Genomic DNA, 57253 nt, shown 5'->3' on the forward strand with positions numbered 1-57253 from the left:
GCTCGACCAGCCGCAGGTGATGGGCATCCTCAACGTCACGCCCGACAGCTTTAGCGATGGAGGCGAGTTCCTCGACAATGTCGATGCGGGCCGCGCGCATGCCTCGGCCATGCTCGAAGCGGGCGCGAGCATCATCGACATTGGTGGTGAAAGCACGAAGCCCGGCGCGCAGGCGACGTGGGAGGGCGATGAGAAGGAGCGCGTGCTCCCAGCGGTCGAGTACTGCGCGAGCATGGGCGCAGCGATCAGCGTCGATACGCGCCGCGCGGGCGTGCTGGAGGCGGCTTTGCATGCGGGCGCGCACATCGCCAATGACGTGTCGGCGATGCGCTATGACCCGCGCACTGCCGAGCTCGTGGCGAGCTCTGCCTGTCCGGTGATTCTGATGCATGCGCCGGGTAGCGGCGATGATCTGCACGAAGGCGGACAGTACGGCGACGTGGTGAGTGAAGTGTTCGATTTCCTTAAGACCGCACGCTCCAATGCGATTGCAGCGGGGATCGCGGAGGATCGCATCATCCTCGATCCGGGCATTGGGTTTGGCAAAGGCCTGACCGAGAACCTTGCTTTGCTCAATGCGCTACCACTGTTCCATGCTTTGGGATCGCCGCTGCTGCTCGGCGTGAGCCGCAAGCGCATGATCGGTGCGCTTTCGAACGAGGCGGAGGCGCATGAGCGTCTGGGGGGATCACTGGCATTGGCAACTGCGGGCATGAATGCAGGTGTCCACATCCTGCGCGTGCATGATGTCGCCGAGACGGTTCAGGCGCGCAATGTCTGGCGCGGGATGCGTGATGCGGCGCTTACCGACTTCGCGCAATTGGAGCCGATGTAACCAAATAGCGAAGCCGCGCGAAATGCAGGGTACCCCTCAGCAATCTAGGTACCCCCATACAATGACGTTATCCATTTCTCCGCGCGCCCTTACCATCGCTCTCGTCGTTCCGGCATTCGCCATTTCAGCTCCTGCCGCAGCACAATCCGATGAATTTGAGCCGGAAGGCGGCGTCTATGTTTCGCTTCAAGCGGGCGTTACCTCGCCGAGCGATGAAACCTTTACCGGCATTCAGGACCCTGAGGCAGGCGTTCCGGGAATGGCAGGCGCGCCCGCCAATGCGCAGGTCCAATATGATGAGGGCTTCACCGGGACCGTCGCGGTCGGATACCGCATTCCAAAGCGCATCTTTGGCTTGTTCCAGCCAAGCGTGGAAGTTGAATATGCCTATGCCGAAGCTGATGTAAGCGGCGGCAGCTTCAACGGCGGCAACCAGACCTTCGGCGGTGACATCAACGTCGACACGTTTTCGATCAATTACCAATCCGATGTGCGCTGGTCCGAGAACCAGCGTGTGATCCCGTTCTGGGGCGGCGGTATCGGAATTGCCGACGTCGACTCCAATGCGACCTATTTTCCGAATAACGGCGTCGCAACCGCGCCGACTTTCGCAGTGACGGACGGCGACACCGGTCTATCGCTGCAAAGCAATGTCGGCCTGCAATTCGTGCTGACCGACAATATCGAGCTGCAAGGCCGTGTGCGCTACCAACGGGTAACCGGCCTTGATTTCGAGCGGACATTCGTAGGCGGCGGCGCAGACGGCTTTAGCGCCAATCTTGATGGCCGATATGAGACGGTCAGCTTTCTCGCCGGCGTGCGGTATCGCTTCTAAGAAATAGGGAAGCGTTGGCTGCACCGCGCGAACCCTTTGCTAGGCATACTGGCGCGAAAAGCCTCCTTCGATATCAATCGGAGGGGGTTTTTTATTTGCGTGTCGCGGAACGGTCATGGCAAGCGATCAAGCACACAGAGAATCGAGAATTTCGATTTGTTTGGACACGATGATCAGGAGCCTTGCGCATGCGCCGCCTTGCCACTTCATTCACAGCTTTATCTCTTGCCGCCTTGGCTGCACCAGCGCTGGCTGATGGGCATGGCCACAAAGAGGTGGAGCTGAGCGCCTCTGACCTACTCGCACCTTATTATGCAAAGCTTCGCAGCGAAATTGAACTTCCGGTTGCGCCAGCCAACGTGTCGCTCGCGCCCAGCACCACGCTGACGCGCATTGCCTTTGGCAGCTGCAACCACCAGCTGCGACCGCAGGATATTTGGGCGCAAATCTCGTCCACTGAACCCGATGTTTTTCTTTTCATCGGCGACAACAATTACGGCGATCAGGGGTGGGACGGCGACGCCGCGCTCACGACCTTGCGCGAGGCCTATGGTGTGCAGGCCGAAACGCCCGAACTGACGGCGTTTCGCAGCAAGGTTCCGATGATGATCACCTGGGACGATCATGATTTCGGTTTCAATGATGGCGGGGCCAGCTTTGCCTATCGCGAATGGGCCGAGACGATCTTCGAGACCTTCTGGGGTTCGTCGGACGAAGTGAAATCCCGGCCTGGCATCTATGAAAGCCGGATGTTTGGTGAAGACGGCCAGCGCACCCAGATCATCATGCTGGATACGCGCTTCTTCCGCTCGGACCTCGAGACCGGCCCTTACACCATGCAGCGTCCGCCGCTTGGCCCGTACGTGCCGAGCGAAGATGCGTCCAAGACCATGCTGGGCGAGGCGCAGTGGCAATGGCTCCAGCAGGAGCTTGCAAAGCCTGCCGACCTGCGCGTGATCGTGTCCTCGATCCAGGTCATCACTGATGCGCACAATTACGAGAGCTGGGAAGCGCTGCCGCTCGAACGCGCCAAGCTATACGAGTTGCTCGCTAATCGCGAAGACAGTGGCATGGTAATCCTATCCGGCGATCGCCATGCGGGCGGCATTTATTCCGACACGCCCGAAGCCGCAGGCGGCGAGCAAATCTGGGAGCTCACCAGCTCCTCGATGAACTATTCCTTCAGCTCAACCGAGCGCAACACCGCGCGCGAACCCGATCCCAAACGACTGACCGACTTCATCTCGGAAGAGAATTTCGGTCTGGTCGAAATCGATTGGAATGCGCGCACCTTCACGACTAGCCTACGCGGCAATCAAGGCGAAACGCGAGTGACGCGCACGGTGAGCTGGTAAAGATCCTAGCCGGGGGAGGCAGCTGATCCGGCCAGCAAGCCCCCGTCGAGCGTAAGCTCAGTGCCCGTCATATAGGCGCTCTCATCGCTTGCTAGGAAGACGCAAATAGCCGCGACTTCCTCGACCGTGCCAAAGCGCTTCAGTGGCGTATCGGCAACCAAGGCGGCCATGCGCTCTTCGCGATCTGGCCCATCGCCCAGCATCGGTTCCCAGATCGGGGTCAGGATAGCGGTACGGGTGGACCGAATTGCAGCGGATTTTCCAGCCTTGCTGCGCGGCGTACAGCGCAACGGATTTGCTGTGATTGCGGATCGCGGCTTTCGACGCGGCATAGGCCGCTGCTCCGGGAATGCCGACCAGTCCTGAGCGGGATGACATATTGATGATCGAACCGGTGCCTTTGGCCTTCATCGCGCGAAGGGCATAGCGGCAACCGAGAAATGTCCCGTCGCTGTTAACTGCATTCACCGCGCGCCAGTCTTCAAGCGAAGCGTTTTCCGGATCGTGCGGCCCGGCGCTGTCTTCAAAGCCGGTGATGCCAGCATTGTTGACCATCACGTCGATTTGAGGGTGGGCGGCTGCAAGAGCCTCCCAGTCCGCTTCGGATCGCACGTCGAGCTTGAGAAATTCACAGCCGATCTCAGCCGCGGCTTTTTCGCCCGCATCTTCATCAATATCGGTCAGGACGACATCGGCGCCTTCAGAGTGGAAAGCTTTGCAGATCGCGCGGCCAATACCGCTTGCAGCGCCGGTAACAACGCAGCGCTTGGTGTTCAACTTTTGCATAAATTACCTCGAGGGTCAGAAGGAGATATGGCCCGGACGCTTGCGCTCCAGACTACAATTGCGATTGTCTCGCTTACAGCGTTAACGCTGGTCCAACTGCCTCACTCCCCGATTGCTGAGGCTCTGCTAACGGCGAATTTGCCCGAATGCAAACGCGCGCGGCTCAAGCCGCGTTGTCGATGCCGAGGTCTGAGAGTTTCCGGTAGAGGGTTGAGCGACCAATGCCCAAGCGGCGGGCTACCTCGGTCATCCGTCCGCGATAATGACCGATAGCCAAACGGATCACGTCGGCTTCGATTTCTTCAAGCGGACGCAGATTGCCATCCTCGGTATAGAGCATGATGCCCACACCATCATGGTTCGACGAGGTCAGCTCTTCCAGCTCACCCAGCATTTCGGAAAGCTGCGGGAAGCTATCAGCGGTCAGCGTTTGCCCTTCGCAATAAACAGCCGCGCGGAACAGCACCGACTGAAGCTGACGGACATTGCCTGGCCAATCGAACGCTGCGAGCAGGGTGAGCGCGCTGTCGCTCACTGACAAATGGTTGAGACCCGGTTGTTCGCCAATTCGCCCCAAGAAATGGCGGGTGAGGGCGGGAATATCCCCGGTGCGCTCGCGTAGGGGCGGCAATTCGATCTTTGTCGCGCCTAGCTGGCTCGCCAGCTTTTCATCGAAATGCTTGGTCTTGATCAGACGGTCGAGCGCATAATTGCTACCCGAAAGCAGGCGCACATCGACACGGAATCCATGTGATGCGCCCACAGGGCGGACGATGCCGGTTTCGATCGCTTCAGACAGGCTCGCTTGAGCCTGAGGCGGAAGCCGGTCAACCTCATCGAGCAGCAGAGTGCCACCGTCGCAATGTTGCATCGCGCCGATCTGGCGGTCGAATGCGCCGGGAAAGGCGTCTGGCTCATGCCCGAACAGAACCGATTCAACCGAATTCGCCGGAATGCTGCCGATATTGATCACGCGTAGCGGAGCTTTAGCACGCGGCGAGGCTGCATGCATGGCGCGCATCAGCATCTCTTTGCCCGTTCCGCTTTCGCCCTCGATAAGGACATTGCCATGCCCACGAGCAGTCTTCGCCGCCTTGGCTAGAGCAGTGCGAAATCTTGGCGCTGTGCCGATCATCGCATCAAAATCGAGACTGGCTGACATCTTCTCGGTCAGCGGTGCAAGCTCGTCTCGCGGAGTTTCGCGGGTCGTAACCGCGCGAAGGGCTTCCATCAGGCGGTCGGGAGAGACAGGCTTCACGAGGTAGTCGCTCGCACCTGCGCGCATCGCCTCGACGGCGAGCAGTGGCGAGGCGCTGGTGGTGAGCATCAAGATGGGAAGGGCAGGGCGGCGCGACTTCAGCTCTTCGATCAAAGCGCAAGCATCATCGCCTGGCACCCATTGATCGAGCAGGATCGCAGAGAGCTGCATACCTTCGCGCGTGCCGAGAATCGCGATCGCGCTTTCCGCATCGCTCGCAACAATCGTCCGCCAGCCTTCACGCGCAGCAATAGCCGAGATGAGGCGGCTTTGGGCCGGTTCATCATCGATCAGCATCACCAAACGCGTTTCGGTTTCGGACATGCGTTTTCCATCCCATCACGCCGCAAGGCCCATCGCCTCGGGGAACTCCATCGGGCGGGAATAGTGGGAATGTGTAAAGACGGTGTTAAGGCTAATCGCTTGGCCTACGGATCAATACGCAGGTTAGTGCGTTATCCCATCCAATGTCGCCTTGGTCTTGAGGTTGATTGCCGCCTTCGATAGGGGGTGCACAAACGGTGTGTGAGCACTCATCGGCTCGCACATCTGGACAAATTGTTTGAAGGAAATGTGCGCAATGGCAACCAACGACATGGATCACGCGGAAAAGACCTACGGGGGCTTCATCTCATCATTGAAATGGGCTGTTCCCCTGATTGCTATCATCACCTTGTTCGTCGTCATGCTGATCGCAGAATAGAAGCTTTGCGCCTATGAAAATTGCCGTTCTTAAAGAGCAGGCCGGTGGGGAAACGCGCGTCGCGGCGACCCCTGAAACGGTCAAGAAATTCATCGCTTTGGGCGGGGAAAGCCCCATCGAAGTGGCTCTAGAGAGCGGTGCGGGGGCAAACGCATCGATTACCGACGCGGCTTACGCAGAGGCAGGCGCGAGTGTTGGCAGTGCTGCTGACACGGTCAAGGGCGCCGATATAGTCCTCGGCGTGCAAGCGCCCGATGTCAGCGCTTTGTCTGGCGCAAAGCCGGGCGCGTGGATCGCGGCTCTGTTCGACCCGTTTCAGAAGAGCGATTTGGTCGAAGCCTATGCGAAAGCGGGCTTTGAAGCGTTGAGCATGGAATTCATGCCGCGCATCACGCGCGCACAAAGCATGGACGTGCTCTCCAGCCAGTCGAACCTTGCCGGATATAAAGCGGTGTTGGCTGCAGCGGATACATATGGTCGCGCTTTCCCAATGATGATGACAGCGGTCGGCACGGTTCAGGCGGCTAAAGCGTTTATCATGGGGGTCGGCGTTGCGGGTCTTCAGGCGATTGCAACTGCGCGGCGCCTGGGCGCGCAGGTCTCTGCGACCGATGTGAGATCGGCTACCAAAGAACAGATCGAAAGCCTTGGCGCAAAAGCAATTTTCGTAGAGGATGTCGAGGGCATCAAAGGCGAAGGCTCAGGCGGGTATGCGACCGAGATGAGCGACGAGTACAAGGCTGCACAGGCCAAGCTCGTCAGCGAGCATATCGCCAAGCAGGACATTGTGATCACCACCGCGTTAATCCCGGGACGCGCTGCTCCGGTGCTGATCACCGATGCGCAGATCGCGACGATGAAGCCGGGCAGCGTGATTTTCGACCTTGCGGTCGCGCAGGGAGGTAATGTCGAAGGCTCCAAGCCGGACGAGACAGTCGAAAAGCACGGCGTGAAGATCATCGGCTATGCAAATACGCCCGCGCACCTCGCAGCCGACGCCTCGGCGCTTTTTGCGCGCAACCACTTCAACTTTCTCTCCGCCTTCTGGGACAAGGAGACGGGCAAGCCGGAACTCGATGAGGAAATCGGCGATGCAATCCGCCTCACCAAAGGCGGCGACATTGTGAACGAGAGGCTTAAGGGGTGAGGGCGCCTCAACCCTGGACAGGGTCTTTGCGGCACGTTGCACTCTTGATTGCTTCAGCGCCACTTGCGCTTTCAGCGTGCAATCATTCAGTCGACACGAATGGCAAACAACCTGTTCAACTGACAGCGCAGGCTTTTCTGTCTGAAAGGGGAAATGAACGCACCGCGTTTCGAGCGAGTATTCGCAATTATGCTTTGCTTTTCGGTGGGTGTCCACGGGTGGAAATTCCGGAAGACAAATCAAGCTTCGATGAGCTCAGTGATCGGTTCGCTGAAGTGCAGCGTCAATACTCAGCCACTCCGCTTTCGTTTGACTTTGAAGCTGCATTAATGGACGCGAATTACATAAATGCTCAACGTATGGCGACGATCAGGTGTGGGCTGGGAACGCGCGAACCGACAGACCGCGATCGAATGGCATCCAAAGAGCTTATTCGACGTGCCGAAGCGGCTATCGAAGCAGTTGAGCAAGCCGGCGAAACAGCTCTTGCAGGGAAAAGCTGATGGACTTTATTTCAATCCTCTCGATCTTCGTGCTGGCGTGTTTCGTCGGCTATTACGTCGTCTGGTCGGTCACGCCCGCGCTGCACACGCCTTTGATGGCGGTTACCAACGCGATCTCCTCGGTGATTATTGTCGGTGCGCTGATCGCAAGCGCTGAGGCGGGTAGCGCGCTCGCGAAATATCTCGGCCTGTTCGGGGTCGTGTTAGCGAGTGTGAACATCTTTGGCGGCTTTGCCGTGACGGAGCGGATGCTCGCGATGTACAAGAAGAAGGAGAAGTAAGAGATGAGCTTCTCCCTCTTAGCGAGCGCCGCGGACGGTGCAGGAACGCCGGCTTGGGCAATGCTTGCCTACCTTGCGGCGGGTGTCTTCTTCATCCTCGCGCTGCGCGGACTGTCCTCGCCAGCAACAAGCCGTGCGGGCAATCGCTACGGCATGTTGGGCATGCTGATCGCGGTCGCGACGACGCTTGTCACCCACGACATCGCCAACATCATCGAGATCGGGATCGCCATATTTATTGGCGGTTCGATTGGTTTCTTCATCGCTCGCCGCATAGCGATGACCGCCATGCCGGAACTGGTCGCTGGCTTCCACTCGCTGGTGGGCCTCGCTGCGGTGCTCGTCGGATGGGCGGCCTATCTCAATCCGGGCGCGTTTGGCTTGCTGGTCGATGGCGCGATATCGCCGGTCAGCAAGATCGAGATGGGCCTCGGCATTGGCATCGGCGCAATCACATTTTCCGGGTCGGTGATCGCCTTCCTCAAGCTCTCCGGACGGATGAGCGGATCTCCGATCCTGCTCCCGCTACGTCACGTGATCAATTTGGGCACTTTGGCTGCCATCATCGTGCTCACTGGATTGTTTGCGATGGCGACCGGACCGGCAGAGACACTGCCGTTCATAATCGCGATCACGGTCCTCGCTTTTGCCATCGGATTCCTGCTGATCATCCCAATCGGCGGCGCGGATATGCCGGTCGTCGTCTCTATGCTGAACAGCTATTCCGGCTGGGCGGCAGCGGCGATGGGCTTCACGCTCGGCAATTCGGCGATGATCATCACTGGCGCCCTGGTTGGCTCTTCGGGCGCGATCCTGAGTTATATCATGTGCAAAGCGATGAACCGCAGCTTCATTTCGGTGATCGCTGGCGGTTTTGGCGCGGATGATAGCGGCGGCGCCGGCGGCGAACCGCGCGAACAGCGCCCATACAAGCAGGGTAGCGCGGACGATGCGGCGTTCATGCTCGAACAGGCAGAGAAGGTCATTATCATCCCCGGTTACGGCATGGCGGTGGCGCAGGCGCAGCACGTTCTGCGCGAAATGTCCGACCTGCTGAAAGAAAAGGGCGTGGACGTGAAATACGCGATCCATCCCGTCGCGGGCCGGATGCCGGGCCACATGAACGTGCTGCTGGCCGAGGCCAACGTGCCCTACGACGAAGTGTTTGAGCTCGAAGACATCAACTCTGAATTCGCGCAGGCAGACGTTGCCTTCATCATCGGCGCGAACGACGTGGTGAACCCGGCGGCGAAGACCGACAAGAGCTCACCGATCTATGGCATGCCCGTGTTCGATGTCGACAAGGCCAAGCAGGTCTTCTTCATCAAGCGCTCGATGGGCGGCGTTGGCTATGCCGGGGTCGACAATGATGTGTTCTACATGGACCAAACCATGATGCTGCTGTCGGACGCGAAGAAGATGGTCGAAGAGATCAACAAGGCGCTGGACTAGGGCGCGTCGATGAAGCGCTTGGTGATCCTGCTTTTGTTCGTGGCCGTCATCGCAGGCGGCGCATGGTTCGTCCTTCGCGAAGGCGGATTCCTCGAGCAAGTGACCGAAGACCGAGTGCGCACCGCGCTGCTCGATTCCGGCGCGCCCGCACCGCTCGCTGACTGCATGGCTCCGCGACTGGTTGATCGCCTCTCGCTGCCGCAGCTCAAAAAACTCGAACGGCTTGGCCCGGCTGAAGGCGAGACCCGCGTACCGCTGTCGCCCGGTGAAGCGCTTGCCCGTTTGCGCCGGGTTGAGGACAATCAGGCTGTTGAGACTCTAGCGACCGCTGGCGCGGCCTGCGCGATCGAGATCGGTTTCGGGTCACTGTTCTAGCGACACGCTTGCATTCTCCCATCCGCGCGGCACAATGGCCGCCTGTTCTGGGAGGGACACCGATGATTAGACTGACCGCCGCAGCCATGCTGCTCGCGACCGCATCGCCGCTATTTGCTGAGATACACACGATTGCGCCCGGAGACGGCGCGCAGGAGCGCTTGCAAGAAGCGCTGATCCTGGCCGAGCCGGGCGATGAAATCGTGCTTGAAGCGGGGCGTTTCGCGATCACAGATGGCCTCAGCCTTGATGTGGATGGTGTGACCGTGCGCGGAGCAGGGATGAATGCCTCGGTGCTCGACTTCACCGATCAACGGGGCGCGGGCGAAGGTCTGCTGGTAACCTCGGACAATGTAACCCTGCGCGATTTCGCGGTCGAGAATGCGAAGGGTGACGGGATCAAATCCAAGGGCGCGGACCAGATCATCTATCACGCGATCCGCGTGGAATGGACCAATGGCCCGGATGCCAACAATGGCGCTTACGGCATCTATCCGGTCGAGGCCTCGAATGTGCTCGTCCAGGACAGCTATGTCCGCGGTGCGTCGGATGCGGGGATCTATGTCGGCCAGTCGGAAAACATAATCGTGCGGCGCAACCGCGTGGTCGAAAACGTCGCCGGGATCGAGATCGAGAATTCCAATCGCGCCGAAGTGACGGCGAATTATGCGACCAAGAACACCGGCGGTATCCTCGTGTTTGACCTGCCGGGCCTACCCAAAGTCGGCGGCGGTGAAGTGCTTGTCGCCCGCAACGTCTTGATTGAAAACAACACCGATAATTTCGCGCCAGAGGGCAACATCGTAGCCAGCGTGCCAGCAGGAACAGGCGTGATGATAATGGCAAACAAGCGCGTGCAGGTGCAAGGCAACGCTTTGATCAGCAACAACACCAGTCACGTCATGCTCATCGCCTACACGCAGCCCTACGATGATGAGCGCTATCAGCCTCGACCGGTTGAGGTGGGTATTCAAGGCAATGTCTTTTTTGGTGGTGGCGGTGCTCCCGACTTTCCTGGTGGTGAAGCCCTCGCGAGCGCGTTTGGTGGTGCGCTTCCTCCCATCTTGACCGATGGTTTGCATGAGGAATTGGCCCAGTTCGACGATGTGCCGGTTGCGACATTAGGCCTGACCGAGGTTGGTCAATCAATTGCGATGGCATCGCCAGGTTTGTGGACGCGGCCTGACGAATATGCCTTTGATCACCTCCCACCTGTCACATTGCCCGAAAGCATGGAGGCGCGGATCAAGTGATACGCGGAGGTGCCTTGCTGATCGCGGCATCGATCGCTTTTGCTGGCGCAATGTCGCAGTCCGATGCGCGCACGCCGGTCAGCACCAATCCGCTCGCTATTCTCGAAGGTTATCCCAAGCAGCTTTCCGAGTTTAGATTCTTCTACAGCCCCCGACAGCAGAAATCGGTTGATCTGATCCCTTACGAGATCAACACGCCGCTCTATTCGGACGGCGCGGAGAAGCTGCGTTTCATTTATCTCCCGAGTGGCGAGAAAATGAGCGCAGATGGCGAGGGGCTGCTGCAATTTCCGGTCGGAAGCGCGCTTATCAAAACCTTCGCATTCGGTGAGGGGGCCAAGCGCCGCTTGATCGAAACGCGTGTGCTGTTGCACCGCGAAGAGGGGTGGGTGGCGCTTCCTTACGTGTGGAATGAGGAACAGACCGATGCGCGGCTTGCAGTGGCTGGAGCGAGGCTTCCACTCACCGCGCCCGACGGTGAAGAGATCAGCTACCGAGTTCCGAACAAGAACCAGTGCAAGCAATGCCATGTGAAAGATGGGGCCGTTACGCTGATTGGGCCGAAGGCGCGCAATCTGTCGCCGCAATGGATGCAGGACGCCGCGATCAGCGGCCAGCTAAAGGCGATGCCAAAAGTCACGAATTTCATGCCAGTCTGGAACGAGAGCGCAAATGCCAGCGGCAAAGAGGCGTTCGCTCGCGCATATCTCGATGTGAACTGCGCGCACTGCCACCAGCCTGGCGGCATGGCGTCAAACTCAGGTCTCGATTTGCGCTGGGAGCAGGATGATCCGCACGCCATCGGTGTACGCAAGCCACCTGTAGCCGCTGGTCGCGGAGCGGGCGGTCATGCAGTGAGCATCGCGCCGGGCAATCCCGATGCCTCGATCATGGTACACCGAATGGCTTCGACAGAGCCGGGCGTTGCCATGCCGGAGCTTGGCAAGGCCACCATCGACAAGGAAGGTCTGGCTGTCATCCGTGACTGGATTGCACAGATGGAAACCAAATGAAGCGACTTTTGAAGATCCTCGCCGTGCTGCTGGGCCTATTGGCGATCGCCTTTGTATTGCTGCGCACACCAGACACCGATGCCGAGGCGATGCGAGCCAAATATGGCAGCGAGCCCTCGCAATTTGTCACGCTCGAAAACGGACAGACCGTCCACTTGCGCGACGAAGGTCCGAAAGATGCGCCTGCGCTTGTCCTGCTGCACGGATCAAACGCCGATCTGCATACGTGGCAGCCGTGGGTGGATGCACTTAAGGACGAATATCGGGTGATCCGGTTCGACCAGATTGGCCACGGCCTGACCGGCCCTTCGGTCACTGGCACGTATGAGCGCGAAGACTTTGTTGCCGGAGTGGAAGCCGTCACCGATCACCTCGGGCTTGATCGCTTCGTTCTCGCCGGCAGCAGCATGGGTGGCGGTATCACCGTCGGCTACGCGCTGGAGCATCCGGAACGGCTCAACGGCATCGTCCTCGTCGGCTCGGCCGGCGCCCCTGTCAGGCGCGAAGGTGATGGACGCAGCCTGCCAATGAAGCTCGCCGCAACGCCAGTAATCAACCAGGTGATGGCGCATGTGACGCCGCGATCGATGGTCGAAAGCTCGTTTAAGAAGATGGTCACAAACCAAGCGATCATGACGCCTGAGGTTGTGGACCGGTATTGGGAATTGCTGCGCTACCCGGGGAACCGGCAGGCCACGATCACCCGCTTCGGCATGGCGCGCTCTGCCTTCAACGAGGATCAGATGGCGGGTCTCGAAGTCCCGGCTTTGCTCATTTGGGGTGCGCAAGATCCCCTGATTCCGCTCAGTTCGGGAGAGTGGTACGACAAGCATTTGCCCAATTCGACGCTGATCGCATATCCGGAAATTGGCCATCTTCCGCACGAGGAAGAGCCGGGCACGATTGCAGATTTGAGCAAATGGCTGCTCAACCTGACGCCTCAAACCGATACCGCCGAAGACGAATAGCCGGATCAAAAACGCGGCTCTGGACGTTTCAATCCATCATTAGCTAAGGCGCCTGCAGCAGGGCTCATTCGGATTCGGGGAATTTCATTGCGTAAACTGGGCCTTATCGGCGGTATGAGCTGGGTTTCGACCCGCATGTATTACGACCGGATCAACCGCCTGATCCAGCGCCATGGCAAGCAAAACGGCAGGCCAATGGCGAGCGCACCCATGGTCATCGAAAGCCTCGATTTTTGTGAGCTTTATGGCCTACGCGAAGACGAAGATTGGAAGCGTGCTGCGGGCGTACTTAGCGCGAGCGCCAAACGGCTCGAACAGGCGGGGGCAGAGGGGCTGATCATCGGCGCGAACTCGATGCACAAACTCTATGACGAGGTGCAAAGCGCGGTCGAGATTCCCATTCTCCACATCGCAGAATGCGTCGGGAAGGCGATGAAAGCGGCGAATATTCCCAATGCCGCGCTGATCGGAACGCGCAATGTGATGACGGAGACTTTTTACCGCCAGAGGCTGGTGGCGCACGGGATCGATCTGCTGCCGCCAAATATGGACAATGTCGAAAAGCTCAACTCCATCATTTACGATGAACTGATGGTCGGCAAAGCCACCCGCGATGCTGAACGCACGATCCGCACGATCATAACGAATAAGGAGCAAGAGGGCGCCAAAGCCATCATTCTGGCCTGCACCGAGCTTGATCTGGTGGTCGACGTGGATGCCAATATCCTTCCCGTTTTCGACTCCACGCGCATTCATTGCGACGCTGCTGCTGCATGGATCTTGGACGAAGATGGATGAGCTCGTGTTCGGGCTTGTGAGTTGAGCCTCGTTTGGTCGCGCCACGCCATCAATCTGTCGCATTCTTACAAGTCCCCACTATTCACACCGGTGTAAATAAATAGGTGTTGTAGGTGAATGTGAATAACGCATTCGAGCCTTTCGGGTCGCCTCCGATCGGCTTGGGGCCGCTCTTTTGAACCATCAAGGCGGCCCCAGAACCGTACTCAATTTCGACCAAATTGACTGTTCACATCGGCTGATTGGCTTGGGCGATAAAGCCGTGCCCATCCAATCGTGAAGTTCGCTATCTGTTCAGGTTGTGGGGCTTAGCACGCTCACTTAGGTGAAGGGCTGCATTATGACGCGAGCTCCATACGCTGCTGATCCGGCCGCCACGCGCGGGCGCGAATTCCCAAGCCGATCCGGCGAGACGCGCGCAGAAGTGCGCGGGCCGCGCAGCGAATTCCAGCGGGACCGCGACCGGATTGTCCACTCGATGAGCTTTCGCAGGCTCAAGGCCAAGACGCAGGTCTTCATTGCGCCTGATGGCGATCATTATCGCACGCGGCTGACCCACAGCCTTGAAGTCGCGCAAATCGGACGGGTGATCGCGCGTGCGCTAGGCCTCGACGAGGATCTGACCGAAGCCTTGTGCCTTGCACATGATCTGGGTCATCCGCCATTCGGCCATGCTGGCGAAGCCGCGCTTTCCGAGGCGATGGAGCGGCATGGCGGGTTTTGCCATAATGCGCAGGCGATGCGGACGCTGATGCGGCTGGAATCGCCCTATCCCGGGCATGAGGGACTGAACCTGACTTGGGAGCTGCTCGAAGGTCTTGCCAAACACAATGGGCCGATCAACGCCCCGAACTGGGCGCTGGCTGAGCTGGATGAGGATTTTCCGCTCGACCTCGGCTTGTGGCCATCGCTCGAAGCGCAAGTCGCAGCGGTTGCAGACGATATCGCCTACGATAATCACGACATTGATGACGGACTTCGCGCAGGCTTCCTCGACCTTGATGACCTGCTTTCGGTTGATTTCCTCGCAGACCAGTGGCGGGCGGTCGAAAAACGCTTTCCCAATACGCCGCGCGAGAGGCAATTGCGCGAATTGGTCCGCGAACAAATCGGTCTGATGGTCAATGATGTGCTGGAGCACACTCGCGCAAATGTGAGCGATATTGGCCATGTCGATGAAGTGCGGTCCGCCAACCGGCAATTGGCAGGATTTTCTCCCGGCTTTGCCGCACAGGAAAGATCGCTCAAAACTTTCATGTACGACAAGCTCTATTATCACCCCGAACAGGTTTCGGCGGCAAGCAAGGCGCGCGATGTTGTCGCGAGGCTGTTTGCGGCCTACTCGCAGGATGACGGCTTAATGCCGGACGAATGGAGAGAACGTTTGCCCAGCCACGACCCCAACCGTGCCCGCATCATTGCCGATTTCATCGCTGGCATGAGCGACCGGTTTGCAATTGAGGCGTGCGCGAAAATCTATGGTGAAGTGCCGCAGGGGCTGACCAATGTCTGATGTGCGCCGCGTGGCTCTTGTCGGTTCGACCGGGTTGATCGGTCGGAGGGTGATCGAGACCAGCAATGACATCGATGACATCCGTATCGTTGGCGTTGCGCGGCGCGAGGCACCTCTGCCGGACGGTGCGCGCATGGAAATGTTCGTTGCTGACCCGGAGAAATGGGGCGAAGTGTTCGAGGCAATCAAGCCAAAGACACTGATTTGTGCGCTCGGCACTACATGGAAGAAATCTGGCCGCGATGAAGAGGCGTTTCGCGCAGTCGATCACGACCTCATCCTAGCGACCGCTGAAGCGGCCAAGAACGCAGGCATTCCTAATATGGTGTGCGTCAGCGCGGCGGGGGCGGATTGGCGCTCGAAAAATTTCTATATGAAGGTGAAGGGCGAAACCGAGATGGCCTTGTCCAAGGTCGGCTTCAAACGGCTCGACATCTTGCGTCCCGGTCTTTTGCGCGGACCGCGCACCGATGATCTTCGGGTGCTGGAAAAGCTCGCTATGTGGGCGAGCCCGCTGCTCGATCCGATGCTGGGCGGGAAATGGCAGGCCTATCGCTCGATTGATGCGCGGATCGTGTCAGAGGCCGCACTGGGCCTTGCGATGCGTAATGCAGCCGGGCGCTTCACGCATAACAATGACGCGATGAAGCGGGCGGCGCGCGAATGGCGTCAACGCAACGAACGACTCGGGCTGGTCGACTACGAATAGCGCCAACGGGCGGCAGGGGAGAGCGTGCATGGAATGGTCAGTGGTGTTCGGCAGCGCCAATATCTTGGCGATGATCGCGTGGGCTGCCTTGATCCTCGCGCCGCGCCATCCCGCGGTTCTGGCAGGGGTGCTTTATATTGGCGTCGGGATTTTATGCGCGGTTTACGCAGCGGCGCTTGTCGGTGTGCTGACTGGGTTTTTCCCGGCGGCGGAGGGTGGTGCGAATTTCACCACTATCGAAGGTGTCAGGGCCATCTTTGCCAGCGATGCCGGTGTCACCATCGGCTGGGTCCATTATCTCGCGTTCGACCTGTTCGTTGGCCTGTGGATCGCGCGTGATGCCGACGCCAAATTCTTCAGCCGCTGGCTGCAAGCGCCTATCCTGCTCGCGACTTTCATGGCTGGTCCGGTCGGCCTGCTGATCTGGATGATTATCCGCGAACCGAGCGCACGGGCAAAAGGGCGCTGGAGCTGAGCAGTCGGCCAAACCGACTTCTTGCTTGGCAACTCCAAGTCAGCCTGCCTAAACTGTCTCCAAACAAAATATACAGGTGGAGAGAGTATGGAATCGGCACCCACGCACAAAACCTTTGATGCGTTTGTCGCGCATTGGTCGAAAGAACGGCCCGATCAGACCGCGCTGGAGCAAGAGGGCCAAACCGTAAGCTTCGCCGAATTGGACGATATGACGCGGCGGATGATCGCCGTGTTCCAAAGTCACGGGATCGGAAAAGGGGATCGGATCGCTTGGCTGGGTAAGAACCGTGTTATCTACTACGCGATGTTTCTCGCCGCTGCCCGGATGGGCGCGGTGATGGCGCCGATCGGCTGGCGACTCGCCCCGCCAGAGGTCGCTTACATCCTCAAAGACACCGGCGCGAAGCTGATGATCACCGGCACGGGATTTTCCGAAGTCGTCACAAAGCTGGCGCCTGAAGTGGCCGAGAGCATTACGATTATCGAAGAGCCTGAGATGTGGGAGGCCATCGGCGCGGCTGAACCGGCGACGTTCACGCCGTCACGGCCCGATGATCCGGTGCTGCAGCTTTACACCAGCGGCACGACTGGCAATCCCAAAGGCGCGCAATTGAGCAATTACGGGCTTGTTGCACTGCGCAATGCCTCGAAAGAGGCTGGCGATCCCTGGAACAGCCCTGGGCCTGACGATTGCATGCTGGTCGCGATGCCTTGCGCGCATATTGGCGGGACGGGCATCGTCATCGCATCGATTGCCAATGGCATCCGCGCGATCATTCAGGAAGAATTTGACCCTGGCGCTTTCCTCAAAGGTATTCAAGCGGGTGCGACTCAGTCTTTCGTCGTTCCAGCCGCGCTGCAAATGGTGATCCAGCATCCTAATGCGCAGAACACAGATTTCAGTCGCGTCAAATACATCATGTATGGCGCGGCACCGATGCCGCTTGAGCTCTTGAAAGAGGCGGTGCGGACCATGCCGCAGGCCGGTTTCTTGCAAGTCTTTGGGATGACCGAAACCTGCGGCACCGTGACGCTTCTGAGGCCCGAAGATCACACGCTTGAAGGCAATGAGCGGATGCGCTCGGTCGGACGCGCTATGCCGGACACCGACATTCGTATCTTTGACGAGGACAGCAATGAGGTGCCGCGCGGCACGATTGGCGAGATTGTCGTCAAATCACCGTCCAACATGCTCGGATATTGGAACCTGCCTGAAGCGACCGAAAAGACCATTCGTGACGGCTGGCTCTACACCGGCGATGCGGCGATCATGGATGAGGACGGCTACATTTACATTCAGGACCGGATCAAAGACATGATCATTTCCGGCGGCGAAAACGTCTATCCCGCGCAAGTCGAAAGCGCAATCTACGGTCACCCGGATGTCGGTGAGGTCGCTGTGATCGGCGTGCCCGACGACACATGGGGCGAGGCTGTGAAAGCCTGCATCGTGCCCAAGCCCGGCCACGAACTCGATCCTGACAGCGTGATCGCCCATGCGCGCGAGCAGTTAGCCGGGTTCAAAGTGCCCAAAAGCGTCGATGTGATCGAAGTGATGCCGCGCAACCCCTCGGGGAAGATTTTGCGGCGTGAACTGCGCGCACCCTATTGGGAAGGCAAGGATCGTCAGGTCAACTGAGCGATGCAAAAGCAATATATGGAGCCGGTGGCTGAGGCCGGTCAAAAGCGCCATGCGCCTGCGACCCTGCGCAATCGGGATGCGGTTGCAGAGGTGCTCGCGCAAGAGTTGCCGTCCGATGGGCTGGTGCTAGAAATTGCGAGCGGCAGCGGCGAGCACGTGGTGTTCTTCGCAGAAAGATTTGCTCAGCTTGAATGGCAGCCTAGCGATCCCGATGCTGACGCCTTGGCGTCAATCGCCGCCTATCGGCAGGAAAGCGCTCGGGCGAATATCAGCAAGCCGGTGATGCTCGATGCGAGCGCGCCTGAAACGTGGCCGATAGATCAGGCCGATGCGATGCTCTGCATCAACATGGTCCATATCAGCCCGTGGGCAGCGACGGTGGGACTGTTCAAGGGGGCGAGCAAATTGCTCGGCACAGGCGCTCCTCTAATCCTTTACGGCCCCTATTTCGAGCCGGAGGTCGAGCCTGCGCGCTCAAACCTCGAATTCGATTTAAACCTGCGCCAGCGCAACAGTGACTGGGGTGTCCGCAATACGGCTGATGTGGAGAAGGTGGCTGGGCATCACGGATTCGCGCTTCACGCGCGCCACGCAATGCCTGCCAACAATCTTATGCTGATCTATCGCCGCGCTTGAAGCGGGATCAGTTGATCACTTCTTCACCGGTCCGACCAACGGACTCAATGTCTTCGCCCAAGCCTTGGACCGTGTTGCACGCTGCCGAGGTCAGTGTCAGTGCCGCCAATGCGGTAGCGATGAGTGTCTTGCGGATCATTGCGGAGCCTTTCGTCGTTGTTAGGCGGTCCTTTAGACCGCCTTTGTGGTGGACGCTAGCCAGTTGGCGATGAACCTTGCTTTGCGCGTGCGATCAACCGTTCGCGATAAGCGGTAAATCTCATTCGGGAAACGCGTTTGCGGCTAGATTTGTTCGCTAGCGATACTCAGCCGTCTTGGTTTTGCAACTCACTGTAATTTTCCGGCGTCAGATCAAGCTTCTCGATGCGGAAATCCGGCTCGCGACGGCGGATCCTCGTGCCAGTGCTGTTGTTAGTGAAGCGGGCAGTCTGGACGTATCGCTCGATATGGAAGTATCCGGGTGACGTGGGGTCAACCTTAAGCGGCGCGTAACGACGTGAGTCGATTTGTGCCAGCACGGGGGCGTGCCAATCAGATGGGCCTTGCGCCCTAAGGACCTCGATGTCTCCCGTGCTACCATCAGGCCTGATCCAGAATCCGACATCAAGATAACGCGGCTTGTTAAGGTTTGGCGTAGTCAGTCGGTCTAGAGTGTTGCTCTGGACGTCGCCAAATCGTCTGTCGACTGCAAAGGCGCTTTCCTCAAGCCGGTCGAGAGAATCGCTGTAAAGCAAGACCGGTCGCTCCGTTCCCCCGTCCGCCGCGAAAGCCTTGATCAATTCTTCGGTCGCACCGGGTTGATCCAATTCACGCAACATGCGCGCCTTCAATACGCGCGCGACCATGGCAAAGTCATCGGAACGATCAAGAGGGTTGTTGATCAGATTGTCGAGCGCAGCTTGATACTCATCGAGCTTTTGGCCGCCATTTTTATCGCCGTCCCACTCAACCTGAAGCAGCAAGGCCTGACGCAGGCGCGCAAAGCTGGCGATGCGGGGATAGTTTAGCTCAAGTGCGCGCTCTTCTACTTCCTCATAGATCCTGCGTGCATCGCGAATCGAGCCTAGCTTCGCGCGGCTATCGCCGACCTCGGTTTGTGCAATGAGAACGCGTTGGTCATCTTCGCCAAAGACGTCGCGCAACGTATCGCGCATGTTGAGCGTCGCAAATTTGAAGTCGTTCGCTTCGCCAAGATGCTCCGAGAAGCGCGCGCTTGAGCGATAAAGCCCGGCGAGCAATTCCGGCACATCGGATTTATGCTTCTTGTTCCGGCTGATCGATTTGTTCAGCGTCCTGTCGCCATCCTTGTAATCGCCCGCAACGAACTGGTTCTCTGCGTGTGCAAGGGTGAGCCGAATGTCTTCTTCAGGCGGGCAACCACGAGCGAGACATTCCTCGAGCGCTTTGGCTGAGTCTTCAAGGAGTGTCCCGGTCACGACGATCGTTTGACCGTCATCTTGGGCAACTGCGGGGGCTCCCACTAAAAAGAGTGCGGCGGATAGGGGGGCTATATGTTTCATACTGCAGCGTTTAGCAGAATTTTTCGTGCGTGCCGATGGCTTTCGACGAAAGCACGAGCTGGACCGATTATTGGCGATCGGGCTGTCGGGGCATGTTCTCGCTTACCTGTTTCTGCGCGAGTTTGCGCTCTCGATAAGCGATCAGCAGACCTGCAGCGATGATGAGAGGGGCGCCGATCCAAAGTGCGGGCGGCGGCGTGGTTGAAAAGACCAAAGCGCCATAGAGCGTCGCCCACAGCAGGCTGGTGTAGTCCATTACGATAATCACCGCAGCCGAGCCAAACCTCAAGGACGTGGTCAGCAGGATTTGCGCAAGCGCTCCGCACAAGGCCATCGCCAAAATGATCGCCCATGTTTCTTGGGTGTGCGATCCGATAACAAAGGGCAAGATGAGCGCCATTACCGGGGTGCTCAGAGCGGTGAACCAGAACACAATGCTCCAAGGGTTTTCGGTCTTGTTGAGGTCTTGGATCTGGAAACTGATGAGAGCGACGAGAAAAGCTGCGACCAGACCGACCGCGACACCAACAGGGTCGATCAACGTGCCCGAGCCACCAGGCCGCATGATTACCAAAACGCCTGCAAACCCGAGGACAACAGCGCCCCAGCGATACAGTCCGACCTTCTCGCCGAACAGGAATACCGATAGCATTACCGCGAAAAACGGAGTGGTGAAGCTGATCGTGGTTGCTTCTGCCAAAGGCAGCAGCAGCACCGCGCCATAAACGAAGAACATGCCGGTGAGGCCATAGATTGCGCGGCGCACATGCGCGGGCATCCGTTTGGTTTTGATCTGCGCGAGATGGCCGCTGAGCGCGAGGATAGCTGCTACGCAAACGAGCGTGATAGCCTGCCGCCAGAATATCATCTCTGCCAGATGAACACCGCGCTCACCCGCCAGTTTGAGCAGCATCGCCATCGTCGCGAGCGCTCCAGCGGTCGCCAGCCGCACTCCAAGAGCAAGCATCGGGCGAGGGCGGGCGATCGAACCATCCATAGAAGCGGGACTTAGGCTCGCTGGCGATTTGCACAAGCTCTACATTGCGGCGCTTCGCACGATCTCTATATCCGCCGCCGTCATGGAGTTTTTGCGCGATCTTCTGTTTGCGAGTGATGCGACATTGCTGGCGCTGGCGGGCGTGGGCCTGCTCGTGCTGGCTGGATTCGCATCCTTGATGGAACGTCGCCGCAGCAAGGCGCGCTCACTCGATCGGCTTGAGCGGGTGGGCTGGATGCCCTGGACAACCGTGTTCGTGTTGTGCGCAATCGCCGGCATGGGAATGCTGGCGATGAGCGCGCCGGTTGTGCTTGGAAACTTGTAATTTCGTTTCGATGTTTCGTTGAGTAGCGGCCAAGTCTCAAGCGAGTAAAAGACTTATAATAGCAACGTCGACCGCAAGCACAGCGCCGCCCACTACCGATGCGTATTTAATCCAGGCCTTGCGAGAAGTGGCGCCACGTTTGCCAAACTTTCACTCAACCCAGCAAGCACATGCAATCATCACCCCGGCGGTGAACGCGACTAGCGTTACAAATAGCCAGGGAGGGCTCAAGACCATGTCGCAAACGACCTAGAGGCACGCCTCAAGATAAGCCTGATCGAAGCCATACTGACGCGCCTTTTCAAGCGTGTAAGGGCGCAGACCAGAAGCGCGGAATTCGCCCAGAATCTTGCCGTCCTCGCTCTCGTCGAGATACTCGAACTTGAACAGCTCTTGCGTCACGATCACATCGCCTTCCATACCGATCACCTCGGTGATGTTGGTGGTGCGACGCGAACCATCACGCAGACGTTTCACCTGCACGATGATGTCGACGGACTCGGCGATCTGGGTCGAAATGGCCTGTTTCGGGATCTTGATGTCGCCCATCAAAATCATGTTCTCCATACGGCCCAGACACTCGCGCGGGCTGTTGGCGTGAAGCGTACACATCGAGCCATCGTGGCCGGTGTTCATAGCGGCGAGAAGGTCGAAACATTCTGCGCCACGAATCTCACCCAGGATGATCCGGTCAGGACGCATACGCAGGGCGTTTTTAACAAGATCACCGATGGTAATCGCGCCTTGCCCTTCAAGGTTAGGCGGACGTGTTTCGAGCGGCAGCCAGTGCGGCTGTTGCAGACGAAGTTCGGCGGCGTCTTCAATGGTCAGCACGCGCTCACCCGGGTCGATCATTTTCGACAGGGCGTTGAGCATAGTGGTTTTACCCGAACCCGTACCGCCAGAGATCACGATGTTCATCCGCGAAGCGCCGGCGATTTTCAGCGCGGTACACATCTTCTCGCTCATCGAACCGAAGTCCTTGAGCATGTCGAGCGTGATCGGCTTCTCGGAGAATTTACGTATTGAGATCGCGGTGCCTTTGAGCGAGAGCGGCGGAACGATCACGTTCACACGGCTGCCGTCTTTCAAGCGGGCGTCAGCAAGCGGGGTGGTCTGGTCGACGCGGCGGCCAACCTGGTTCACGATGCGCTGGGCAATCTGGAACAGGTGCTGTTCATCGCGGAAGCGGATCGGCGCAATTTGCAGCTTACCGCTTTTCTCGATGTAGGTCTGGTCGGGGCCGTTGACCATGATATCGGATACGTCCGGGTCATTCAGCAGCTCTTCGAGCGGACCGAAACCGAGCAGCTCGTCGATCAGAACCTTTTCGAGCGCGAATTGTTCGCGGCGGTTCAGCGTGACCTTAAGTTCGGCCAGCACTTCCATGATAATCGGGCGAAATTCTTCCGACAGCTCTTCTTTTGAAAGCGTCGCTGCCGCTTCGGGATCAACCCGTTCGAGCAGGCGCGGGAGCACTTGCTCCTTAATCTTGTGAACGCTGGCTTCAAAGCCGCCTTGCTCTTCCTGAACGTGAACGGCGTTCATCCGTTCAGTCAGACGAGTCATCGCGTCATCGGTTGCTGCGCTTCCGCTGCTGGATGGAGCAGGTGCAGGCGCCGGCTTGGGCGCGTCTGCCTCAGGTTTGGGCTCTTCGCTCTCGGGAAGCGGCGGGAATTGCTCGCCGCCTTGCTCGGCGCCGCCGCCACCCTTCATCGGGCGTGCAACACCAAATGCTGGACGCCCGCCGGTCTTTCCGCCGCCTGCTCCGCCCTTTTTGCCGAATGCGCTCATTGAAGGCCCCCTAGGCACATAAAATCACAACACAAATCATCGCGCGATGGCGAAATTTGCCTCTCAAGGTTTGGTGAATAGTTTGGAAACCTTATTTTTTCCCTAAACATGCGCGATTACCCCTCAACAGCGCTGGGTTCATTGATCTCACGATTGTCGCGGTGGATCAGATTGATAAGCGGGCGGCTGGCCAGCCAGATCAGCGCCACCAAGGCAAAGCTGACATAGCCGTCGACAGCGTAGTGGTATGCAAGGTGGATCGAGCCGAGGGCGATGATCACCGCGAACACCGAGAAGGCAATGCCAAGCCTGCGATCAATCGGCCAGGTCGCGAAGATATACAGCGCACACAGAGCAACATGCATGGATGGCATGGCGGTAATTCCGCGGCCCAATCCAAAGTCACCGCTGGCATACCATTCGAGCAACAATTGCTGAACTTCCACCACCGGCACGGTGTGCACCGCATTGGCCGCCAGCAGGTAATCGGTTTGCGCGGCGAAATACGGGTCGCCCAAAAGCGGTTGAAGGAAAACCGGGCCGACCGATGCGAGCGATACCGCTCCGACCACGCCGACCAGCACCCAAGTCAAAAGGTAGCTGACAAAGAACCGCGTCTTCAGCTTTTTGTCTTTGACATAAATCGCAAAGCACACTGGCCCGACGTAAATCAGCGCGAACCATACGTGATAGAGGTGACCCAATGCGGCCGTGATAATCGGCTCGCCAAGCACAGGTTGCAGAATGCGCCACGGATCATTGCCGTGAATGGCGCGATCCCATGCGATGAAGGTGGCGTCCCAAGTGTAGTCCGTCATCAAGGGGATGGCGCTTTTCATGCCGCTGAACGCAGGCATAAAGAAAGCAACCGATCCAACCAACAAGAGCGGCCCGAGCAGCCGTGAGAAGAAGTTCCGTTCGCGCTCCAGCTGTTTGAAGAATTCGATCGGGCTATCGGGCCGGTGCTTGAACAGCAGAACGCTGTATTCGGTCAGCAAGACCATAAACAGGACCGTCAGATAAAACTGCGTGCCGAGCAATCCGGACAGGATCAGATAGCGCGAAACGCCTAGCGATGTGAGGATCGCAAAGCAGGTAAGGATCAGAGCGGTTGCGAGCATCACGACAGACACTTCGCCGCGTCCGATGGTCGCTAAGGCGCGCTTGCCAAACCCGCCAACCGGCTTAGTTTCTGGAATGGTGTTGGCAGGCGCAAACGCCTCTTTACCCATGTGCAACATGATGAACGAATAACCCCCCTGCGCATCCAAATTGCGTGTGTGGAGAGCGTGTTAACGACAGTGGTTTAAGCAATCGTAAACCATGCTAAGGGGCGTACTGCCGTGCCTGCTGCAACGTCCATGCGGCGGCTTTCAAAAGGGTCTTGTGAAAACGTGAAATCCGCAGAACGCGCCGGTTTCCTTTATGCGATTGCTGGATTCATTGTCCTGTCGATTGGTGACGCTATCATCAAGTCGATGGCGGACGCATGGCCGGCTGTCGCGGTCGCGGCTTTGCGTTTTACGATTGGCGCGATTGCGCTGTCGGCGTTGCTCGACCGCGCAGAAGGAGCGGCGGGGTTCGTTCCGCAAAAGCCTTTGCTGCAGCTGGCGCGGGGCGTCTGCCTTGCCTTTGCCACGCTCGCATTTTTCTCTGCGATCTACATAATGCCCTTGGCCGAAGCGATGGCGATTGCTTTCATCGCTCCCGTTCTGACGCAAATTCTGGGTGGCCTTTTGTTGGGAGAGCAGGTCAGACGACTGGCTTGGATAATGTCCCTGCTGGCGCTAGCGGGCGTCGCGGTGGTTTTGCGCCCGAATTTGGCAGAGCTTGGCTGGGCTGCATTTTTGCCCCTGATCTCAGCAACATTCTTTGCGCTCATGATTGTCGCCAATCGCGCCAGCGCCGGGCAAGGCAGCTCGCTTTCCATGCAGGCCTTTATCGCGTTGGTTGCGGCTCCTGTTCTGATCATCGCTGCTGTAGTTGCGAAATACTCAGGGCTGGATGCGTTCGATTTCGGGTGGCCGCGATGGGATGTCGTTCTGCGCTGCGCGATCGTCGCGCTCACTGCAACGACCGCGCATTGGCTGGTCTATTTGGGAACGCAAAGGGCAGGGGCATCTCAGGTTGCGCCAGCATCCTACGTTCAATTGCTGGTCGCCATCGCGCTTGGCTGGTGGTGGTTTGGCGATGCGCCGGATCTGCCGACGCTTTTGGGAGCCAGCATGATCATCGCAGCCGGTTTGATATTGTGGCGCGACACAAACAATTCGCCCGTCGATAGCGCCAAATAGGGACGCTTCGGCCTGACAGGGCTTGAAGCCCGCACACGAACGGGTAGAGCGGCTGCAACGCGTTGCAGTGCAACAATAAGGTAGTGCATTGTTCATCCGCTGCGGCTTACAGCGTGACGGTCGCAGCAGGGGCTAGGGTTCATACGGTATGTGCGGAATTATCGGAATTGTTGGCAATACGCCGGTTGCTGACCGTCTGGTCGATGGACTCAAGCGGATGGAATATCGCGGATACGATAGCGCCGGTATTTGCACCCTGCATGACAATGCGCTGGTGCGTCGCCGCGCCGAAGGCAAGCTTGCCAATCTTGTCGACGTTTTGCGTGATACAGTAGCGCCAGGCACCGTCGGCATCGCGCACACCCGCTGGGCGACCCATGGAGCGCCGACAGCAAGCAACGCTCACCCGCACGCAACCGAAGAAGTGGCGATTGTTCACAACGGGATCATCGAGAACTTCAAGGAATTGCGCGCCGAGCTGGCCGAAGCGGGTCGCACCTTCGAGAGTGAGACAGACAGCGAAGTCGTCGCTCACCTCGTCTCGCATCAGGTCGAGGCAGGGCTGGAGCCGGTCGACGCGGTCAAGCAGGTTCTGCCGCGTCTTCGCGGAGCCTTCGCGCTGGCAATGGCGTTTCGCGCGCATCCTGACATGCTGATCGGCGCGCGGCTCGGTTCTCCGCTGGTCGTCGGCTATGGCGAGGATGAGATGTTCCTCGGCTCAGACGCGCTGGCGCTCGCGCCTTTGACCCAGCGGATTTCCTATCTGGAAGAAGGCGACTGGGTCGTCATCACGGACAAGACCGTTCAAATTTTTGACGCGGAAAACAATCCGGTCGAGCGGGAAATTCAGTCGTCCGGGGCATCGGCAGCAGCGGTAGAGAAGGGCAATTACCGCCACTTCATGCAGAAAGAGATTTTCGAGCAGCCAACTGTTGTGGCGCAAACGCTCGGCTCTTACCTGCGCCAGTCTGATAACTCAGTCGCGCTGCCCCAGCTCGATTTTGATATCTCGAAGATCAAGCGGCTTACCATCGTCGCCTGCGGAACCAGCTTTTACGCAGGGATGGTCGCCAAATACTGGTTTGAACAATTCGCCCGCGTGCCGGTTGATATCGATGTGGCGAGCGAGTTCCGCTATCGTAACCCCGTGCTCGAAGAGGGGGGCTTGCGCTGTTCATCTCGCAGAGCGGTGAAACGGCGGACACGCTCGCGGCCCTGCGCCATTGCAAGGAGCACGGGCAAACCATTGGCGTCGTCGTCAATGTGCCCACCAGTTCGATGGCGCGCGAGGCTGACCTGCTTCTGCCGAGCCACGCCGGTCCGGAAATTGGCGTTGCCTCGACCAAGGCGTTCACCTGCCAGCTGGCCGTCTTGGCTGCGCTTGCTGCGCATATGGCGGTGAAAAAGGGCATGATGAACCGCGAGGAAGAAGCAGAAGTCGTCAAGCATTTGCTCGAAGCACCGGCTGCGCTCAACGCTGCGCTCGATCACGATGACGATATTGCCAGCATGGCGCACCTGATCGCTCCGGCGCGCGACGTGCTATATCTGGGGCGCGGACAGGACTATCCGCTCGCGCTCGAAGGGGCGCTGAAGCTCAAGGAAATCAGCTATATTCACGCCGAAGGTTATGCTTCAGGCGAGATGAAGCACGGTCCGATCGCCCTGATTGACGAAGACGTGCCAGTGGTCGTGATCGCTCCATCAGGTCCGCTGTTTGAAAAGACCGTTTCAAACATGGAAGAGGTGCGGGCACGCGGCGGCCAGGTTGTGCTGATCTCCGATGCCGAGGGTCTTGCGCAAGCTGGCGAGGGCTGCATCGCCACGATCGAAATGCCCGTGGTGCACCCGCTGATCGCGCCGCTCGTCTATGCCATCCCCGTGCAGTTGCTCGCCTATCACGTGGCAGTGGTGAAGGGCACGGATGTTGACCAACCGCGCAACCTTGCAAAATCTGTGACGGTTGAGTGACGACGGAAAGCGATCTCGTCACTGTTGAGGGCGGTTGCCATTGCCGCGCGGTCCGGTTTCGTGCCGAGGCTAATCGTGAGCCCAAGATGCTGCGGTGCAATTGCTCGATCTGTTCCGCTTCAGGGTATTTGCATCTGTTCATCCCGCATCAGCGGTTCACGCTTTTGAGCGGCCAAGATGCGCTGACCGAATACCGCTTCGGTTCCAAACAGGCGCAACATTTGTTCTGCAAGACGTGCGGGATTAAAAGTTTTTATCAGCCTCGCTCGCATCCTGATGATTGGAGCGTGCATCTCGCCTGTCTGGATGACATCAGCGAATTACGGCCAGAAATCATAGACTTCGACGGCCAGAATTGGGAAAAATCCGCGCGCGATCTGTGACCGAAGGTCGCAAACCTTAACGCGGACCCTAGCGAAGACACCGTTCGATCTGCGCCATGCTTTACCGCGCTCTAACCTTTCGCGGATATGCGCGGGTCTGTGAGCGATAAAGAAGCCATTCCCAATCCCCAAGCGGACCAGTTGTCCGTGCTGTCCGTGCTTGGCTTGTCAGGCGCGAATGATGCTGATTGGGCTCGTGTTCACGGATTGCAGGCCTCTTTGTTCGCGGATCGCACATGGTTGAGAGCCTTCACCCACATTCTGCTCGGGCTGTTTGCCATCCGTCTTTATCAGGATTCGGTCGTGGGACTGTGGAGCTGGCTTTGGCTCGCCGCGCTTGGCGGGGTGCATGTAATGGGTGCACGCTATGACCGTTCTCTTGCGCAATCCAGATCTCGGATAAGATCGCAGGACACCTACCGGCGGCAAATGCTCACGCCGGTTTTGTCGGGTCTTTTGTGGGCGGTGCCGGTGATCGGCTTCACCCCGTTTTCAGGCGCTGAAGAGCACGTTTCGCTGGTTCTCGCGCTGTGCATGATGGTCGGCGCATCGGTCATCTTCTTCACCGCTGCTCCGCTTGGCCTATGCATCTTCGCGCTCATAACGGGTCTCGCATCGGCTATCAGCTTCGCGGTCAATGATTGGTGGTTGGCAGCCGTTGTGGTCTCCCTGTTCCATTTCATATGCGTCATCGGCGTCATCGAGGCGGCCCGCGCCTACATCGCTGCCCGCATGACGGAGAGCACGATCGCGGAAAAGGAAGAAGTTGTTTCGCTCTTGCTGCGCGAATTCGAGGAAAACGAGGCGGATTGGCTGTGGGAGGTCGACACCTCGCGCCGGCTGCGTTCGGTCAGTCCGCGCTTTGCCTATGCCTTGGGCGGGTTGCAGAGTGAGCTTGAGGGCAAGCGACTGCTGGAGCTGATCGCAGGGGAATCTTGGGAATCGGGCAAATTTGCATCCAGCCTCCACGATTTGGCCGAGCGGTTGAAACACTGCGAGAACTTTTCGAACCTGCTCGTCAATGTGACGATCCGTGGTGAAAAACGCTGGTGGGAATTGTCAGGCACGCCAATGCGCGATGAGCGCGGCAAATTTGTCGGATTTCGCGGGGTTGGATCGGATGTAACCGAGGCGCGCAACTCGTCTGAAAAGATCGCCTATCTCGCGCGGTATGATACGCTCACTTCGCTTCCGAACCGCCTGCAACTGACAGAGGCGTTGGGCGATGCCTTGGTGTTTTCCGAGCAATGGCAATCGCGCTGTGCCTTGCTGATGATCGACCTTGATCGGTTCAAGCAGGTCAACGATTCCCTCGGCCATCTGGTTGGTGACAAACTGCTCGCTCAGGTTTCAGCTCGCCTGCAAGCCTTGATGAGCAAAGATGAACTGTGCGGCAGGCTTGGTGGTGATGAGTTCGCAGTTGTCATCCGCGATGTGCGCGATTTCGAGTCGGTCAGAACTACGGCCCGCAACCTGATCCAGACGCTGAGCGAACCCTACAAGGTCGACCAGCACACGCTTTATGTTGGCGCCAGCGTTGGCTCTGCCATCGGTCCGCGCGACGGCAAGACGGTCGAGGAGCTGATGCGCAACGCCGACTTGGCGCTGTACCGCGCCAAGGACATCGGTGGCGGTTCGCATTGCGAGTTTGAACAATCCTTGCACGCGTCGGCAGAGGAGCGCCGCCAGCTTGAATTATCACTGCGCGAAGCACTCGAACGTGACGAGATGATCTTGCATTATCAGCCGGTGGTTGATGCCAACAGCGAGAATGTCGTCAGTTTCGAGGCGCTGGTGCGCTGGAACAGCAAGGATCACGGCTTTGTCAGTCCGGGCAAGTTCATTCCGCTGGCCGAGGAGACGCGATTGATCGTGCCGATCGGTAAGTGGGTACTTCGCGAATCCTGTCGGCAGGCGCGCCATTGGCCCGAGCATGTGAAGGTCAATGTCAACGTCTCGCCAGAGCAATTGCTTGAGCCAGATTTCTACGAAGATGTGGTCGCCGCGCTTTCGGAAACTGGATTGCGGCCTGAGCGGCTTGAGGTCGAAGTGACCGAAAGCATCTTCCTGCGCGATGCATCCGTCGCGCGCACCGCGTTGGAACAGATCATGGCGCTGGGATGCTCGGTCGCGCTTGATGATTTTGGCACGGGCTATTCTTCGCTTGGCTATATCCGCAAGCTGCGGTTCTCGACGATCAAGGTTGATCGCACCTTTGTCCAAGGCGCAGCGCAAAACAGCTCAGAAAGTCTGGCGATCATCAACGCCGTGGTGGCAATGGCAAAGAGCCTCGACATGAGCACCACTGCTGAAGGTGTCGAAACGGCCGAGGAAGCTGCGCTTATCCGCCAGATGGGTTGCGACAAGATCCAGGGTTTCTACTTTGGCCGTCCGATGGAACAGGACGACACGCTCAAGCTGTTCGACGGGCGCAACCGCCAAACCGCTTAGGCGACCAGTTCGCCGATCACGCTCTCAAACAGGCGCCGACCATCAGTGCCGCCATGCGCAGGCTCAATGGCGCGTTCGGGGTGAGGCATCATGCCAAGGACATTGCCGCTCGCATTGAGGATCCCGGCAATGTCGCGGCGCGATCCGTTGCACGGCTCGTTATAACGAAACGCCACGCGACCTTCACCCTCGATCCGGTCGAGCGTCGCTTCGTCAGCGAAGAAATTGCCATCATGGTGAGCGACCGGAATGCGTATCTCGGCTCCGGCATCATAGCCGCCGGTGAATATCGATTGTGAGTTCTCGACCGTGAGCGAAACGGTGCGGCAGATGAAGTTCTGGCTGGCATTGCGCATCAGCGCGCCGGGGAGCAGCCCGCTTTCGGTGAGTACCTGAAATCCGTTGCACACACCTAGCACAGGAACGCCGCGCTCAGCCGCCGCAATAACGCTGCGCATGATCGGGCTGTTCGCAGCCATCGCGCCAGAGCGCAGATAGTCGCCATAAGAAAAGCCGCCGGGCAGAGCGATAAAATCAAGATTTTCGGGCAGCTCAGCGTCGCCGTGCCACACCCTCAATGGCGCGCTTCCCGACACATGCTCCAGCGCTACCGCCATATCGCGATCGCAGTTGGAACCCGGAAAGGTGATGACTGCGGCGCGAAAAGCCATCAGGCGGCTCCTGCGGTTTCGAGCTTTTCGATGGTGAAGTCTTCGATCACCATATTAGCGAGCAGCTTCTCGCACATGGATTTGAGTGTCTCATCGCTGGTGCCATCATCGACATCGAGCTCGATCATCCGGCCAATCCGCACATCCTCGACTCCGGTAAAGCCCAGACCGTCAAGCGAGTGGTGGACAGCGCGACCTTGCGGATCGAGCACTCCAGGTTTGAGGCGGACGAGGACGCGAACTTTCATAGGGCGGCACCTGATTGGAGCTGATGATTTGCTGCCCGCAGCCTATAGCGCTGTTGGCTCGCGGTGCAATCACTTGCACCCTCTTGCCCACCGTCGCGCGGTGTGATGCGCAAACTAATCGCTAGGCGCGCCTTCGCTTGCCGTCTCTTCCGGCACCACCAACACTTCGAGCGCTTCATCCACCTTGAGATATTGCTGCGCTGCGGCCTGCACGTCATCCGCAGTGAACCCTTCTAAGATGTCAGGCGCGACAAAGAAGCGGTCTAGCCGGTCATTCTGGCTTTGCGCATTGTCAGCAAGGCTCATCCATCCGCCGAGCGATTTCAGCAGGTTGTCGTAATCCTCAAGGATGGGTTGCCGCGCGCGCTCGACAATGTCGGGATCGATCGGTTCGTTCGCGAGATCGCTGATGACAGTGCGGATTGCCTCGCGCGTCCGATCCAGCTCGGCTACATCGACCGAGGCCGTGAGGCCGAACGTGCCGTATCCTTTGTAGATGCGGCTGGTCGAACTGCCAGCGGACGGCGAATAGGCTTGGCCGAGAGCCTCGCGCAGCTCTTCTTGCAAGCGGATACGGACAATCCGGGCGAGGAGCGACAGGCGCAGAGCTTCGCTCAAGTCGCTGTCATCGGTGGTCGGCCACAGCATTCGCACCAGCGCTTGATCCGGCTCCCCGCTGTGGGTCAGCGTGCGCGTGCTGCGGTCGGAGGTAAAGGTGCGGCTGCGCGCTTCTTCACGCGGTAGGAAGTCGGTTTCGCGCGGCGGCAATGCGCCGAGCGTCTTGGCCACAGCGTCAATTGCTGCCTGCTCGTCGAGATCGCCCACGAGCGCAATTTCAATCGCGCCATTGGCAAATCGGTCCCCGACATCAGCGCGCAAGCGCTCATAGCTGCGGTCGAGAAACGCTTCCTTGGTCTGGAGGCTGAAACGTGGATCACCGTCGGAGATGATCCCGCCGATCCGGTTGCGAAGAGTGCGCCCGGGCGTCGCATCGAGATTGGCGAAATAGCTTATAATATTGCGCGTGTAGCGTTCCTCGCCTTCCTTGCGGTAACCCGGATCGGTGAGCGCGGCGGTGAGCAGCTGCATTTGCAGCTCCAGATCGCGCGCGGTTGTGCTGCCGCCCATCCGGAAAGAATCGGTGGCCGAGGAAATGTTGAAACCGACGCTGCGGCCAGCCAGCACGGTCTGCAATTCATCTTGGCTATGTTTGCCAAGTCCGCCAGCGGCGAGTGCGCTGATCATCGCGGTTTTAAGCGGGTCTTCGGCGGTGTCGATCAACGTTCCGCCATCCAATGTCAGGCGATAGCTGACGCGGTCTTCGCGAATATCGGTCTGTTTCAGATTAAGCCGCACGCCATTGGCAAATCGGATCATGCGAATGCCGAGCCGCTCGTCGAGGCTGTCGGCGACGATTGTGCCCGGCTCGCCAAAGTCACCGTAGGCGAATTCTGCCGGGCCTGTATCTTCAGGCGGAGCAATCTCAGCCACCATTCCTGCTTCGAATGCCGCGCGCAAAGCGGCTTTCCCACCAACCGGTGCCTGGCGCCCTTGAAAGCGGATCAGCGGGTCTTTCAGCTCCGGCAGGTCAGCCATCAGAGCTTCGAACACGCTGTCGGCAGTGATGCTCGGTGCAAAGGCCTCGAAGCGTTCCAAGCGCCAAGCCGGATCGGTCGGGATGCGTTCGGAGCTGAATAGCCGCAATGCCGCATTGGCGAAGCCGCCATTGGTGCGCGTGTCAGCTGAGGCGACCGCGTTCTCAAGGCCGGTGCGCAGATTGGCGACCTGCTCTGCCACCTCCGCCTCGGTGAAGCCAAAGGCCAGCGCTTGGCGCACTTCGCGCACGGCAGCGATCACGCCTTTTTCCCACTCGCCGTCAGAGGTGCTGATCGAGATGCCGGTTGTCCGCGCGTCTTCAAACACGTTGCTGCTGCCAAAGCTCGCCCCGCGAAATGGTGCATCCTCCCCGCGTGCAAGGCGGCCAAGTCGTCTGCCGATAATGCGATATCCAATGCCGCGAAGCATGGCTTCATCGCGGGTTGCAAGCGTATCAGGCCGGTCTTTCCAGCTCGAAAGATTGACGATGCTGACACTCTCGGTCAGCGCTGGATCAATATAGATGTCGGTTTCCGGTTCGCGGTCAATCACCACCGGTCCAGTCTCAGGCTCGACCGGATCGGGGCTAGCCTCCCAATCGCTGAACACTTCGCGGATTTTGGCTTCCATCAGGGCGACGGGAAAATCGCCGACAATCACCAACACGGTATTCGCGGGCACGTAGGTGCGCTCGTAAAAGCCGCGAATGTCAGCCGCTGTCGCGTCTTCAAGCACTTGCAGTGTGCCAATCGGCAGACGCTGCGGGAAGCGTGCCTCGGGCGCAAGAAACTCCAGCTGATCCTCGCTCGCCTTTTGTTGGAAACCATTGCGGTCACGCCGCTCAGCCAGGATTACGCCGCGCTCGCGCTCCACTGCATCGGGGGCAATCGTGAGCTCGCTAGCCGTCTCGCGCATCAACATCAGCGCAGTGTCAAGCAAATCCTCTTCTGCCTTGGGCAGGTTGAGCATGTAGGTCGTGGTTTCCAGCCCGGTCGCCGCATTGGTGTCCGCGCCAAAGGCGAGTCCCTTGCGCTCCAGCAGCTTAATCATCTCGCCTTCGGGGATGCCGGTCGACCCGTTGAAGGCCATGTGCTCGAGATAATGCGCAAGCCCGCGCTCGCTGTCGGTCTCGTCAAGCGAGCCCGAGCCAATCCGCATCCGCACCAGAGCGGTGTCGTCCGGAGTTCCGTTTTCGCGGACGACATAACGCAGCCCGTTATCCAATTCGCCAAAGACAAAGCCCTGATCGACTGGAACGTCGCTTTCCTCGAAGGCCCAAGCGGGTTCCGCCGCAGGTTCTGCCACAGGCAGGGTGTCTTGAGCATAAAGTGGGCAGGCGAAAAGGAGCGGAATGCTCACGATAAGACGAATTTTCATAAGGCCTAGCTGCACTACTGGTGCGAGTGTGACAATTGCCTGAATGTGGGCATCTGTGGGTGCGCTATGGTGATGGAATTGGTGAGCGGCTAGGCAAGGGCCGATGGCGAAGCTCGATCTTGTCTACAATCCGGTGTCCGGAAGCTTTCTCGAGGCTCGTTTGGCCGCGCTTGTTTCGGCGTTCGAGAAACAAGGCTTCACTGTGAGCGCGCTGCCGACGCGGTCCGATGGGGCGCAGTTTTCCGGCAATGCGGACCTGATCTGCGTGCATGGCGGCGATGGCACTTTGCGCGATGTCCTCACCGCGATGGGCGGCGAGGGCGGGGCTACGCCGCTCGCGATTGCGCGTGCCGGCACGATCAATTTGGTCGCGCGTGAACTTGCCTACCCGGCGAAGGCCGATGCACTGGCGGCGCGGATCGCGAGCAGCTTTGCCGCCGGGCCCGATGGCTGGCTTCATTCTCCGCTGTTCCAGCTTGGTGGGTTGCCGATTGCTTCGTGCCTGTCCATCGGTCCAGATAGCCGCGCTGTGGCGCGCGTTTCGAGCGACTTAAAACGCAAGATCGGGCGCTACGCTTATGCCGCAGCCATGCTGCAACAAGTGCGAGAATGGCCGCGCGAACCGATGCAGGTTAGCGGCGTGCTGGCCGATGGCTCGCCGTTCGCTTGCGAGGCTGAGGCGTTGTTTGTCGCGCGCGGGCGGTTTTACGCGGGGCCTTTCCGGTTGAGTCCATTGGCAGGGCTCGGCACCGAGACGGTCGAGCTGATCACGCTGCACAGAGCCTCCCGCTGGCGTATGGCCGCGTTCAGCTCAGCCGCTGCGCTGAGGCTGCCGGTCAATCGGTTTGGCTATGCCGAGATCCGCAGCGTGCGCGAGATCGAAATCGCTGGCTGTCAGGCGCCGACGCAGGTCGACGGAGATGTGCTGCTGGGCGACAATGTTGGGGCCAACCTGTCGATCAAGCCGTCAGGCCAGATTGTGCGCTATATCGCCTGAAATCCGTCTATTTCTTAGCCGGAGGCGTCGTTGCGCCGCGTAACCGGCTGCGATGGCTCGCTAGATCGTGCACTTCGCCCGGACCATTGTCTTCATCATGCAGCAGGCCAAGACGCCGCGCGACTTCGCGATAAGCGTCTTCCTCACCGCCCAGATCGCGGCGGAAGCGGTCTTTGTCGAGCTTTTCGCCGGTCTTCATGTCCCACAGACGGCAGCCATCCGGGCTGATCTCGTCAGCGAGGATCACGCGGCTGAAATCGCCATCATAAAGCCGTCCAAACTCCAGTTTGAAGTCGACCAGACGAATGTCGATGCCGGCAAACATGCCGCACATGAAATCGTTGATGCGGATCGCCATCGAGGAGATGTCGTGCATCTCTTCATGGCTGCACCAATTGAAGCAAGCGATATGCTCTTCCGCGATTAGCGGATCGCCCAGCGCATCATCCTTGTAGTAATATTCGATCAAAGTGTGCGGCAGCGGTTCGCCTTCTTCAAGGCCAAGGCGCTTGCAGATCGAGCCAGCTGCGACATTCCGCACTACGACTTCAATCGGGATGATTTCGACCTGGCGCACCAATTGTTCGCGCATGTTGAGGCGGCGGACAAAGTGGGTCGGAATGCCGATGTGCGAAAGGCGGGTGAAGACGTGTTCGCTGATGCGATTGTTGATCACGCCCTTGCCGTTGATCGTACCCTTTTTCTCCGCATTGAACGCAGTGGCATCATCTTTGAAATATTGGATGATCGTGCCCGGCTCTGGACCCTCATAAAGGATCTTGGCTTTGCCTTCGTAAATCTGGCGGCGACGGGTCATGGAATTCCCTTCCAATCAGCGAGTGGTGCCCGGGGGCGGATTTGAACCACCGACACGCGGATTTTCAATCCGCTGCTCTACCCCTGAGCTACCCGGGCATTCGCTGCGGCGTCGATGTGTCTACATCGGCGAGCAAATGAGAGCGCGCCTATGGCGAAGCTGGCCGCGCTTGGCAAGAGGAAATAGGCGCAGATGTGCACCTATTTTCAATCCTGCTGATCCCAATCGGCGGTTGCGATCTCTTCCGGGCTGGCGGGGCGACTGGGCACAGCATAGCCATCGCCAAACCATTGTGCGAGATCGCGATCCTTACAACGCTGCGAGCAGAAGGGTGAAAAGTCTTCGCTCCGAGCTTTTTTGCAGATGGGGCAGGGTTTGGGTGGATTGGTCATGATGACACCAATTGAGCATGGCCTGCATCAAGTGCAAGCACTCGCTTGGTTTCAAAGTGGACATTGGCCGGACCGCGACCGGTCAGCTCCTCCAATTCGATCAGCCAATCATCAGGCATTGCGTGCCTCACAACCGGATTGCAGGTGATGAGGATATCGCCAGGGCCTTCGAGCATGCTGGCCTGACGCAGCAGATATCGTGCGCAGGCCGCAGCGCGGGAATATTCAAAGCGGTGCAGCAGCGAGGGCATTTCCATCCGCGCGACGATCTGGACTAAGCCGAAGCCGTTCATCGCGGTACGTTCATGCGGCCAATCGCCAAGCGCTCGCTCAATCGCCTCATCGACCGCCTTGCGATCAGCCTTGGCGTCGATGGTTGGGAAGTCGATGCCGATTGAGCCTGAAAGATCGAACCAACGGATCGCTTTGGCAATCGCAGGGACAGCAGCCAGAGCCAGCTCCTTGGGTGATCCATGCCCGTCAATGTCGATCAATGTCATGGCAGGTGTGACGCTGATAATGAGGTTGCCGCCGGAAAATGGCATTTGCCCATCACTTGCCAGTGACCAGACTTCCTCCCAACTGCCAGAGGGCAAGTGGCGGACATACTCGCCAAGGTTGAGCACCGAAGTCGGTGGCAGTTCGCTTGGTTCGTCAGGGAAATAGCGGCCCTGAGCGCGTTTTAAGCGCCCGCGTTCGGCCATTGGCTCGCGGTGGATTATCAGTCTCACCTCGCGTCCCTCGCTGGCTTCGCGCGGGAGATCGGGCACATTCACCTCAAATCCGTCACGCGTCACGCATACGCCGCGCGATGATCCGCGCTGGCGGGAAATCACTTTTGCTAGAACAATCGCACCCGCGCAGATCTTGCTCAGCCAGCTGAGCCTCACCGCCAGAACCTGATCGCCTTTGAGCAGGAGCGCCCGTCTCTCGCCAAAGCTCTCTTCGTAGAGCCAGCGCGGCTGTTGCCCTTCAGCCAATGTCGAAACCTGCCGATTTGAGCAGTGCGCGCGTTTCATAAAGTGGCAGGCCCATCACGCTGGAATGACTGCCTTTAATCCACTGGATCAATCCTTCGGCGCTGCCCTGGATCGCGTAGCCGCCCGCTTTGCCCTGCCATTCGCCGCCTGCAATATAGCGCTCAATCTCTTCGTCGGAGAGCACTTTGAAACGCACAACATTATCGCTCAGCCGTGATCGTGTGGTGCCATCTGGCGCGCGCAGTGTGATGGCGGATAGGACGTTGTGCCGCCTGCCGCTCATCAGCTTTAGGCAGGCGCGGGCTTCATCTTCGGTCTCCGTCTTGGGCAGGATGCGGCGACCGACCGCGACCACTGTGTCGCCCGCCAGAACATATCCGCCGGCGGTAATCGCAGCTGCCTTCTCAAGTGCCATGCGCTCGGCATAGTCGCGGGGCAGCTCGCCCTTAAACGGAGTCTCGTCAATATCGGCTGGAGCGACCGCATCAGGCTCAATACCAAGCCGGGCCAGCAAATCGCGCCGCCGCGGGCTGGCCGAACCAAGAGTAAGGTGAAGGGCGCCCATCAGCGCACCTCGAATTTATGCGGGGCCGGGGCCCTGGCCGGGGCCGCCGCGACCGGGCATAAAGCGATAGGTAATGCGTGCTTTGGTAAGGTCATACGGCGTCAGCTCGCACAGCACTTCATCACCCACGAGAACACGGATGCGGTTCTTGCGCATCTTGCCCGCCGTGTGGCCCAGCACTTCGTGACCGTTTTCAAGCTCCACCCGGAACATCGCATTGGGCAGCAGTTCGACAACGCGCCCGCGCATTTCGAGGAGTTCTTCTTTGGCCATGTAAGTCCTTTAACTGTGGTGGCGATGACACAATTGCCCCGCTTGTGGCGCGGCATGTAGCGATGGCGTGAACAAAAGTGAAGTCTTGTGCGTTGTGATCGCGATGCGGTGTGTCATCCAGTGACAGGTTGCTTTCGAAACTTCTGATGCAAACCAATACAATTCAGCGGCTTGTTCACGTCGCCTCTGTCGACCAAGAGATCGTTCATGACCCTCAAATCCTTATTGCAGACCGGTGTATGCAGCTTCGGTCTGATTTCAGCGCCACTATTCGCGCAGTCTGACCCCGATGGTCCGGAGGAATCCGACATCGAGATCGGCAGCAATGTTGGCGCGCCATCGGGTGCCGATATCGTTGTGCGCAGCGAGCGTATTCGCGGGCAATTGCTGGTCGAACAGGCTCCGCTGCTTGAATTGAATGAGCAGGACATCGCCAGTGAAGGCGTGACCTCCATCGCCGATCTTGTAACGCAGGTCGTCAACCAAACAGGTTCGGCGCGCGGGCGTGGCGGGGGCGGGCGACCCGTCATCCTCGTCAACGGCATTCGGATCGGCAGCTTTCGCGAGCTCGCGTCCTACCCGCCCGAAGCGCTCGAAAAGGTTGAGGTCTTTCCAGAAGAGGTTGCCCAGCGGTTCGGCTTTTCACCCGACCGGCGGGTTATCAACCTTATCCTCAAGGAAAACTATTCTAGCCGCGAGATCGAGTTGGAATTTGAAGGACCTTCGCGGGGTGGCTACACCGCGCTGGAGCAGGAATTCGGCTATCTTCAGATCGCGAATGGCGGGCGTTTCAATCTCAACCTCGAAGCGCGCGACCTTTCGCTGCTGACCGAAGATGAGCGCGATATTATCCAGACGCCGGGCTCTATTTCGGAACTGGCGAGCGATCCTGACCAAGCCGAATTTCGCTCACTGATCGCCGACAGTCTCGCCTTGGAGGGCAGTCTCAGCTGGGCCAAAGCGATTGTCGATAGCGGCACATCGCTTTCGGCTAATTTGAACTACAACCGCAACCAGAGCCGGAGCCTTTCGGGCCTCAACATCGTCGAGCTTACCGATCCGGGTGGTGATAGCCTGCTGCGGACCTTCGGCGCGGAAACGCCTCTGGAGCGGCGCACCTCGACCGATACGATTGCGACCTCTGGCTCGCTCACAAGGCCGCTCGGTCTGTTTCGTCTGACTGCGACAGCCGATGCAAGTCTCAGCGAAAGCGAGACCGAGATTGATCGCCGGTTTGACACACAGCTGCTTCAGGACGCCGCGCTGGCGGGAACACTTGCCCTGAACGATGACTTGCCGATCAACGCGGATGCGGGCTTCGATACGGCGCGCACCCGAAACTTGCTGGCGACTTCGAAGTTTACCGCGCGCGGGCCGTTGGCGAACCTGCCCGCGGGCGAGGCCATTGTCACCTTTGATGCAGGCTACAGTTGGACCCGGATCGAAAGCGAAGACACGCGCACGACCTTCGATACGCGATTGACGCGCGGCGACCTTGAAGGCGGGATCAATCTCGTCTTGCCGCTGACCAGCAGGCGCAACGCCGTCGCTGATGCGCTGGGCAGTTTCACGTTGAACCTGAGCGGCGGTGTTGACCACCTTTCCGACTTTGGGACTTTATCCGACTGGTCAGCGAGCCTGACTTGGGCACCGGTCGACAATCTCGATCTCACCGCGACTTATATCTGGCGCGAAGTCGCACCGAGCCTCGCCAATCTCGGCAATCCGGAGATTATCACGCTCAACGCGCCGGTGTTCGATTTCACCAATGGCGAGACGGTGCTCGCGACGGTCACAAATGGCGGCAACCCTGATCTGCTCGCCGAAACACAAGCCGATTGGCGCTTTGCTGCGAACTGGCAATTGCCGTTCTGGCGCGGAACGCAGCTGACGGCGGAATATATTCGCAACCGCTCCGACAATGTTACCAGTGAATTTCCGGTGCTAACCGATGACATCGAAGCCGCCTTTCCTAACCGTGTGACGCGCGATGGAGCGGGCACTCTGATTGCGCTCGATCGCCGTCCCGTCACATTTGCGGAAACGCGGAGCGACCGGCTGCAATTCCGCTTTTCCACGCGGGGCAGTTGGGGTGGAGCGCGACCCGGCCAAGGAGGCGGTCCGCCACCGGGAGTGCGCGGTGGCGGCGGGCGTCCTGGTGCGAGTGGTCGACCTGCGGGCGGTCCACCTTCGGGTGCGCGAGGCGGACCTCCCAGCGAGGAGCAGCGTGCGCAATTCATGCAATTCCGTGAGCGCATTTGCGCCGATGACGGCTTGGAAGTCCTGACCCGTCTTGTCGCAGCGGTCGAGAGCGGGGAGGACGTTTCTGCCGAATTCCCCAATTTCGATCCGCAGCGCCTCGAGCGTATCTTGAGCCGCGCGCGTGATGAGAACGGCGAGATTTCACCCGAGCGCCTGGCGCAATTCCGGGAACGCTTTTGCAGCATGGATCCGGCGATGATGCGCGGAGGTGGAGCCGGGCGGGGCGGTCCACCCGGGGCAGACGGCAGACAAGGAGCAGGCGGTCCACCGCGCAATCCGCTTGCTGGCGGGTTTGGTCGCGATGGTCGCGGACGCTATTTTGTCAATGTCACGCATACGATCGAGCTTGAGAACGAAATCCTGATTGCTCCGGGCCTAGCGCCGCTCGACCTGCTCGATGGCGATGCCACCGGCCAGTTTGGTCTGTCGCGCCACGCCACACGGCTTGAGGCGGGCTTCTTCCGCAACGGCAAGGGATTGCGCTTGTCGGGCCGCTACACCGGCAGCGCGCGGATTGATGGCACGGGCCTGCCGGGCAGCACCGATCTGTTCTTCGATGATCTGGTGACCTTCGATGTGCGGGTTTTCGCCAATCTCGACAGTCTATTTGGCGAGCAAAAGGGCATTCTGAAAGACGTGCGCATCTTCCTGCGCGCCGACAATATCTTCGATGCGCGCCGCCGCGTGACAGATGCCAACGGCAACACGCCGATTAACTTTCAGCCGTTTATTATTGACCCTACAGGCCGGTTCGTCGGTTTTGACGTGCGGAAGCTGTTTTAGTCGAGGAGGTTCCTGGGGAACATCCAGCGCCGAAACGCAGGCGGATCAAACGGCTTCCAAGCGCCTTCTTCCTGGGCGAGACGATCCGCGACAGCGATCATAACACTCGGGTTGACGCCGAGGCCGCAATGGCTGGCATAAACCTCGATATTCTCGCTCGGGTGCGGGCCTTCGGCCTGCACGCTGCCGCGCCAATGCACGACGCCATCGGTTTTGGTCAGGATTGACGTGGTCGGAACTGGCGGGGCCTTGTCCAGTCCTTGGAATTGGCCGTCGCGCAATTGCTCCGGCTCATCACCGTTGAAAAACTTGAAGAGGCGCGCTGCGCTGGTGTGGTTGCGATCATCCGAGATCGGGCTGCCTAGGCTGATGACTAGGCGCACCAGATCGGGGTGCAACTTGGCAAGCTCGCGGGCGAGTACACCGCCAAGGCTCCAGCCAACCAGCGAAACCTTTCGGTCGCTCGTCTCGTACAGCTCGTGCAGCTGTGCTTCGATGATCTGCAAAAGCTCTTCGTTCACCCGCAGGTTCCGGCCAGCGTCCCAGCCATGCGCGCTATAGCCCAGATCCTTAAGCAAGCGGCGCATTGGAACGGTCGAACTGTTTGTCGCCATGAAGCCCGGCATAACCATGACAGAATGCCCGTCTCCCTTGGGTAGCTGCGACAATATTGGCCGTGAGGCGTAGAACGCGCCAAGCTCAAAGAAGGCGCGACCTTCGGTCAATGTCCAAAAACGATGCGGTGGCTTTGCCTTGGTTTCTTCAACAAATTTTTCTGCATCCATGACTGAATTCGGAGCGATGCTCGCCATTAAGTTGTCCCCCTGACCCGTTTTGTAGTTTTGGGATTTGCTTTTGCTTTTGCTTTTGGTTTCGCCGCTTTTCTTGCCGCTGCCTTCTTGGGCGCGGCCCTCTTCGCGGGTGATTTGCCCACAGTGTTCGCGGCGGCGAGCAGCTCGTCAAAGCTGTCTTGCAGGCACTGCGAATAGAATTCCGGATCGGGCATGATATCGCGGCACGCGGTGAAGCTGATGTATGCTTCGTCGACGTAGGATTGGACGACATGCGCCAGTCCCAGTCCATCGGTCAGGCAAATCAACGAGAGCGCCATGCTTTCGAGCCGCGCACCCGAGGAATAGATATGAACCGGCGGGCCAGGTACATTGGTCACGATCGTGTTGAACGGCATGACCCGGTGGGCGAGGCTGACGCGGCTGAACAATTGCGCACCCAGCGCCATGTAAAGCGCTGGATTGACCTTGCTCACCTCGGTCATGGTACGCGCACCGATTGCGCCGGTCATTGCCTTGGAATTGCTCGTCTGGCCATAGACGTAGGCGAGCCGCTCTGCCGGATCGGCAATATGTGAACCAAGCGGTGCAACCATCGCCGACACCTGATTGCCCATGTCGCCTTTCTCATCGCCCGCCCGCACAGAGATGGGCGCCATCGCGGTCATAGTGCTCTTGGGCAGATCGTCCTTCGCGGTTAGATATTTGTTGAGCGCGCCGCCGATAACGGCGAGCGCAACGTCGTTCACCTTGGCATCGGGCAGGAGGGCGCGGATCGATTTGAATTCTTTAAGATCAAAAGTGCGGCCCTCGATCACGCGATGCGGCGAAATCGAACGGTTAAACCGGGTGCGCGGCGGCACCATGTCGCTTGTCACCTTGAACTGCTTGGTCACCAGACCTTTGACCGCATTGGCAATGCCCGGAACTGCCCGAGCGGCGACCTGCGCCTGCTTGATCGGATTGAGCAGAGCATTGACGTAGCTTTTGCCCAGCAGCTCAACCGGGCCGGGGATTTTCTCCGGCTTCCATGTGTCGGGCTTTTCCGGCGGAGGCGCGTCGGGGGCAAGCGAATGCAACGCTTCCATCAGGTCAATCCCGCTCATCCCGTCAATTGCCGAGTGGTGGACCTTGGTCACAAACGCAAAGCAACCGGGCGGATAGCCTTTCACATTGTCCAGACCTTCCACGACGGTGAATTCCCAAGGCGGGCGCTCAAGATCGAGCGGGCGGGCATGGATACGAGCGGCCTGGATGCACAATTGCCGCCAGTCACCAGGCTTTGGCAGGGCAACGTGGCGGACATGATATTCGAGATCGAAATCCGGATCCTCGATCCAGTAAGGATAGTCGAGATCAAACGGAACGCGGACCAGACGTTGGCGCATCGTGCGCGACAATTGCATGCGCGATTCAATGAATTGCAGGATGTCTTTGAACCGGACAAAGCCGCCGGGCGCTGTCTCCGGATTGTAGATCAGCACGCTGCCGATATGCATCGGCGAATTGGGTGATTCCATCGCGACGAACGAGGAATCCATGCCCTGCAATTGACGCAAGGGATTCTCCTGCAAACGCGGACCACATCTGTGCCCGCTTCGGCCCGTCTTCGGGCTCTGCTTGCAGGGCTACAGATATTTCATTTTTTAGACAAGTTGCCGCACACGGCAGCAATTGCCGTTAGGTAAGCCAGATTGTTCGATAATTACGCGTTTGCGCCGATGTTTTCCGCAAGAGCCACGCCGCAAGCAAACCCGCTGGCCCAAGCCCATTGGAAATTATAGCCGCCCAGCCAGCCGGTTACGTCAACCGCTTCGCCGATTGCGTAAAGGCCCGGCACTTTGCCCACTTCCATCGTGCGGCTCGACAATTCGGCGGTGGATATTCCCCCGATTGTGACCTCTGCCTTGGCAAAGCCTTCGGTGCCATTGGGGGAGAAGCGCCAATCGGAAAGCCTGAGCTCGGCGCGTTGAAGCGTCTTGTCGGGATTGTCGCCTAGCCGCCCAGTAATACCCGGATCGCTGCGCATCTGTTCTGCGAGCGCGGCGGCGAGCCGGTTTGGCAGGGTCTCGCCGATCACATCTTCGAGCGTGCGTCGCGGGTTCTGGCGTTTGCATTCAACCAGCCATCCGCTGGGTCGGTCCGAAAAGAAGTCGATGCCCACTGGCTCGCCGTGCTTCCAATAGGACGAGATTTGCAGGATCGCTGGACCGGACAGCCCTTTGTGCGTGAACAACGCGGCCTCCTCGAATTCGACCTTCGACTTTTTTGCGCCCGTGCGCGCGACGACCGGCGCAGAGACCCCCGACAGCTCGCGGAACAGCAATTCCTCGCCGCCCAAAGTCAGCGGCACAAGGGCTGGCCGCGGCTCCACGACTTTCAAGCCGAATTCGCGGGCCAGGTCATAAGCATAGCCGGTCGCGCCCATCTTCGGGATTGACGGCCCGCCGGTGGCGATCACCAGCGCCCTTGCGCGCAAGGTCTGGCCGTTGGCTTTGAGCGCAAAAACATCTTCATCCTTCACCACCGCGCTCACATGCGCTTCGCACAGCACATCCACCTGCCCGCCAAAATTCGCCGCCTTGGCGCACTCATCCAGAAGCATTTGCACGATCTGTTTTGCCGAGCCGTCGCAGAACAGCTGGCCGAGGGTTTTCTCGTGCCATGTGATCCCATGCGCATCCACAAGGTCGATGAAATCTTGCGGAGTGTACCGGCTGAGCGCGGACTTGGCGAAGTGCGGATTGGCCGAGAGGTAGTTGGCCGCAGTCGTATGAATGTTTGTGAAATTGCAGCGGCCACCGCCCGAAATCAGGATCTTCTTGCCCGGCTTCTCCGCTTTTTCGAGCACGGCGACTTTGAGTCCTCGCTTGCCCGCTTCGGCGGCACACATCAGCCCCGCCGCGCCTGCGCCGAGAATTATCGCATCATAAAGATTTGGCTGATCATCCATCGCCGGCGCGATAGTCGCACGCGCGCACAATGCCAATCATTCGTGTCGCCGGGGCGGGAAGTGCTCGCCTCGCAAAAATTGGAAGGGACGGACCTCAACCGCCGGGGGCATTGGCTGAGTTGAAGCACCCGTCCCTTCCGTAGCGACCCTGAGGAGAGTTCAGGGCTGTGCTACAGTCACGAGCTTGCCGAGCGTGTTCCATTCATCGCGCGGAGACCAATTGCGATTGGCCCCGAGATAGGAGTGTGGATCAAGCTCAAGCAGGCCGATCATCGTTTCAGCCACAATGGTTGCGCCAACCGGGCCCAAACCTTCGCCTTCTTTGGTGCTGCCATTGCTTTCCGCGCGGCCAATCACCTCAGCCTCGGCGAGGATATAGAGCCACAAGGGGATGCCTTCATCGCCGAGATCGGCGTTGGTCTTCGCCACCTTCTTCAAGACCTTCTTGATCGTTGCTTCGTCGCATCCGATCGCCTCTGCGATTTTCTCGCCTGCGGGCAACAGGAAGGTGTTGCCGCGCAGAAGGTTGCGCGTCGCCAGCGATGCCTCGCCTTCGGTAACGAAGGGCAGGTCAAGCAGATCGCCCGCCATCTTCGTATCGAGCAATTGTGCGCGTTCAACCTGCCGGTTGAGCGGCGTGTCGAGCAGCTCGTGCCAGTCAACAACGCCCTTCGGATCGGTCAACGCGTCAAAGCCGCGTCCCAAGATCGTGCCGAACAGTTCAAGCCGCGATTTGCCTTTCTGAACCTGGATTTTCATCGGGATCATCGAGTGGCCAAAGCGATAGGCGGCGACCGAGAATTCGATCGGGATGAAAGGCACATGGCTGCAATAAAACTCGCGCCCGCAGCCAAGGATTTTCTCGACCACCGGCTCGCCGCACATCGCGGTGAGGAAGTCGTTCACAACCGCCCATTGGTAATGCCACGTCGTTTGCTGCCGCGAGGCTTCGTAAAGCTCATGCCCTTCGAGGCCATGCTCGTCATAAAGCGTCTGCGCGACGTGGTTGTGAAAGCGGATGATAGCCAGCTGAATTTGGCTAATGATGCGGTTTTCATCATTGCGCGGGTCGCCGATCACCGCCCGGCCATTGGGGCTGCGCAGCAGATCGCTGTCATTGAGCCCCGCTTGGCCCGGATTGTCGGCACCGGTCAGCAGCTTGACGCCGCCAAATGCGCCTCCTTGCTCGTAGAGATAGGGCTGAGCCTCCGGTCCGAGACCATAGATGCAATCGAGGTCGAGTGTCGGCGTGCGCACGTTCGCGATTTCGCCGGGATTGTCGACGACGCTGTCGAACGTTGTCGAGGCATCGAGCGTGATGTCGTGATCGACAAACTGGCCGAAGAAGACCATGCCCACAGGCACGGTGTCCGTGCGGTTATCCTTGGACTTGCCGTCCATCGGCCCGCCCTTTTTCCCGATCGCCTGAATGATGTCGGGGCGCGTGTAATTGGGATTGATGTAATCGAACATCCGCCCGAACCGGTCGTCTCGCTGTTGCTCGCCATAGCTGGCGCGCACGCAGTGAGCCGAAAGACCTTCAAGCGGCTTCATGCCGTGATGTTCTGAACTAGACATTTATTTGCCTCCGTTAGTTAAACTAAGGCAACCCACCTGTTATATTTATCATTCAATACTCTCAAATATTGTTGTTTTTGAATATCGGATGGCGACAAGGCGTGCTGAATCGAAGTTGGACTCAATTTTTACTTGTATGAACACGACATTGGGGGTGATTTTCACTCAGCGCTTTTCTCGGCCAGCCTCAATCCCTAGTTAGTCGCTATGGCGCGCACACCGGCAGGAACTCCCAACGATCCAAGAGGCGCCGACCGCTTTAACGAGGAGCGGGCGGCCTATACGGTTGCGAGCGCGCAGCCCAATCTTGAGGCCGGCGTGACCGCGATCCGCGAAACGGTGAAGACGCTCAAGCCGATACCCGGCGTTTACCGGATGCTCGATACGCGCGGCGACGTGCTCTATGTCGGCAAGGCGCGCAGCCTGAAGGCGCGGGTTGCAAATTACACGCAGATCAACGGCCTGTCCGGGCGGCTCCAGCGGATGGTCAGCCAATGCCGTAGCATGGAGATCATCACCACCAATTCGGAAGCCGAGGCGCTGCTGCTCGAGGCGCAGCTGATCAAGCGCTATCGCCCGCCCTTCAATGTGCTGCTGCGCGATGACAAAAGCTTCCCGTTCATTCTACTGCGCAGCGACCATGCCTTTCCGCGCATTCACAAGCATCGTGGGGCGCGTAAAGCGAAGGGGAATTACTACGGCCCGTTCGCGAGCGCTGGCAGCGTCAATACGACCCTAAACGCGCTGCAAAAGCTGTTTTTGCTGAGGAATTGCACTGACAGCTTCTTCAACAATCGCGACCGGTACCGTGCCTGCTCTATCAGATCAAGCGTTGCTCCGCGCCGTGCGTCGGGCGGATCAGTGAAGCGGACTATGAAGGGCTCGTCGACCAGGCGAAGGACTTCCTCGCGGGTAAATCGGGCAAGGTTCAGGCCGACCTTGAGAAACAGATGGCCAAGGCTGCGGAGGAACTCGATTTCGAGACTGCCGCTATTCTGCGCGACCGGCTGCGCGCGGCGACCTTCATCCAAGGCAGCCAGGCGATAAATGCCAGCGGTGTCGGCGATGCGGACGTATTCGCGCTTGCCAGCAAGGGCGGGCAGGTCGGTATCCAGGCCTTCTTTATTCGCGGCGGGCAAAACTGGGGGCATCGCGCATTTTTCCCGACCCACACCAAGGATGTCGAGGATGCTCAGGTGCTCGCCGATGTCATCCTGCAATTCTACGAGGAAGTGCCGCCGCCCCCGACTGTTCTGGTCGACCGCAAGCTGCCCGAACGCGAGCTGATCGAGGCAGCCTTGAGCGAGCTTGCCGAGAAGAAAGTGCAGTTTTCGGTTCCGCAGCGTGGCGACCGGCGTAAGCTGATGGAGCAGGCGAGCCGCAATGCAGTTGAGGCGCTCGATCGGAGATTGGCCGAAAGCGGCACCAAGGCGAAGGTCAATCGCGAGCTGGCTGAATTCCTCGAACTGGAGGGTCCGCCTCAGCGGATCGAGATCTACGACAACTCGCATATTCAAGGCACGAAGGCGGTCGGCGCGATGGTTGTTGCTGGACCGGAAGGCTTCGAGAAGTCGCAATATCGCAAATTCAATATCAAGTCCGCGCAGACCAATGACGACTTCGCGATGATGCGCGAAGTGATGGAGCGGCGCTTCACCCGAGCGATGAAGGATGATCCTGACCGCGAGCGTGAAGGCGTGTGGCCTGATCTTGTCCTGCTCGATGGCGGCAAGGGGCAAATGTCGAGCGTTCAGGAAGTGCTTGGCGAGCTGGGCATTGATGATGTGCCAGTGATCGCGATTGCCAAAGGACCGCATCATGGGCGCGAGGGTAGGGAGGTGTTCCACTTCCCTGATGGGCGCGAAAAGATGTTGCCAACCAATTCGCCGGTGCTGTTCCATCTGCAAAACCTGCGTGATGAGGTGCACCGTTTTGCCATTGGCGCGCACCGCGCGAAACGCTCCAAGGCGATCACCGCTTCACCCCTGGACGAAATTCCTGGCATCGGTCCTGCAAGAAAGCGCGCGCTGCTGCTGCATTTCGGTACGGCCAGCAAGGTGCGCGCGGCGGCGCTTGAAGACTTGCAACGCGCGCCCGGTGTCAGCGATAAAGTCGCCCAACAAATCTACGATTTTTATCACGCGAGCACGTGAATCACGGCGATAAAGCGCTGCAGAATACGTGGAAGTGCCTGCAATCGCGCTATAATTGCAGTCCCAATATGATGTTAACCAAACTCGGGTAGCACCTACGGGTTACCGAGGAACGTTTTTTGCTGGATTTCGCGCGAAAATTTTCTGCCTCAGGAAGGCTCAAGCACGCGATGATTGCGATCATCGTGGCTGCGATAGCCGCTGCGCTGACGATTTTCCGGCCACTCGACATCGCCGTTTGGTCGATGCAATCGAAGATATTCAGCCAAGAGCCGAGCGGAGAAATCGTCTTCGTAACCGATAAATCTGGCGATCTTGCAAATACGGCAGAGGCTCAAAACGCCTACATCCTCAAAAGCGTTGAGCGTCTTCAAGAAGCCGACGCGAAGTTGATCGTTATCAATACCCCGCTTCGGCGGAGTGGCTCCGACAGTCTGGATGAGGAGCTCCGCAACGCCCTCTGGGGTGCGCGTGACCGCGTGGTTTTGGCACGTCCTGTAAACAATACCTTGTCGACAAACGCTCTTGCTTACGGCCATGCCCCGTATTTCGAAGCCGGAATGCGTGTTGCCAGCAGCAACTATCAGACAGATTTCCTCGGGTTTGTCTGGGGCATCGAGCCGGGTCATCCCGGCATAGATAAGCTGCATCCATCCTTGTGGAATGCTTTGGCGTTCGGGGGAACAGCCACAGAACCACTCGCGGTAAATTATTCGATCACGAATTCCACGATTCCTGAGTTTGACATCACTGAATTCGGTCAGACAAGCTTGTCTGACTCAATCAACCTGCAAAACAAGATCGTCTTTATCGGAAACTTGTCAGATGATGAGGAGATGTTGAAAGCGCCCAATACGGTGGCTGGCCGCATACCCGTCTCGTTGATGCACATCATTGCGGCAGAGACGGCGCTGAATGGGCAAGGGGACTTTGTTACAAACAAAGTCACTCTACTGTGCTTTGGCCTGGCATTGATCTTCTTGATTTTTATATCGGGCTCAGATCGCTCACGCCGCTTTCTATATACAGGTTGGCTTGGTCTTTTCGCGGCAGTATTTGTAATGGCTGCGCTCCTAGGAGTGCGTATCCAGCTGATCGACCCGCTGATGATTGGCGTTGTCTTCGCCGGTATGCGCGGGGCATTCTATTTCCGCCGTCGCCATCTGTTCATCGACCCGCGCAGCAAGCTTCCAAACTTCGTTGCGCTGCGTAGAGACTTGGAAGACAACAAGTCCGATGGCTCCCTCAGCATTGTTGTTGCGAAGGTGGCCCGTCTAGACGCTGTGTTTGTGTCCATCTCGCCAGCTGAACAGCGGCGCTATCTGCGGCAGGTTGCATCTCGACTGACCTTGGGCGACGAAGGTCCGACGATATATTATGATGGCGGCAAGTATTTTGCGTTCGTTCTGCCAAAGGCCGACTATCCAGACTTGCAGAGCCATTTGGAGGGTTTGCGTGCCGTTGCCTCTCAGGCAGTAACAGTATCCAAAAGATCGCTCGATGTTTCGATAACGATCGGAGCCGACGAATCTGCTGTTAACAGCATGTCAAAACGCATCAGTTCCGCGATCGCGTACCGCTGACCAGGCGAGGGAGGCGTATCGCCCGGTTTTTGTCATTTCAGATTTTGAGGCGGACAGCGAAAGCTGGGATTATTCGTTGCAGTCTCGTCTGGAAGACGCGCTTTCGCAAAACCGCATTTCAATTAAGCTTCAGCCACAGGTTGATTTGTCTACCGGGCAGATGTCTGGCGCAGAGGCCTTGGCGCGCTGGGTCGATGAAGAGCGGGGCGAAATCCCACCGTCGCAATTCATTCTGCAGTGTGAGCGCGTCGGGCGGCTTGATGAGCTGACCAAGCGGGTGCTGTACAAGAGCTTCTCCGCCTGCCGGATTTTGCAAGACGCGGGCTTCGACATGCGGATTTCCGTCAACGTCTCGGCGATCCAGTTTGTTGACAGCCGAATTGCTGATCAGATTGAAAAGACTTTGGTCAAAACGGGTGCCGACCCACAGCTTATCACGATCGAAATGACTGAGAGCGCGAGGGTTGAGGACTTTGCCGCCGCGCGCGAGATTATGGAGCGCATCAGTAAGACAGGTATCAAATTCTCGATCGACGATTTCGGCGTTGCCAGTGCGAACTTGGACGCGCTTTACCAGCTTCCATTTCACGAACTGAAGATTGATCGCATGTTCGTGGACCAGATTACTCGCTCTCCTGCGGCGCGGGCGATTGTCGGAAATCTGATCGCGCTGGCGAAAGAGATGCGAATCACCTCGGTTGCTGAGGGAATCGAAACGCGTGAAACGCTCGAAAAATTAACAGAAATGGGCTGCGATATGGCTCAGGGTTATTACCTATCGCGCCCTCAGCCGCTGTCGCAATTGCAAGAAACACTTAAGTTACAGAAGGATAGCGTATCACGCCGAACTGATTACGGTTAATTCTTTACAAATCGCAATGGTAAACCTAATGTTACTGCGTGAGCAATAACAGGAGGCAAACTATGCCAGGTCGTTCTATTTGGGATTGGCTCTTCGGATAAGTTTCTGAGAGCATGATCAAAAGCCCCGCTTAAGCGGGGCTTTTTTATTGCCTGCCGAAATCTCCAGTTCATTTTATTACGGCATCGCCTTTTCTGCCCGCCCAATTCTCGTGGAGGCTCACAAGTTGGTGAAGCAGGTTGTCGTTCATCTCGGTTCGTGTAGCTGAGGCAAGACACAGATTCTGGAGACGACCATATGGCCGACGGCCAGCCAAGTGCCGCATCTTTGCAACCCGAAAAACGCAACGCCTTCACCCGTTTTCTCGACACCGTCGAATGGCTGGGAAACCTGCTTCCACATCCGGTGACTTTATTCGCGCTACTCGCGCTTGGCATCGTTCTGCTTTCAGGCATTCTGGGCGGCCTGGGTGTGGCGGTCGAAGATCCCCGGCCTCTGGGCGCTAAAGGTGTCGCTGAAGACGGCATGATCCGCGCGGTCAGCCTCATGGATGGCGACGGCATCAGGCGTATCTTCACCAATCTGGTCGACAACTTCACCGGTTTTGCACCGCTGGGCGTGGTGCTGGTCGCGATGCTGGGCGTGGGCGTGGCCGAGCATTCAGGCCTGCTGTCCGCAGCCGTCCGCAGCATGGTGCTCGGCGCGCCCAAACACCTTGTCACGGTCGCGATTGTGTTCGCTGGTATTGTGTCCAACACGGCTTCAGAGGTTGGATATGTCGTGCTGATCCCGCTGGCAGGCGCGATCTTCTATGCGCTGGGCAGGCATCCGCTGGCCGGGATGGCGGCGGCGTTTGCCGGGGTGTCTGGCGGCTACAGCGCCAACCTGCTGATCGGAACGATTGATCCCTTGCTTGCTGGCATCACCCAAGAGGCAGCCCGGCTCATCGACCCGGAATACACCGTGGTGGCGACGGCGAATTGGTACTTCATGGTCGCCTCGACCTTCCTCATCACGCTGATCGGTTCGCTGGTGACCATTTACATTGTCGAGCCCAAGCTGGGGAAATACGATCCGTCAGGGGCTGATCCCGACATTCTCGATGCCAAGATGATGGACGAAGTCACGCCGCAAGAGCGCAAAGGCCTGCGCTGGGCGGGACTGGCGTTGCTAGGAGTGCTGGGGCTGATGGCGCTGGTGCTGATCCCGGAATGGGGCGTGCTACGCAATCCGGAAAATGGCGACCGGATCGACAGTCCGTTCTTCGACGGGTTCGTGGTGTGGATCTTCATCTTCTTCGTCGCGCTCGGCTATGCCTATGGCCGCGCGGTGGGCACGATGAAGACCGACCGCGATGTGATTGACGCGATGGCAAAGGCGCTTGCCTCGCTCGGCCTCTACATCGTCCTGGTGTTCTTCGCCGCGCAATTCGTCGCCTTTTTCGGCTGGACCAATTTGGGCGCAATCACAGCGGTGACAGGCGCGAATTTCCTGGTCGAAACTGGAATGACCGGGCCGCTGATCTTTTTCCTGTTCATTCTGCTGTGCGCGATGATCAACCTGTCGCTCGGTTCGGCAAGCGCGCAATGGGCAGTGACCGCCCCGATCTTCGTGCCGATGTTGATGCTGATCGGCTATTCGCCGGAGGCGATCCAAGCCGCTTATCGGATTGGCGACAGCACCACCAATATCATCACCCCGATGATGAGCTATTTCGGACTGATCCTCGCTTGGGCAACGCGCTATGACCGGAACCTGGGCGTCGGCACGCTGATCGCAATGATGCTGCCCTATTCGATGTTCTTCATCTTCTTCTGGTCGATCTTCTTCTATCTGTGGACTTTCATCCTCGGCTTCCCCGTGGGACCCGGTTCACCGACCTACTACACGATGCCAGGTTAACCTTGCACCAAAGCAAAAGGCCCGACCTGCATGAAGCAGACCGGGCCTTTCGTTTGCTTGTGAAGCGGGTGCTTACTTCGGGTAAGTCCAAGCCGATCCGCGCGCGAGGTTCTCGCTGGCGAAGGCGAAGTTCAGCTTGTTGTCGACCACTGCGTCGAGATAGGCTGGGCGCGCATTTTGGTGATCGAGGTAATAGGCGTGTTCCCACACATCGATCGTCAGCAGCGGGTTGAAACCGCTGTCCGCCAGCGTGTCGCCATCGTGGGTTTCTTCGATCGAAAGCTTACCATCCTTTTCCGCCAACCAGACCCAGCCGCTGGCAAAGTGGCCAGCGCCGCGCGACTTCAGCTGCGATTTGAGCTCATCCATCGAACCGAAAGCTTCGTCGATCTTGGCTGCGAGATCTGCCGATGGAGCGGTCTCGCTCTCGGCCATGGAGTGCCAGTAGAATGCGTGGTTCCAGCTTTGCGCAGCGTTGTTGAACAGGCCCTGGTTGCTGCCACGCGCCGCAGCGACGATGTCTTCCATCGCAGCATCGGCGTGATCTGTGCCCTCAATCGCATCGTTCATCTTGGTGATGTAGGCGTTGTGGTGCTTGCCGTGGTGGAACGACAAAGTGTTGGCCGAAATCGCGGGTTCAAGCGCGGTGTCGTCGTAAGGCAGGTCGATAAGTGCATATGCCATGGGAGTTTCCTCTCGATTGGTAGAATTTCGAACTCGCTGAACCAATGCGTGGCCCAGCCATAAGTTTCAATAAATAGACGAGAAAGGCTTTGCGCTGACGTATCAGGCTGCGTCAAGCAGCTTCCGTTTGAATTCTCGATCCGCTTTTAGCTGCGCATGCTCGACCCAAATTGAATGCACGCCGCTGGAAATTTTATGCGGCAGGCGCGCGCGGCAAATCGGGCCTTTTGTGATGTCGCTGGCATCGAGAATGGCGAGCTCAGAAGTGCCATTGTTCTCGTCAATCAGGAAGGTGACCAAGTAACCGTCGGCCTCCGATGTCGCGCCCTTGCGAGGGACCATCGGGCTTTCGCTGGCATAGACGCCCTCGGGCAGCTCAAACACCTGCTCCTCACCCGTCTCGGTGTCGTGGCGGATATAGCCATTGAACAGGAACCAGCCGGGCTTGGTCGTGGTCGACCAGATGTAGCGCGACTTGCGCATCAGGAACTCAGGATTGATCATCCCAAATTCGACGATCCGATCCGACAGACGCTCTTCTGTCGTCTCGCCGGTCTTCAGATTGAATCGCCAGCGATGCAGGCGCGGCAGGAACGAATGCTCGTCGACATAGGCCATCATGTGCCCGTATTTACCCGCTTCCTCGATCGGGTCGGGCATCGGCTTGTCCTGGTAATAGCCTTCGAGCACGACCTCGTCGCCTTCCTCATAGGCGTTGGTCCAATGCAGCACATAGGTGGGCGAGGCTTCGAACCAGCGGATATCTTCCGGTTGGCCATAGCGCGGGATCAGCGCAAAGTGGGTCGGCACGCCTTCGTGAATGCGCGCGGCGTGGATGTTCCGCTCGAGCAATTCTTCGTCCCAGAACAGCGGCATGTCGTTGAGGATCGACCAGTTCTTGGTGACCGCCATATCGTGCGGCAGGCGCGGACCCGGGAGCGGGATCGGCACGTAGTGCACGCGTTTGCCCGAGCGATCGACCACACCGTAATGCATGTAGGGTGCGTGCTTGGAGTAGTTGAAAAACATCAGCTCTCCGGTCTCCTCATCCACTTTGGGATGCGCTGAAACCCCGTCGAGCGGCCCCCAAGAGGCTTTGCCAAGGTTTTCCAGCGTGATCGGATCAAGCTGCCACGCCTCGCCGCATTGGTAGAGTGTCGCGATGGCCGTGCCCGCGTGCACCAGGATATCTGTCGAGGCGGTATCTTTCAGCCCGCCATGCGCGCCAAATCCAGGTCGTTTTGAGGTGCCGTGCGGGTCCATCAACCCACCCCAGAGCGCGCCGCCCGCGATCTGCTCTTCCTCAAAGCAGTCGGTGCGCACGAAACGGTTGCGATAGCTCGCCTTGCCTCCGGAAATGCTGACCTGATGAACCATTGCGTCGCCATCGAAGGGATGATGGCGGCCGAGCGGCTGATGCACCGGATTTTCGGTGTTGCGCAGGTAAATGCCGTCAATATCGGCTGGAATTTCGCCTTCGATCACCTCAAGCTCATCAACATCCACCTCTTCGTGCACCGGCGTCCATGGCCCGGAAAGATAGGGATGGTTGCTCGGCTCGAGCGTCGTTTTTACCGGCTTGTGGCGTGTGATCTGCATGGCAGCGTTCTCCTGAGGTCGAGCATAGACACGCGCAACACTGCCCTCAAGCTGCATCCGGAACTACACGTATCGCGGCGCAGATTGATCTTGATCAATGCTATCATCCACTCAAGGCACAATGAAGATTGACGGAAGGAGACCGAGCATGAAATCGATATTGCTTCATATCAACAATGACGCCGGGATGGAGGCGCGCATGCAAACTGCGCTGGATTTGGCGCGGGCACATGATGCGCATGTGACTTGCCTCCAAGCGGTCAGCTACGAAATCTTTGCGCCGGGCGACTTTTATGGTTCCGCGATGGCAGCGGCGCTTCCCAAAATCCGCGAGGCAGCCGAAGAGCATCGCGCCAAAATCGAAGCTGATCTCGCCAATGAGGACATCTCATGGGAGTGGGTGTTCTTGCATGGAATGGCCGAAACTCGTCTGCTTGAACTCTCGGCGCTGCAAGATTTGATCCTGGTCGGTCCGCACGATGTCGGCGAGATGAAAGGGCCATCGCGGATGATCGGAGAGCTGGTGCTGAAGGCTTCATGCCCTGTGCTCGTCGTACCGGACGACTTGAAGCGGTTCGACGCACAAGCGCCGGTCTTGGTCGCCTGGAATGGCTCGTCGGAGGCGTGCAAGGCGCTGCGCAGCTCTCTACCGATGCTGAAAACAGCGAGCAAAGTGTATCTGGCGAGCGTTGCAGGAGACAAAGACCCGAACCGCTACAATTTCGATCTCGCAGAAGGCGCGCGATATCTCGCCCGCTACGGCGTCGACGTGGAAATGGTCGAAATTCCCAAGGACAAGGCGAAAACTTCCGCCGTCCTCATCTCAGCCGCAAAACAGCGGGAATGCGCGATGATGGTGATGGGGGCGTATGGCCATTCGCGCCTGTCGGAGATGCTGCTGGGCGGAGTGACGCGGCGTGCGATAACCGAGCCTGACCTGCCGATATTCCTGACCCACTAAGCCTTTTTGGTGCGGCGCCGGATCATCCCTTCCTGCGCTACACTGGCCACCAGTTCGCCGGCCTGATTGAAGACGCGCCCGCGGTTGAAGCCGCGCCCGCGGCCTGACCATGGGCTGTCGGTGGCGTAGAGCAGCCATTCGTCTGCCCGCGCTTCGCGGTGGAACCAGATCGTGTGGTCGAGGCTGGCGCCGGTCAGTTCGCCGCGCATCCAGCTTAAGCCATGGGGCAAGGCGGCTGTGCCCAGAAGCGTGAAGTCGCTCGCATAGGTAATAATGGCGCGGTGCAGCGATGGATCATCGGGCAGCGGGGCTGCGGTGCGAAACCAACTGTGCGCGCGCGGCTCTTTCTTATCCGAATTCATCCAATGGAGCCGGTCGATGGTGCGCATTTCAATCGGGCGCGGGCGCAGCATCAATCTGCGCTGGGCCTCACCCAGTTTGTCACCAAGCTTTTCGACAGTCTCGCGGCGGATCTCCATGTCGGTGCGTAGCTCGTCTGGCCCGGTAACATCGGGCATGTCCGCGTCGACATGCTCCAACCCGTCTTCCGGGATCTGGAAGCTGGCGGTGAGATTGAGGATCGGTTTGCTTTCACCTGCATCATTGGTCTGGCTGGCGACGACACGGCGGTTGGAAAAGCTGCGTCCGTCGAAATCGCGCGCGATTGCATAGTCGATCGGTGGACCTTCCTTGCCGCCGCGCAGGAAGTAGGCGTGGAGCGAATGCGCCTGTTTGCCATCGCCCACGGTTGCTTGGGCGGCTTGCAAGGCTTGCGCGAGCACCTGTCCGCCAAAGACACGGCCCATTCCGCCCTTTTGCGGGCTTCCGACAAAGGTGTCGTCCGATGTCCGCTCCACCGTCAGCAGCGTGACGAGGTTCGCGACCAGTTCTTCATTGCTTGGAGTATCGCTCATCGCCATGCGCCATGCGGGCGGGCGCGGATGAGGTCAAG

General features: G+C 58.7%; 49 protein-coding genes, 1 tRNA gene and 3 pseudogenes (1 of these 53 only partly in view). 30 read left to right on the top strand and 23 right to left on the bottom strand.

What is annotated here, in order from left to right; genetic code table 11:
• The 3 genes from folP to ACZ1GU_RS04685 form a co-directional block, all read left to right on the top strand.
• A protein-coding gene (folP, locus tag ACZ1GU_RS04675; protein WP_472646925.1) for a dihydropteroate synthase crosses the window boundary here: on the top strand, positions 1-835 show its 3' portion. Its footprint begins 281 nt before the window's first position; only the last 835 of its 1116 coding nucleotides appear in the window; its start codon lies beyond the left edge, outside the window; its stop codon occupies positions 833-835.
• Positions 836-896: 61 nt separating this feature from the next.
• Positions 897-1670, top strand: coding sequence for an outer membrane protein (locus ACZ1GU_RS04680; protein WP_472646926.1), 774 nt, complete (start codon positions 897-899; stop codon positions 1668-1670).
• A gap of 188 nt (positions 1671-1858) precedes the next feature.
• Positions 1859-3025 (top strand): alkaline phosphatase D family protein, encoded by a 1167-nt coding sequence (locus ACZ1GU_RS04685; protein ID WP_472646927.1) that lies wholly within the window; start codon positions 1859-1861, stop codon positions 3023-3025.
• Between the two features lie 5 nt (positions 3026-3030).
• Here ACZ1GU_RS04685 and ACZ1GU_RS04690 read toward each other — a convergent pair.
• A pseudogene (locus ACZ1GU_RS04690) lies at positions 3031-3811 on the bottom strand (SDR family NAD(P)-dependent oxidoreductase).
• Positions 3812-3974: 163 nt separating this feature from the next.
• On the bottom strand, positions 3975-5393 hold the full coding sequence (locus tag ACZ1GU_RS04695; RefSeq protein WP_472646928.1) for a sigma-54-dependent transcriptional regulator: 1419 nt from the start codon (positions 5391-5393) through the stop codon (positions 3975-3977).
• 256 nt (positions 5394-5649) lie between these two features.
• Here ACZ1GU_RS04695 and ACZ1GU_RS04700 point away from each other — a divergent pair, with 256 nt between their 5' ends.
• From ACZ1GU_RS04700 to ACZ1GU_RS04770, 15 genes are all read left to right on the top strand, one after another.
• Positions 5650-5772: an aa3-type cytochrome c oxidase subunit IV gene (locus ACZ1GU_RS04700; protein WP_472646929.1), complete on the top strand. Its 123-nt coding sequence runs from the start codon at positions 5650-5652 to the stop codon at positions 5770-5772.
• A 13-nt stretch (positions 5773-5785) separates the two neighbouring features.
• Positions 5786-6919 carry an NAD(P) transhydrogenase subunit alpha gene (locus tag ACZ1GU_RS04705; protein WP_472646930.1) on the top strand — a complete coding sequence of 378 codons (1134 nt, stop codon included), beginning with the start codon at positions 5786-5788 and terminating at the stop codon, positions 6917-6919.
• 44 nt (positions 6920-6963) lie between these two features.
• On the top strand, positions 6964-7422 hold the full coding sequence (locus ACZ1GU_RS04710) for a hypothetical protein (RefSeq protein WP_472646931.1): 459 nt from the start codon (positions 6964-6966) through the stop codon (positions 7420-7422).
• Complete coding sequence (locus ACZ1GU_RS04715; protein ID WP_472646932.1) at positions 7422-7703, top strand: NAD(P) transhydrogenase subunit alpha part 2; 282 nt, start codon at positions 7422-7424, stop codon at positions 7701-7703. The genes ACZ1GU_RS04710 and ACZ1GU_RS04715 overlap by 1 nt, the downstream gene beginning before the upstream one ends.
• Positions 7704-7706: 3 nt before the next feature.
• Positions 7707-9155 (top strand): NAD(P)(+) transhydrogenase (Re/Si-specific) subunit beta, encoded by a 1449-nt coding sequence (locus tag ACZ1GU_RS04720; RefSeq protein WP_472646934.1) that lies wholly within the window; start codon positions 7707-7709, stop codon positions 9153-9155.
• Between the two features lie 9 nt (positions 9156-9164).
• On the top strand, positions 9165-9530 hold the full coding sequence (locus tag ACZ1GU_RS04725; protein ID WP_472646936.1) for a hypothetical protein: 366 nt from the start codon (positions 9165-9167) through the stop codon (positions 9528-9530).
• A 62-nt stretch (positions 9531-9592) separates the two neighbouring features.
• On the top strand, positions 9593-10783 hold the full coding sequence (locus ACZ1GU_RS04730) for a parallel beta-helix domain-containing protein (RefSeq protein ID WP_472646938.1): 1191 nt from the start codon (positions 9593-9595) through the stop codon (positions 10781-10783).
• Positions 10780-11796 carry an SO2930 family diheme c-type cytochrome gene (locus ACZ1GU_RS04735; protein ID WP_472646939.1) on the top strand — a complete coding sequence of 339 codons (1017 nt, stop codon included), beginning with the start codon at positions 10780-10782 and terminating at the stop codon, positions 11794-11796. Before ACZ1GU_RS04730 ends, ACZ1GU_RS04735 begins: the two co-directional genes overlap by 4 nt.
• Positions 11793-12764, top strand: coding sequence for an alpha/beta fold hydrolase (locus ACZ1GU_RS04740; protein ID WP_472646940.1), 972 nt, complete (start codon positions 11793-11795; stop codon positions 12762-12764). Before ACZ1GU_RS04735 ends, ACZ1GU_RS04740 begins: the two co-directional genes overlap by 4 nt.
• An 87-nt stretch (positions 12765-12851) precedes the next feature.
• Complete coding sequence (locus ACZ1GU_RS04745) at positions 12852-13562, top strand: aspartate/glutamate racemase family protein (protein WP_472646941.1); 711 nt, start codon at positions 12852-12854, stop codon at positions 13560-13562.
• 340 nt (positions 13563-13902) lie between these two features.
• Complete coding sequence (locus ACZ1GU_RS04750) at positions 13903-15075, top strand: deoxyguanosinetriphosphate triphosphohydrolase (protein ID WP_472646942.1); 1173 nt, start codon at positions 13903-13905, stop codon at positions 15073-15075.
• Positions 15068-15784, top strand: coding sequence for an NAD(P)H-binding protein (locus ACZ1GU_RS04755; protein ID WP_472646943.1), 717 nt, complete (start codon positions 15068-15070; stop codon positions 15782-15784). Before ACZ1GU_RS04750 ends, ACZ1GU_RS04755 begins: the two co-directional genes overlap by 8 nt.
• 28 nt (positions 15785-15812) lie before the next feature.
• Positions 15813-16259 (top strand): ABA4-like family protein, encoded by a 447-nt coding sequence (locus ACZ1GU_RS04760; protein WP_472646944.1) that lies wholly within the window; start codon positions 15813-15815, stop codon positions 16257-16259.
• A gap of 87 nt (positions 16260-16346) precedes the next feature.
• On the top strand, positions 16347-17900 hold the full coding sequence (locus ACZ1GU_RS04765) for a long-chain-fatty-acid--CoA ligase (RefSeq protein ID WP_472646945.1): 1554 nt from the start codon (positions 16347-16349) through the stop codon (positions 17898-17900).
• Positions 17901-17903: 3 nt separating this feature from the next.
• A complete protein-coding gene (locus tag ACZ1GU_RS04770) occupies positions 17904-18539 on the top strand; it encodes a DUF938 domain-containing protein (protein ID WP_472646946.1) in 636 nt (211 codons plus the stop codon).
• A gap of 7 nt (positions 18540-18546) precedes the next feature.
• On the opposite strand, the gene ACZ1GU_RS04775 is transcribed toward ACZ1GU_RS04770, so the two are convergent.
• The 3 genes from ACZ1GU_RS04775 to ACZ1GU_RS04785 all read right to left on the bottom strand — a co-directional run bounded on the left by ACZ1GU_RS04775 (position 18547) and on the right by ACZ1GU_RS04785 (position 21056).
• Positions 18547-18678: an entericidin A/B family lipoprotein gene (locus ACZ1GU_RS04775; RefSeq protein ID WP_472646947.1), complete on the bottom strand. Its 132-nt coding sequence runs from the start codon at positions 18676-18678 to the stop codon at positions 18547-18549.
• Between the two features lie 166 nt (positions 18679-18844).
• Positions 18845-19975, bottom strand: a complete 1131-nt coding sequence (locus ACZ1GU_RS04780; RefSeq protein ID WP_472646948.1) for a hypothetical protein — start codon at positions 19973-19975, stop codon at positions 18845-18847.
• A gap of 151 nt (positions 19976-20126) precedes the next feature.
• Positions 20127-21056, bottom strand: a complete 930-nt coding sequence (locus tag ACZ1GU_RS04785; protein WP_472646949.1) for a DMT family transporter — start codon at positions 21054-21056, stop codon at positions 20127-20129.
• A gap of 28 nt (positions 21057-21084) precedes the next feature.
• Here ACZ1GU_RS04785 and ACZ1GU_RS04790 point away from each other — a divergent pair, with 28 nt between their 5' ends.
• Positions 21085-21381: a hypothetical protein gene (locus ACZ1GU_RS04790; protein ID WP_472646950.1), complete on the top strand. Its 297-nt coding sequence runs from the start codon at positions 21085-21087 to the stop codon at positions 21379-21381.
• Between the two features lie 249 nt (positions 21382-21630).
• Here ACZ1GU_RS04790 and ACZ1GU_RS04795 read toward each other — a convergent pair whose 3' ends face one another.
• Both ACZ1GU_RS04795 and ACZ1GU_RS04800 read right to left on the bottom strand, forming a co-directional pair.
• Positions 21631-23175: a CpaF family protein gene (locus tag ACZ1GU_RS04795; RefSeq protein ID WP_472646951.1), complete on the bottom strand. Its 1545-nt coding sequence runs from the start codon at positions 23173-23175 to the stop codon at positions 21631-21633.
• 116 nt (positions 23176-23291) lie between these two features.
• The gene (locus ACZ1GU_RS04800) at positions 23292-24416 is read right to left on the bottom strand and encodes a phosphatase PAP2 family protein (protein WP_472646952.1); all 1125 of its coding nucleotides are present in this window, start codon (positions 24414-24416) and stop codon (positions 23292-23294) included.
• Between the two features lie 153 nt (positions 24417-24569).
• On the opposite strand from ACZ1GU_RS04800, the gene ACZ1GU_RS04805 reads away from it, so the two are divergent.
• From ACZ1GU_RS04805 to ACZ1GU_RS04820, 4 genes and pseudogenes are all read left to right on the top strand, one after another.
• Complete coding sequence (locus tag ACZ1GU_RS04805; RefSeq protein ID WP_472646953.1) at positions 24570-25469, top strand: DMT family transporter; 900 nt, start codon at positions 24570-24572, stop codon at positions 25467-25469.
• A gap of 148 nt (positions 25470-25617) precedes the next feature.
• Positions 25618-27440, top strand: a pseudogene (glmS, locus tag ACZ1GU_RS04810) (glutamine--fructose-6-phosphate transaminase (isomerizing)).
• Positions 27437-27823 (top strand): GFA family protein, encoded by a 387-nt coding sequence (locus tag ACZ1GU_RS04815; protein ID WP_472646954.1) that lies wholly within the window; start codon positions 27437-27439, stop codon positions 27821-27823. Before glmS ends, ACZ1GU_RS04815 begins: the two are co-directional and overlap by 4 nt.
• 87 nt (positions 27824-27910) lie before the next feature.
• Positions 27911-30274, top strand: a complete 2364-nt coding sequence (locus ACZ1GU_RS04820) for a putative bifunctional diguanylate cyclase/phosphodiesterase (RefSeq protein WP_472646955.1) — start codon at positions 27911-27913, stop codon at positions 30272-30274.
• On the opposite strand, the gene purQ is transcribed toward ACZ1GU_RS04820, so the two are convergent.
• From purQ to ACZ1GU_RS04835, 3 genes are all read right to left on the bottom strand, one after another.
• Positions 30271-30945: a phosphoribosylformylglycinamidine synthase subunit PurQ gene (purQ, locus tag ACZ1GU_RS04825; protein WP_472646957.1), complete on the bottom strand. Its 675-nt coding sequence runs from the start codon at positions 30943-30945 to the stop codon at positions 30271-30273. The genes ACZ1GU_RS04820 and purQ overlap by 4 nt on opposite strands.
• The gene (gene purS, locus ACZ1GU_RS04830; RefSeq protein ID WP_472646958.1) at positions 30945-31193 is read right to left on the bottom strand and encodes a phosphoribosylformylglycinamidine synthase subunit PurS; all 249 of its coding nucleotides are present in this window, start codon (positions 31191-31193) and stop codon (positions 30945-30947) included. Before purS ends, purQ begins: the two co-directional genes overlap by 1 nt.
• Before the next feature lie 114 nt (positions 31194-31307).
• Positions 31308-34166 carry a M16 family metallopeptidase gene (locus tag ACZ1GU_RS04835; protein WP_472646959.1) on the bottom strand — a complete coding sequence of 953 codons (2859 nt, stop codon included), beginning with the start codon at positions 34164-34166 and terminating at the stop codon, positions 31308-31310.
• 103 nt (positions 34167-34269) lie between these two features.
• Between ACZ1GU_RS04835 and ACZ1GU_RS04840 the strand changes: the two genes are divergently transcribed.
• Positions 34270-35163: a diacylglycerol/lipid kinase family protein gene (locus ACZ1GU_RS04840; RefSeq protein ID WP_472646960.1), complete on the top strand. Its 894-nt coding sequence runs from the start codon at positions 34270-34272 to the stop codon at positions 35161-35163.
• Positions 35164-35170: 7 nt separating this feature from the next.
• Here the strand turns inward: ACZ1GU_RS04840 and purC are convergent, their stop codons facing one another.
• The 6 genes from purC to infA all read right to left on the bottom strand — a co-directional run bounded on the left by purC (position 35171) and on the right by infA (position 38190).
• The gene (gene purC, locus ACZ1GU_RS04845; RefSeq protein WP_472646961.1) at positions 35171-35980 is read right to left on the bottom strand and encodes a phosphoribosylaminoimidazolesuccinocarboxamide synthase; all 810 of its coding nucleotides are present in this window, start codon (positions 35978-35980) and stop codon (positions 35171-35173) included.
• A gap of 23 nt (positions 35981-36003) precedes the next feature.
• Positions 36004-36078 (bottom strand) — tRNA-Phe (locus ACZ1GU_RS04850).
• Positions 36079-36186: 108 nt separating this feature from the next.
• On the bottom strand, positions 36187-36372 hold the full coding sequence (locus ACZ1GU_RS04855) for a DNA gyrase inhibitor YacG (RefSeq protein ID WP_472646962.1): 186 nt from the start codon (positions 36370-36372) through the stop codon (positions 36187-36189).
• Entirely contained in the window at positions 36369-37391 is a 1023-nt protein-coding gene (locus ACZ1GU_RS04860; protein ID WP_472646963.1) for a ribonuclease E/G, read from the bottom strand. The genes ACZ1GU_RS04855 and ACZ1GU_RS04860 overlap by 4 nt, the downstream gene beginning before the upstream one ends.
• Positions 37345-37917 carry a Maf family protein gene (locus ACZ1GU_RS04865; RefSeq protein ID WP_472646964.1) on the bottom strand — a complete coding sequence of 191 codons (573 nt, stop codon included), beginning with the start codon at positions 37915-37917 and terminating at the stop codon, positions 37345-37347. The genes ACZ1GU_RS04860 and ACZ1GU_RS04865 overlap by 47 nt, the downstream gene beginning before the upstream one ends.
• Before the next feature lie 15 nt (positions 37918-37932).
• A complete protein-coding gene (gene infA, locus ACZ1GU_RS04870; protein ID WP_108786584.1) occupies positions 37933-38190 on the bottom strand; it encodes a translation initiation factor IF-1 in 258 nt (85 codons plus the stop codon).
• 207 nt (positions 38191-38397) lie between these two features.
• On the opposite strand from infA, the gene ACZ1GU_RS04875 reads away from it, so the two are divergent.
• Positions 38398-41235, top strand: a complete 2838-nt coding sequence (locus tag ACZ1GU_RS04875) for a porin family protein (RefSeq protein WP_472646965.1) — start codon at positions 38398-38400, stop codon at positions 41233-41235.
• On the opposite strand, the gene ACZ1GU_RS04880 is transcribed toward ACZ1GU_RS04875, so the two are convergent.
• The 4 genes from ACZ1GU_RS04880 to ACZ1GU_RS04895 all read right to left on the bottom strand — a co-directional run bounded on the left by ACZ1GU_RS04880 (position 41232) and on the right by ACZ1GU_RS04895 (position 46557).
• Positions 41232-42047, bottom strand: a complete 816-nt coding sequence (locus tag ACZ1GU_RS04880; protein ID WP_472646966.1) for an esterase/lipase family protein — start codon at positions 42045-42047, stop codon at positions 41232-41234. The two genes, ACZ1GU_RS04875 and ACZ1GU_RS04880, sit on opposite strands and share 4 nt — an antisense overlap.
• Positions 42047-43585: a WS/DGAT/MGAT family O-acyltransferase gene (locus ACZ1GU_RS04885; protein WP_472646967.1), complete on the bottom strand. Its 1539-nt coding sequence runs from the start codon at positions 43583-43585 to the stop codon at positions 42047-42049. Before ACZ1GU_RS04885 ends, ACZ1GU_RS04880 begins: the two co-directional genes overlap by 1 nt.
• Positions 43586-43731: 146 nt before the next feature.
• A complete protein-coding gene (locus ACZ1GU_RS04890; protein ID WP_472646968.1) occupies positions 43732-44979 on the bottom strand; it encodes a BaiN/RdsA family NAD(P)/FAD-dependent oxidoreductase in 1248 nt (415 codons plus the stop codon).
• A gap of 159 nt (positions 44980-45138) precedes the next feature.
• Positions 45139-46557 carry a peroxidase family protein gene (locus ACZ1GU_RS04895; RefSeq protein WP_472646969.1) on the bottom strand — a complete coding sequence of 473 codons (1419 nt, stop codon included), beginning with the start codon at positions 46555-46557 and terminating at the stop codon, positions 45139-45141.
• 207 nt (positions 46558-46764) lie between these two features.
• On the opposite strand from ACZ1GU_RS04895, the pseudogene uvrC reads away from it, so the two are divergent.
• The 4 genes and pseudogenes from uvrC (at position 46765) to ACZ1GU_RS04915 (ending at position 53057) form a co-directional block, all read left to right on the top strand.
• Positions 46765-48710 (top strand): annotated as a pseudogene (uvrC, locus tag ACZ1GU_RS04900) (excinuclease ABC subunit UvrC).
• 119 nt (positions 48711-48829) lie between these two features.
• Positions 48830-50293, top strand: a complete 1464-nt coding sequence (locus ACZ1GU_RS04905) for a hypothetical protein (RefSeq protein ID WP_472646970.1) — start codon at positions 48830-48832, stop codon at positions 50291-50293.
• A 76-nt stretch (positions 50294-50369) separates the two neighbouring features.
• Positions 50370-51155, top strand: coding sequence for an EAL domain-containing protein (locus tag ACZ1GU_RS04910; protein WP_472646971.1), 786 nt, complete (start codon positions 50370-50372; stop codon positions 51153-51155).
• Between the two features lie 297 nt (positions 51156-51452).
• Positions 51453-53057 carry an AbgT family transporter gene (locus ACZ1GU_RS04915; protein ID WP_472646972.1) on the top strand — a complete coding sequence of 535 codons (1605 nt, stop codon included), beginning with the start codon at positions 51453-51455 and terminating at the stop codon, positions 53055-53057.
• A 72-nt stretch (positions 53058-53129) separates the two neighbouring features.
• Here the strand turns inward: ACZ1GU_RS04915 and ACZ1GU_RS04920 are convergent, their stop codons facing one another.
• Complete coding sequence (locus ACZ1GU_RS04920) at positions 53130-53741, bottom strand: superoxide dismutase (RefSeq protein WP_472646973.1); 612 nt, start codon at positions 53739-53741, stop codon at positions 53130-53132.
• Positions 53742-53843: 102 nt separating this feature from the next.
• Positions 53844-55340, bottom strand: a complete 1497-nt coding sequence (locus ACZ1GU_RS04925; protein ID WP_472646974.1) for a carotenoid oxygenase family protein — start codon at positions 55338-55340, stop codon at positions 53844-53846.
• 148 nt (positions 55341-55488) lie between these two features.
• Here ACZ1GU_RS04925 and ACZ1GU_RS04930 point away from each other — a divergent pair, with 148 nt between their 5' ends.
• A complete protein-coding gene (locus ACZ1GU_RS04930; protein ID WP_472646975.1) occupies positions 55489-56301 on the top strand; it encodes a universal stress protein in 813 nt (270 codons plus the stop codon).
• Here ACZ1GU_RS04930 and ACZ1GU_RS04935 read toward each other — a convergent pair.
• Entirely contained in the window at positions 56298-57215 is a 918-nt protein-coding gene (locus ACZ1GU_RS04935) for an acyl-CoA thioesterase (protein WP_472646976.1), read from the bottom strand. The two genes, ACZ1GU_RS04930 and ACZ1GU_RS04935, sit on opposite strands and share 4 nt — an antisense overlap.
• Positions 57216-57253: the final 38 nt, after the last annotated feature.

This window comes from Erythrobacter sp. HA7-11 (assembly GCF_055693605.1).

What these genes read in the sequence shown, in the direction of transcription:
- ACZ1GU_RS04835 (WP_472646959.1), bottom strand. Translation starts at nt 34,166, where the DNA reads ATGAAAATTCGTCTTATCGTGAGCATTCCGCTCCTTTTCGCCTGCCCA.
- ACZ1GU_RS04860 (WP_472646963.1), bottom strand. Translation starts at nt 37,391, where the DNA reads ATGAAACGCGCGCACTGCTCAAATCGGCAGGTTTCGACATTGGCTGAA.
- ACZ1GU_RS04795 (WP_472646951.1), bottom strand. Translation starts at nt 23,175, where the DNA reads ATGAGCGCATTCGGCAAAAAGGGCGGAGCAGGCGGCGGAAAGACCGGC.
- ACZ1GU_RS04935 (WP_472646976.1), bottom strand. Translation starts at nt 57,215, where the DNA reads ATGAGCGATACTCCAAGCAATGAAGAACTGGTCGCGAACCTCGTCACG.
- ACZ1GU_RS04750 (WP_472646942.1), top strand. Translation starts at nt 13,903, where the DNA reads ATGACGCGAGCTCCATACGCTGCTGATCCGGCCGCCACGCGCGGGCGC.
- ACZ1GU_RS04705 (WP_472646930.1), top strand. Translation starts at nt 5,786, where the DNA reads ATGAAAATTGCCGTTCTTAAAGAGCAGGCCGGTGGGGAAACGCGCGTC.
- ACZ1GU_RS04840 (WP_472646960.1), top strand. Translation starts at nt 34,270, where the DNA reads ATGGCGAAGCTCGATCTTGTCTACAATCCGGTGTCCGGAAGCTTTCTC.
- ACZ1GU_RS04740 (WP_472646940.1), top strand. Translation starts at nt 11,793, where the DNA reads ATGAAGCGACTTTTGAAGATCCTCGCCGTGCTGCTGGGCCTATTGGCG.
- ACZ1GU_RS04890 (WP_472646968.1), bottom strand. Translation starts at nt 44,979, where the DNA reads ATGGATGATCAGCCAAATCTTTATGATGCGATAATTCTCGGCGCAGGC.
- ACZ1GU_RS04800 (WP_472646952.1), bottom strand. Translation starts at nt 24,416, where the DNA reads ATGTTGCACATGGGTAAAGAGGCGTTTGCGCCTGCCAACACCATTCCA.
- ACZ1GU_RS04700 (WP_472646929.1), top strand. Translation starts at nt 5,650, where the DNA reads ATGGCAACCAACGACATGGATCACGCGGAAAAGACCTACGGGGGCTTC.
- ACZ1GU_RS04680 (WP_472646926.1), top strand. Translation starts at nt 897, where the DNA reads ATGACGTTATCCATTTCTCCGCGCGCCCTTACCATCGCTCTCGTCGTT.
- ACZ1GU_RS04915 (WP_472646972.1), top strand. Translation starts at nt 51,453, where the DNA reads ATGGCCGACGGCCAGCCAAGTGCCGCATCTTTGCAACCCGAAAAACGC.
- ACZ1GU_RS04875 (WP_472646965.1), top strand. Translation starts at nt 38,398, where the DNA reads ATGACCCTCAAATCCTTATTGCAGACCGGTGTATGCAGCTTCGGTCTG.
- ACZ1GU_RS04865 (WP_472646964.1), bottom strand. Translation starts at nt 37,917, where the DNA reads ATGGGCGCCCTTCACCTTACTCTTGGTTCGGCCAGCCCGCGGCGGCGC.
- ACZ1GU_RS04775 (WP_472646947.1), bottom strand. Translation starts at nt 18,678, where the DNA reads ATGATCCGCAAGACACTCATCGCTACCGCATTGGCGGCACTGACACTG.
- ACZ1GU_RS04880 (WP_472646966.1), bottom strand. Translation starts at nt 42,047, where the DNA reads ATGGCGAGCATCGCTCCGAATTCAGTCATGGATGCAGAAAAATTTGTT.
- infA (WP_108786584.1), bottom strand. Translation starts at nt 38,190, where the DNA reads ATGGCCAAAGAAGAACTCCTCGAAATGCGCGGGCGCGTTGTCGAACTG.
- ACZ1GU_RS04770 (WP_472646946.1), top strand. Translation starts at nt 17,904, where the DNA reads ATGCAAAAGCAATATATGGAGCCGGTGGCTGAGGCCGGTCAAAAGCGC.
- ACZ1GU_RS04730 (WP_472646938.1), top strand. Translation starts at nt 9,593, where the DNA reads ATGATTAGACTGACCGCCGCAGCCATGCTGCTCGCGACCGCATCGCCG.
- ACZ1GU_RS04925 (WP_472646974.1), bottom strand. Translation starts at nt 55,340, where the DNA reads ATGCAGATCACACGCCACAAGCCGGTAAAAACGACGCTCGAGCCGAGC.
- ACZ1GU_RS04930 (WP_472646975.1), top strand. Translation starts at nt 55,489, where the DNA reads ATGAAATCGATATTGCTTCATATCAACAATGACGCCGGGATGGAGGCG.
- ACZ1GU_RS04725 (WP_472646936.1), top strand. Translation starts at nt 9,165, where the DNA reads ATGAAGCGCTTGGTGATCCTGCTTTTGTTCGTGGCCGTCATCGCAGGC.
- ACZ1GU_RS04720 (WP_472646934.1), top strand. Translation starts at nt 7,707, where the DNA reads ATGAGCTTCTCCCTCTTAGCGAGCGCCGCGGACGGTGCAGGAACGCCG.
- purC (WP_472646961.1), bottom strand. Translation starts at nt 35,980, where the DNA reads ATGACCCGTCGCCGCCAGATTTACGAAGGCAAAGCCAAGATCCTTTAT.
- ACZ1GU_RS04765 (WP_472646945.1), top strand. Translation starts at nt 16,347, where the DNA reads ATGGAATCGGCACCCACGCACAAAACCTTTGATGCGTTTGTCGCGCAT.
- ACZ1GU_RS04715 (WP_472646932.1), top strand. Translation starts at nt 7,422, where the DNA reads ATGGACTTTATTTCAATCCTCTCGATCTTCGTGCTGGCGTGTTTCGTC.
- purS (WP_472646958.1), bottom strand. Translation starts at nt 31,193, where the DNA reads ATGAAAGTTCGCGTCCTCGTCCGCCTCAAACCTGGAGTGCTCGATCCG.
- ACZ1GU_RS04855 (WP_472646962.1), bottom strand. Translation starts at nt 36,372, where the DNA reads ATGACCAATCCACCCAAACCCTGCCCCATCTGCAAAAAAGCTCGGAGC.
- ACZ1GU_RS04760 (WP_472646944.1), top strand. Translation starts at nt 15,813, where the DNA reads ATGGAATGGTCAGTGGTGTTCGGCAGCGCCAATATCTTGGCGATGATC.
- ACZ1GU_RS04895 (WP_472646969.1), bottom strand. Translation starts at nt 46,557, where the DNA reads ATGTCTAGTTCAGAACATCACGGCATGAAGCCGCTTGAAGGTCTTTCG.
- ACZ1GU_RS04755 (WP_472646943.1), top strand. Translation starts at nt 15,068, where the DNA reads ATGTCTGATGTGCGCCGCGTGGCTCTTGTCGGTTCGACCGGGTTGATC.
- ACZ1GU_RS04685 (WP_472646927.1), top strand. Translation starts at nt 1,859, where the DNA reads ATGCGCCGCCTTGCCACTTCATTCACAGCTTTATCTCTTGCCGCCTTG.
- ACZ1GU_RS04820 (WP_472646955.1), top strand. Translation starts at nt 27,911, where the DNA reads ATGCGCGGGTCTGTGAGCGATAAAGAAGCCATTCCCAATCCCCAAGCG.
- purQ (WP_472646957.1), bottom strand. Translation starts at nt 30,945, where the DNA reads ATGGCTTTTCGCGCCGCAGTCATCACCTTTCCGGGTTCCAACTGCGAT.
- ACZ1GU_RS04920 (WP_472646973.1), bottom strand. Translation starts at nt 53,741, where the DNA reads ATGGCATATGCACTTATCGACCTGCCTTACGACGACACCGCGCTTGAA.
- ACZ1GU_RS04785 (WP_472646949.1), bottom strand. Translation starts at nt 21,056, where the DNA reads ATGGATGGTTCGATCGCCCGCCCTCGCCCGATGCTTGCTCTTGGAGTG.
- ACZ1GU_RS04695 (WP_472646928.1), bottom strand. Translation starts at nt 5,393, where the DNA reads ATGTCCGAAACCGAAACGCGTTTGGTGATGCTGATCGATGATGAACCG.